Below are 57322 nucleotides of genomic sequence, written 5' to 3'. Positions count from 1 at the left end.
TTGCGCGGTTTTGGCTTCTGCGTTCGCTTTGCCATTTTGGGCCTGGCCGCCGGTAGCGAAACCTCGACCTTCTCCAGGTGTGGCGGTTTCTCCCTGACCACCTGCTCGACAGGCTCGGGTTCGACCGTCGGTTCGGGCGGCGGGTCCTTGGGCGGGTCCTTGGGCGTCTCCTCCTGCTTCTGCTCGAGCTGGGCGACGTTTTCCTCGACGGATCTCAACGCCGGCGTGGGCTCGTTCATTTCCGTCATCGCCGCCTGCGGCGTCTCGGCCAATTCGATCATGACGGCCGTGGGCGGCGCGTCGGCGGCGGCAACCACGAGGTCGGATCGCAGCAGCCAGGCTGCGATCCCTGCATGGAACGCAATCGTAAAGACTGCACCGGAGACCCAGAGCACCGCCTCCGCAAGCCTGACCTCGCGCGTGACGAATCCGCCGAAACGATTCACGGTGCACCTGTCGCCGGCGACGACGTCGGATCTTTTCCGGGAACGGCGCTATCGACCGTCGCCGGTGCGGGTGCGAGCTCAAGGCCGACCAGCGCGACCTTCAGATAGCCGGCCCCCCGCAGCAAGTTCATCACCTCCATGAGATGCTGGTAGTCGACCGTCCTGTCGGCTCGCACGAAGATGCGCGTGTCCTTGTTGCCTTGCGTGGCGCCGTCCAGTGCGGCCTGAAGGCTCTCGCGCGCCACCGGGTCGTTGCCGAGAGCGACTGTCAGATCTTCCTTCAGGGACAGATAGAGCGGCCTGTCGGGACGGGGTACAGGCTGGGCGGTCGACGCCGGCAAGTCGACATGGATATCGACTGTCGCGAGCGGAGCCGCCACCATGAAGATGATGAGGAGCACCAGCATCACGTCGATGAACGGCGTGACATTGATGTCGTGGCTCTCTTCGAGTCCGTCATCGACGCGTTCGCGTATTCCACCGGCCATGACGTCTACTCGGCTGCCAGCGGAAGCGCCGCCCGCGCGTCCGGAACCTTGCGGAAATCGAGATCGCGGCTGACGAGGCGTTCGACCCCGGCCGCCACGTCGGCGAGCAATTGGCGATAGCCGGTGATGGTGCGGGCGAACACATTGTAGAGGACCACCGCCGGAATCGCCGCGACGAGACCCATCGCAGTGGCGAGCAGGGCCTCGGCGATGCCGGGCGCGACCACGGCGAGATTGGTGGTCTGTGCCTGCGAGATACCGATGAAGGCGTTCATGATGCCCCACACCGTCCCGAACAGGCCGACAAAGGGAGCGGTCGAACCGATCGTCGCCAAGAGCCCGGTACCCCGGGTCAGGCGCCGGCCGGCCTGGGCCTCGATACGGACAAGCCTCGAAATGACACGCTCCTTGAGACCGACATTGCCGGCAAAGTCCAGCGCCGCCGCCGAGCGCGCCATTTCCTCGCTGGCCGATCGCACCATGAAGGCGGCAGGCCCACCGCGCTCGATCAGTGCGTCTTCGGCTGCGGCGAGGCTGTCCGAAACCGTGATGACGTCGAACGCGCGTTGGGCCCGCGCCTGCGCGCAGGCAATCTCGACAGCCTTCACGAACAGCACCATCCAGGTCACGAGCGACGCAAAGGCAAGGCCGACCATCACGCCCTTGACCACCCAATCGGCCGCAGCAAACATTCCCAGCGGTGACAGGTCATGCGGCATGCCGGCGCGCGGGTCCGGGCTCCGCGACGAACCCTCGGAACGAACGGCCGGGACGGTCCCGGCCAAGACCGGCTTGACCGCCTCTGCAGCCTCTGCCGAAACCGGCTGGCTGGCCGGAGCAGTGAGGCTCGCGGCAGGCGGCGTGTCCGGCTGCTCTGCCACCGCGCAGGATAATCCCGACGCCAAGGTGACGATCAGCACGATCGTCGTCATCGTCCAACGCCGCTTCTCCGAGCGTGTCATGTCGCGTCCTTCCCATCGTCTTTTCCAGCTCACATTCACGGAGGCGTTCGACGTCCGCGCATCCTCCGCGTCACCGACCGATCGGCAAATGATGCGCACCGCTGGCTGGCTAGCTTCTGAAACGATCAGTTTTCGCTGGCTTGCGGTTTGCCCATCCTCACGCGAAGGAAAGCCCTTGACGAAGACGCCGACGACGAACGCTACGATCGCTTGCATGACCCAAAGGCGCTTTCCTTCGGGCAGGCAAGTGAAGACCGTGCAAGTGTTCAAGAAGACAAAGAACGATGCAGCAAAAACCAATTCAGCGCTCATCATGGCCTCTTATCAGTGGCTATTCGCTCGCCGTCATTTCCCCGCCGCTGGATGCAGCAGACGGGACACCAGCTCCTGCACGCGGGAAAAAGCAGCTCGCGCTCCGGCGACGGCACGTTCCTCCTCGGGGCCGGAGAGGTTCACGGCATCGAGCGCCGCCGTGAACGCCTTCCAATGCGCGGCGCGCCCCTCTGGTGCTGCCGCCAGATGGCGGGCGCCGAAGACCTCCGACAAGCCGAGTCTTCCGGCGGCCTTGAGCAAAAACGCCGCGCCGAGATTCGAGCCCTCCGCGACGTAGAGCCAGCCGAGCGCCGTCGGCAGGTCGATCCCGGCGTCCGCATGGCTGAATTCGGCTTCGCCGCGGACGACGATCGGCGCGACGCCCAGATCGCCCAGATCCTGTCCGATCAATCCAAACCGCCGCCGGCTTGCGAGGTCGGGCAGCAATTGACCGAGCCTCGGACTGGAATAAAGCGGATCGATCGTCCGATGGAATTCATGCTGCACGTTGACGAAGCGGCCATACCTCTCACGGCTGGCGAAGGGGTTTTGCGCCATGATCGATTCATCGAGACTGTTGTGCTGCCCCTCCGTCTCGGCTTTGAGGCGTCTGGACCGGCTGGTTTCGAGAGACGTTTCGACGTCGACGGTGCTCATGCGCTGGTTCTCCCTGAAGGCGCGATTGATCTGATCCGAAAGTGGTACCTGCTCGTTCGTCATGTCGAAGCCGATCCGGATTGCTGTCCTCACCATCGGAACGATCAGAAGCGGTAGTTCACGCCGAATTTGATTGCATGCAGGTCGAGGTCGTTCTCCGCCTTGCGTCCGTTGGTGGTTTGGGAGGAGCCCGGCACTGTCCGGTTGGTGTAGACACGGCATGTGCCGTTCGGCAGAAACACAACGCAGACCCTCACGGTCGATGGACCTATGGCTCCGGCGGTGGCACCCGGGAAGAGGAATTCCTGATTGCCGAAATGGTCATAGGAATACTCGCCCTTCAGCGTCCAATGATTGGTGAGCGCGTACTCGAAGCCGGCGCCCAAGGTCCAACCGCGGCGTACCGCCGAGGCTTGTTCCATGAACCTCACCTGTGTGCCGGCCACCGCGCCGGTCTGTGCCAGATATTGCGTGCGCGTTTCGGTCTCGTTCAGGAACGCGATGCCGCCTGCCGCATAGAGCAAGGTGCGATCGAAGGCGTAACCGAGCCGCGCACGCAGCGAAGCCGTCCAATCAAATCTGTAGTCGGTCTTGGCCTGGAGGAAGCTACCCGCCGCCAGCTGCGGCGACTCGGTTGCGATGGCCTCCTGCGTGGCCCTCAGCTTGGTCCAGGAGAACTCGCCCTCGGCGCCGATCACCAGGCGGTTGGCGAACTGATAGTTGAATCCGCCCTGGAATCCCCTCGTGAGATCGGAGACGTCGACGTTGGCCGACTCCGTCGCGGCGACGGCGTCAGGCGTTCCGTTGCCGGTCTTGGTCACGCCCCGGCTCTTGCCCAGGCCGTAGCCGAGATGCCCGCCAACATACAAGCCGGTCCAGTCGCTTCCCGGCGCGCCGAGCGAGGCATTGCCCAATTTGACTTGTGGGAGCTTGCGGACCAGCGGACTGGTGTCGTCCAGCGTCGTCGTGTAGCTGACACGGGCCGTACGGCCTGGAGACGGGACGCCGATCGAGGTGAGCGCGCCGAAATAGTATTGATCGGTGATGTTCTCGACACTGAAGTTCACAATGGAATTGGCGTCGATCTTGTAACTGCCGAAGAGGTCGTACACGCGGTAGGACGGCCAGCTGAACGTCGCCGAGCCGGATGGCGGCCAGACGCTGCCCGAGCGCGCCGAGGAGAATTGCGTCCGCGCACCCAATGTCAGTCTCTGGTCGAACAGCCGGATGCCCGCCGTGACGCTTCCGGAATATTCCGGCGGGATATAGTTCGCGGCGTAGTCATTCTTGAGTGCACCCGTCGCGCTGGCAACCGCCGTAGAGAGCGGCGGCGCGCAGGTGGAGGCGGTCTCGCAATATTCAATCTTCGTGTATTTCGTGAAATTGCCTTCGAGGAAGACCGATCCTGCGTCGTATCCGCCGGAGATCTCGAAGCCGCGGAAGTTTGCGCCGTGGATGTTGTACCATTGGTATTTGTGATCACCCGTGACGCCTTCGTCCCCCGTCTGGAAGCGGACGATGTAATCGTCGTAGTGATTGTCGAAATAGGACAGCTTGACGCGAAGCTTGTCACCGGCGCGGACGACGTCATTGCGCAGGATGTTCACGCCGCCTTCGTAGTTCTTGGAGATCTCGGGCTGCAGGTTCGGGTTGTTCCAGAGCAGCCCCTGATAGTGCCAATGGGATTCGCGAAGACTCGGCGGACGGAAGCCTTCCTTATACTGACCATAGAACTGAATGCCTTCAACCGGCGAAATGGTGATGCCGGCATTGGGGCTCGCGCGTCCGCCGGAGCGATCCGGAAACTTGGTGAGATACCCCTCCCCCTCGGAGTTGTAGTGGTCGTAGCGCAGTCCACCGGAAAGCGTCAGCCAGCTGATCGGCTTCAGGCTTGCGTTGCTGAACGTTCCGGTCATCAGCCGCACGCCCGAGGGGCCGTTGGTCTCCCAGCCTTCCGATCCGGTAATCGAACTCGCGAACTGCTCCGCCGTCGCGTGCTCGCGCGTGAACTCCACGCCATTGTCCCAGGTGAGCTGGCCGAGAGACGTGGCGAACACCGACGTGTTGCCGGTATCGCCGCCAAGGGTCGTCATCCCCGAGGGCCCCGGCAGCAGGCCATGACGCTCCGATGCCGAGTCGCTCAGCCAGAGATTGGCCCGGAAGTTGACATGGGGATTGTCCGACGGCTGAAACTTGTACTTGGCCGTGTAGGTATCGACATGCGTTTCCGAGAGCGGAAACTGGCCATATTGCAGGATCCCCGAGTTCAGCGCGAACTGATAGCTGAGCTCGTCGATCTCGCCATAGCGCGAATTATACGAGAGGTAGCCGAGCTCGAGAGATTGGCCGTCGTCCCATTTCAGCTTTCCCTTGGCCAGGAACGAGTCGGTATTCTCCGACGTGTTGAACACTTCCTGGCCGGGGCCGACGAGCGCATTGGCGTTCGCCGCCGGCTTGAACGTGATGCCGGCAGGCACGTCCGTCCCGGCGAAATAGTTGCCCTGGACGTGCTTCGAATAGGCAACCACGAATTCGTAATTCTCCTTGATCGCTGCAACGGCCGCACTGCCCGACTGGGAGCCGCCGTTGAAGAACGATGGACGGCCCTCGCTGACTGGGTTGATCGTGGTGCTGGACAGGAAGCTCGGCGCGCGTTCCGTCACCGCATTGGTGCCGACCGTGCCCTTGAGACGAACACCGTAGGACTGGCCGTCCTTGACGATGTCGCCCGGATCGAGGGTGCGCAGATTGATCGTGCCGGCGATACCGCCGACCCCGACGCCGGTGCTCGGCCCTTTGGAGATGTCGATGCCGCCGATCAGGTCGGGATCGACATAGGTCTCGTCGCGATTTCCGATATAGCCGCGGTAGGAGCTCGTGGTCTGTCGCGCGCCGTCGACCATGGTCGCGACGCGTCCCATGCCCTGAAGACCGCGGATGTTGGGATTGATCGAGGTGCCGACATGGCTGCCCGCCGAGATCACGCCGGGCGCCGTTGACGAACACGTCGCCGGCGGACGTGGGCGGCACGCGGTCGATCTGCTCGCGCGAGACATGCGAGACGGAGCCAGGCGTCTCATAGGGCGTATCGGGCGTGAAGCCGTCGGGCCGATTGGCCGTGACGTCGATCGTATCGAGGAGAAGCGAACCGTCGGAGGGAGGCGGCGCGCCGGCCTCCTTGTTTGCCGGATCGAAGATCGTGACGGCGTTGCCGCTGGTGAAGCGATAGGACAGGCCTGATCCCGTCAGAAGCTGCGCTATCGCCTGCTGCGGCGTGAACGCGCCATTGAGACCGCCGGTTTGGCGGCCGCGCGCGATGACGCCGCTATAGACCAATTGAAGCTGCGAGGCGTCGGCGAAGCGATTGAGCGCGGTGGCGAGAGGTCCAGCCGGAATCGCATAGATTCGGACGGCGGCGCTGCTCGGATTCTGCGCAGTCTGCGCAATGGCTGCCGACGACATCATGTTCGTCGCAAACATCGCCGTCGTCGCCAGGAATGCAACCTCGATCCGTTTCCTCGTACTCGTCCCCAACACCACGCCCCCGTCACTTCACCGTCGCAACTCGCACCGGCCGCGGGCCGGTGCAGTCGCCTTCCGAGAGTGAGACGCAGGAGCTTTGGAAAAGAGGAGGTCGACGAAGCGAAGTTTTTCTTGATCAGTGATGCAGCAGGATCAGAAGGCTGCTCAGCCGCGTCGAGTGCAGACCGAGAGTTTGCTCGATAACCTCCAGTGCTTGCAGAGGATTCCCGGTATCGAAGACACCGCTGACCGGATGGCTGCCGATGGAGCCGTCGATGATTTGAATCCGTCCAGAATGATAGCGATTGAGCTCCGCGATCACCTCACCGAGAGGACGATCGACGAAGATCAGTTTGCCGCGTCGCCAGGCGGTCGCCGCATCGGCATCGACGGCCCGCACGGGGCCGAGCCCGCGGCGCGAATAATCGAGCGCCTCGCCCGGAGACAGCTCGACCGCCGTCCGGCCAGCCGCCGGATAGGACACGCCCACATGGCTTTCCAGCACGGTGACCGTCGCGGCCTCGTCGTCCTTGCGGACGGCGAACACCGTGCCGCGCGCGACGGCCTCGCCGGACGCGGCAGCGACGACGAACGGCCGCGCGGCGTCCCTGGCGACGGTAAACACGGCCTCGCCGCGCAAGAGGCGAATGCGCCGCCGCTCGCGCGAATAGTCGACGGCGATGGCGCTGGCAGTGTTCAAGGCGACGCTGCTGCCATCATCCAGCGTCACGGTCCGGGCCTCGCCGGTCGCCGTCATGGCATCTGCCTCGAGGCGCATGGGAAGGTCGAGCGCATAGCCGGCGGTGACGGCCGCCACGACCGCCGCCGCCGCGACCGCCCAGCGGCGGGGCCGGGATGTGCGAGACGGGTGCCGCCGAAGCGAGACCGCGCGGACATCACGCTGTCGCGGCAATTCCGTGCTTAGTCCGGGCCGCGGGATGCGGCCGAGATCGTCCCAGGCGCCGGCGACCTCCTCGTAAGCCGCACGATTAGCCGGCTGCATCAGCCATGCCCGGAAGCGCGCCTGCTCGCCGGCATCCAGCACCCCGGTGTCTTGGCGCACATACCATTCCGCCGCCTCGTCCAGGGCCGTCGGCTTCTCCCCGTCATTCATGGATGATTCGTCGTTCCAGCATGAAAACAGCGCCGCAAGAGTGGCGATCGCCCGCCATCTCACTCTTTAAGACGGAGCAATTCTAAAACAGAGGAGGTCAGCTGGGAGAAAAAATCAATCGCCTTCGCTCAGACGCCTGGCACAGTGAACAAGCGCGTGCCGGAGGTGCTTTTCAACCATATTCCGGCTGATTCCCATGCGCTTGGCGATCTCATCCGGCTCGAGGTCGTCGAAGCGTCGAAGGATGAAGCAATCGCGACACCGGGGCGGCAACTCGAAAACTGCCTTGGTCAGAAGCGCCAGCCGCTGCCTCGCCATGAGCTGCCGCTCGGTGTCGGCCGTCTCGTCAACCACATCGAGATGATCGGAAGGCTGAGCGGCCGCGCCAAGGCGGGTCTGCTCGCGGCGCTGCTGATCGATGACGAGGTTGCCGACGAGCCGGTAGAGATACGCACGCGGATTGGCGATCTTGTCATTGCCCGAGCTGGCAAATCGCAACCAGGCTTCCTGCACGACATCTTCGGCAGCAACGGGATTGCGGAGCTTGCGGGAGGCGTAGGACCGCAATTCTCCGTAATACGCTTCGATCAGCGCCGCGATAGGGGCAACCACTAGATCGGACATCTGAATCCGAAACACACAGCATCCACACACCGGCGCGGACAGCCATGTCATACGTTCAGGAGATTAGTGGCGCAACATCGATATCTTAGAGCACCTCCAATTTCGTGAGCCGCTGCACCATGTGCGCGTTTCATCAGGCTGCGCGCTCCGGAAATCCGCCGCCATTACTGCATCTATCAGCGGCCCGTGCTCTCGCCGGCGGAGGCGCTCGACAAGCTGCTGCGCCGACGCGCAGCACGCGACGGTGGATGAATTAGTGCACACGATCTGCGAGTGCGGGACTGCCAATCATCCCAAGAACGAGATCTCGGATGCTCATATGGAGAGAAGCTTCGACGGAGCCGCATGCCCGCGCGTGGTGAACTTGGTGGCAGAACAATCGCAGGACGTGCTTGTCTTGATTGCGTATTTCGGCTCTAATCGCGATTGAAGCGCCTATTGCGCGCCATCCTGCACGCTCCAGGGCCGTAGCGTGCTCCCCAGGCAAAGGCTGCCACACCCTATGCTTGAAGGGCGGCGACGCTTTGAGTTTCAAGGCGTCGCTCCTTCACCCAATGGAGCAGTTCATGCCGCTTGATGCGTATCGGATCAACACCGAGCCCTACTACGAGCCTCAGGCCACCGAAATCGACATCTTCACGGCCGCCTACCGTGAGCGCCTGCCGGTGATGCTGAAGGGACCGACCGGCTGTGGCAAGACCCGGTTCGTCGAACACATGGCGTGGCGGCTCGGCAAGCCGCTGATCACGGTCGCGGCCCATGAGGACATGACCGCTGCCGACCTCGCCGGTCGCTACCTCCTCGAGCCATCAGGCACAGTCTGGCATGACGGCCCTCTGACGCAAGCCGTCCGTCACGGCGGCATCTGCTATCTCGACGAAATCGTCGAAGCGCGGCAGGACACCACCGTGGTGATCCATCCGCTGACCGACGCGCGGCGCATCCTGCCGCTGGAGAAGCACAACGAGATCGTACCGGCGCATCCGGACTTCCAGCTCACGATCTCCTACAATCCCGGCTACCAGAGCGCGGTGAAGGACCTCAAGGAGTCCACCAAGCAGCGCTTCATCGCCATCGATTTCGGCTATCCCCCACCGTCCACCGAGAGCGCGATCATCATCCGCGAAAGCGGTGCGGACAGTGATTTGGCGACCCTTCTGGTCAGGATCGCCGAGCGCTCCCGCAATTTGCAGGGACACGGCCTCGACGAAGGCGCATCGACCCGGATGCTGATCCATACGGGACGCATGGTCCGCGCCGGCCTGCCGCTGACGGCTGCCGTTCAGGCCGGCATCGTGCTGCCGATCACGGATAATCCCGAGATCCGCGCGGCGCTGACCGACGCCATCGCGGCATGCGTTCCGTGAGCGCAAAGCCATCTGCCACGCTGCAAGTGTTGTTCGAGCCGGAGGGCGACGCGAGGCGGCTACACATGATCATGCGGCAGCGCGACGCATTGCGGCCGCTATTTCTGGCGACGTGGGACGCACTCTCCAGGCAATTCAATGCTGCCGAACTCGAGAACTGGGCCGGCGCAGTGCTCGAACTCGTCAACGTCAATGCTGGCCCTGCCTGCTTGATCGCCTATTGGGAGGCGAGTCGCACCGCCGCATCGGCGCGCGAGATTGCACCGCTCCTAGGCGCGGCGCAAATTGGCGCCGAAATCTGCCGCCATGCCGGTGCCGCTGCCGCAACCGCATCGTTGAACGCTCTGGCGACCGCGCGCCGTAGCTTTGAAGCTGCGGCGCTATCGCGATGGTGGCGCGCGATGGAGGTGCTGGCGCGGCAGGCGCCGGAGTCCGTGCAACCGGCCGCCAGCCGCATGGGGCAAATCCTCTTGCCCGGCACGATAGAGGCTTTCGAGGATTTCATCGCCGCTGGACTGCGCTCAGCTGCCGGAGATCGCAACCGGCGTCTTGCCTTCTTCTCCCTGCAGGATGACTTGGCGCGCCGCATGATCGCGCGCGATCCTGGCGGCGTCGGCTTCCCCAATGTCGAAGCCGAGGTGAAGGCCTTCACCACCGCATTGTGGGGCGAGCTACCGTTGCTGCGCGGCATGGCTGGCGACAGCATGGACAAGCCGCAACGCCGCAGCACGATTTCCGGTCCGATCATCCGGCTGCCGGAAACCTATCGCGGTGTGCGGGGCGATGCCGCCCGCGGGCTGTTTCGCGCCGCCACCGCACATGCGCAGGCGCATCTGGTCCTCGGACGGGCCCGGTTTCCGATCGGCACGCTGAAGCCGCTACAGGTCGCCCTGGTCAACCTGATCGAGGATGCGCGTGTCGAGACACTGGCAATGCGCGCCCTGCCTGGATTGCGCCGGCTGTGGGCGCCCTACCATGTCGCCGAGCCCCGCGGCATCGCGACCGCCCCGGTGCTGCTGGCGCGGCTGGCGCGTGCGCTGTTCGATCCGGCCCATGTCGACGATGACGGCTTCGTCGCCAAGGGCCGCGCCCTGTTCGCAGCCGCGCTGCCGCGCATCGAGGATTCCGCGATCAGCCGCGAGATCGGCACGTTGCTCGGCAACGACCTCGGCCAGATGCGGGTGCAGTTCAATGCCAGGACCTATGTGGTCGAACCGGTGTACCGCGACGATGGACTGGGACTGTGGGATTTCGGCGCAGACGCGCAGCCCCCGGACGACGTGCTGGACCTGTTCATCGATGCCATGCGCGTGGACTCACAGGAGAGTGCTGACGGCAGCAACCAGCGGGCCGAACCTGGCAACGCCGAGGCCGGGATCGCCCGCGGTCGCCCCGTCGCGCCCGATGACCGCGGCACGGTCATCGCGCGCTATCCGGAATGGGACCGAGTCCATGGCATCGAACGGCCCGACTGGACCGTCGTACGCGAGGTCGCAGCCAAAACCGCCGATCCGCATACGATCGACGAGGCGCTCGACCGCTCGGGCGCCGTGCGCAACCGCGTCGCGCGCCTGGTGCGGGGCCTCCGTATCGGCCGCACGGTGCGCCTGAAGCGGCAGCATGACGGGCACGATCTCGATGTCGATGCGATGCTGGACGCCGGCATCGCCTTGCGCAGCGGCCGGGAGCCTGACCCTCGCGTGTTCCGCTCATCGAAATCGGTGCATCGCGATCTCTCCGCGCTGCTCCTCATCGACACATCGCACTCGACATCCGACCGGCTACTATCTGGCTCAACCGTTCTCGATGTCGAACGCCTCGCCGTCGCGATCCTCTCCGAAGCGATGGATCGGCTCGGCGATCCCTTCGGCCTGCTCTCCTTCGCCTCCGACGGCCGCGAGGACGTCAGAATGACCGTGATCAAAGGCTTCGATGAGGCTTACGACCGGCATTGCCGGGCCCGGCTGGCAGGGCTCAGCTCCGGCCTGTCGACCCGGCTCGGCACGGCACTGCGCCACGCCGGCAACGTGATGGCGACCGCCTCGACCAGCCGAAGGCTTCTGATCGTGCTCACCGACGGGGAGCCGTCCGACATCGATGTGGCCGATCCGCTCGATCTCGTCGAGGATGCCAGACGCGCAGCGGTCGATCTCCATCGTCGCGGCATCGACGCCTATGGCGTCGTGCTCGGCACAGCCGGCATCGCTTCCGCCCCGCGCATCTTCGGACGCGGCAACACCATGCTGGTGCCGCGGGTCGAGAATCTGCCGGCACGGCTGTCGGAGCTCTATTTCCGTCTGGCGCGGCGCTAGGAATCGCTCCAGTCCGTTAGTGGGGACAGGCATCACTTCCTTCGACGCGCCAGGGGGGCATCGAGTGCAGCATGGGCTGCGACATGGAACGACGCGTCGAGTGCGCGTGCCAGGACACCACCATCCGGGGCAAGAATACGCGATACAAGGCCTGCACCGTTCGGCGCCAACGAACATCCGGCCAGCGCGCCACAGCGGCCGGCGGCCTGCTCCATGTCGGCCAACGCCGGCAATCGGTCCGGCGGCGCAATCAGCACGAAGTTTGCCACGGCGGCCATCGGGCCCAGCGCCCCGTTGCGCGTCTCGTCGCCGTCGATCGCGCCGATGTCCTTCATCAGCAACCTGGCGCCCGGGCGTGATACGCTCAACCGGCTCTCGAAGCGCGCGAACTGCCTCGCCTTCGCTTTGGGATCGTGGACCGCAAAACCATCGGCGAGACACAGCACGGCATCGTCGGCAACCACGGCTTCCGTTTCCAAGGTGAGATCGGCACCTGGAAACAGCACGTAGGGATCGCTGGTCAAGGCGCAGAACGCGCCCTCTTCCACCCTCACGGCTTGTCGCTGGATTGCGCCGCTCGCGCGGCCGTCATGCACGACGGTCGCGGCCTGGGTCGTCATGTGAAACGCGGCTTGGTCACCAACGCGCACGTCAAGCTTGATGCGGTCGCCGGCATACAAACCGCCCGAGGCGGATTGCAGATAGAGCGTGAGCAGATCGGGCCTGACTGTATCGAGATAGAACCCGCGGGTGATATGCAGGGGATAGCCGATCTGCTGACGGCGCAAGACGCTGCGACCGCCGGCGCGATCGACGACCAACGCGCCATCGAGCGAACGCCCGGTCTCAGACCCGGAACAGGACTGCAGCAGAGATCGCATCGACGACCGCCTCCACGCCGACGCCGCTCTTCAAATTGGTCGGTATCACCGGCTTCGTGCCCCGCACCTGCCGTGCATCCGCCAGCATGCGATCGAGATCGACGCCGACATGGGGCGCGAGATCGACCTTGTTGACGACAAGCAGGTCACAACGCAGCAGGCCGGGCCCTCTCTTGCGCGGAATGTCGTCGCCGCCGGCGACGTCGATCACGAAGATCCACCAGTCGACCAGATCGAGCGAGAAGGTCGAGGCGAGATTGTCGCCGCCGGATTCGAACAGGATCAGCTCCAATCCCGGGAAGCGGGCTTCGAGGTCGTCCCCCGCCGCAATGTTCAGCGTGGGATCTTCCCGGATCACGGTGTGCGGGCAGGCGCCGGCCTCGACCGCCGAAACGCGGGCAGGATCGATCAGTCCGGAGCGCCGCAACCGCTCGGCGTCTTCCTTGGTGACGAGATCGTTGGTGACGACGGCAAAGTCGATGTTGCGCCGCTGAAGCACCGGGATCAGCGCCTCGATCAGCGCCGTCTTGCCCGAACCGACCGGGCCGCCAATTCCAACCCGCGCCGCGCTGGCGCCGCCGCGGGCCTCGTTGTCAGATACACGCAAGGCATGAAACATGGCTCACCTCAACATGTAGCGGCGGGCCAGCGGCAGTTCGCGGGCCGGCTCGCAAGTTGCCAGCACACCGTCGACAAACACATCGAAGGTCTCCGGATCGACGGTGACGTGCGGACATGCGTCGTTCCACAGCATGTCCCGCTTGCTCAGCTTGCGTGTGCCTCGCACCGGCAGCAGCTTCTTGGCCAATCCCAGCTCGGCGCCCAGGTCGCGCGCCAGCGCCAGCGGATGGACGAAGCAGGCCGACAGCGCCGACGCGGCCCTGCCGAACGCGCCCCATTGCGGCCGCATCAGTATCGGCTCGCATGTCATCAGCGATGCCGCGCTATCGCCCATTGCGCCCCAGGCGATGAAGCCGCCCTTGATGACGAGCTCCGGCTTGATGCCGAAGAAGGCCGGCCGCCACACCACGATGTCGGCGATCTTGCCCGGCTCCAGCGATCCGACCTGGTCGGCGATGCCGAACGTCCTGGCGGCATTGATGGTGTATTTGGCGATGTAGCGCTTGATACGCGCATTGTCGCCAAAGCCCGGCTTGTCCTCCGGCAACGCACCGCGCTGGTCCTTCATCTTGGAGGCAAGCTGCCAGGTCCGGCAGATCACTTCGTGGATACGGCCCATGCCCTGGCTATCGGAGCCCAGCATCGAGATCGCGCCGATGTCGTGCAGCACGTCCTCGGCCGCGATGGTCTGGGCACGAATACGGCTTTCCGCAAAGGCGACGTCCTCGGGAATCGCGGGATTGAGGTGGTGGCACACCATCGTCATATCGAGATGTTCGTCGAAGGTGTTGACGGTGTAGGGATTGGTCGGATTGGTCGAGGACGGCAGGCAATGCATCTCGCCGGCGACGCGGATGATGTCGGGCGCATGACCGCCGCCGGCGCCCTCGGTGTGGTACATGTGAATGGTGCGGCCACCGATCGCCTCCAGCGTATTTTCGACGAAGCCGGATTCATTCAGCGTATCGGTGTGGATCTGAACCTGAAAATCGTAGTCATCGGCAACCTCGAGGCAGGTGTCGATCGCCGCCGGCATCGAACCCCAATCCTCGTGCAGCTTCAGCCCCATCACCCCGGTCTCGAGCTGCTCGATCATCGGCGCCGCGCGATGGGCATTGCCGCGGCCGAGAAAGCCGAAATTCATCGGCCACGCCTCAGCGGCTTGCAGCATCTTGCCGGTGTTGAACGGTCCGCCGGAATCGATGCCGACCGTGATCGGCCCAAGCGAGCCGCCGATCATGGTGGTGATCCCGCTCGCGATCGCATGCTCGACGAGGCCCGCGCTGTCGAAATGCACATGCACGTCGATGGCGCCGGGTGTCGCGATCAGCCCCTCGCAATCCCGAACCGTGGTGCCGGTGGAGACGATCAGGTTCGGATCGACGCCGTCCATGATGGCGGGATTTCCGGCTTTGCCGAAGCCCACGATACGGCCATGGCGGATGCCGAGGTCGCCCTTGACGATCCCCAACACGGGATCGATCACCAGCACGTTGCACAGCAGGAAATCGAGCGCGCCCTCGGCGCTGGTGATCCCCGCCATGCCGATGCCGTCGCGCAGTGTCTTGCCGCCGCCATGCAGGCATTCGTCGCCATAGACCGCATGGTCGTGTTCGACCACGGCATAGAGCGAGGTATCACCGAGCCGGACGGCGTCGCCCGTGGTCGGGCCGTAAAGGGCGGCATAGTCACGCCGGTCGATCATCGCCACGCAGCAGTCTCCTTTCAGGTTTCAGGCGCCTTTGAAGCCGCGCGCACGGGCTCGCGTCAGCGCCGCCGCCTGAACGGCGGGATCGGACGCCACACCGTCGGTGAGATTGTTAAGTCCGGTCAAATGCTGGTCGCCGCCGAACTCGACCAGATTGACCTCCTTCGAGGCCCCCGGCTCGAACCGCACCGCCGTGCCGGCCGGAATGTCGAGCCGCATGTTGATGGCGCTGGCGCGATCGAACTCGAGCGCCTTGTTGACCTCGAAGAAATGAAAATGCGATCCGATCTGGATCGGGCGATCACCGGTGTTGACTGCCGTCAAGGTCAGCGTGCGTCGCCCCGCATTGAGCGCGATCTGGCCGTCCTGCGCCAGCACGGCCCCCGGACGTTCGGTGTCGGCCTCCGTGCCCGGGGCGGGCCGGATCGGCTCGTGCACCGTGACGAGCTTGGTACCGTCGGGGAAGACACATTCCACCTGGATGATGTCCATCATCGCGGCGATGCCGGGCAGCACGTCCGCGGACGACAGGACGGTCGAGCCATAGCCGATCAAGTCGGCGACGGAGCGGCCGTCACGCGCGCCCTCCAGGATCTCGTCGGTGATGAACGCGACGGCTTCCGGATAGTTCAGCTTCAGTCCGCGGGCGCGGCGGCGGCGCGCCAGCTCGGCGGCATTGAAGATGGTCAGGCGCTCCAGTTCGGTTGGCGTCAGCAGCATTCGAAATCACCCTCAATTGGCGAACAGCCGCAGATCGGCCTGGGCGTGCCGTGCCGCGGCAATATCGAGGAAAGGCACGAAACTGGACAGTTCGACCTCATCCGGTACCTCCTGCGCCGCGAGTTGCTCGATCAGCGGCAGGCATCGCTGCAGCACGCCCTGCCCTTGCAGCGCGCCCATGGCACCCAGCCTGATCGCGGCAGTGATCACGCCGGACGCAGCCGTATAGCCGGAGCAGAGTTGCGCCAGCGCCTCGTCCAGCCCGAGTTCCGACCACACCGCGCCCTGCATGACGGCGATATGCCCCAGACAATTCCCCGCCTGCACGTCATCGCGCAGCGCGATTGCCAGTGGCTGACCCAGCCGTGCGTGCGAAGCAAGAAACGCCCCCCCATTGCGGCGCGAGCCCGTACGCAACGTCTCAATCAGCGTGGAGGCCTCGACCTCGCGATCGACTGCTGCAATGGCTTCCAGATCGCCCCCGGCACGATACGACCACAGCAATGCGACCCTGTCGTAGCTGGCCCAGCGCTGCTTCAACATCGCAGCGACCAATGCCTCGAAGTCGCCCAAAGTCATGTCGCGGCGAAGTGCGAGAGCTCCCTCGATCCCATAGGAAAACGCAAAGGCCCCGCTCGGAAACGCGCCGTCCGCCTGCCAGATCGCCTGTAAAACCCGGAGCATGGCTCAATGATCGTGATGATGGTGATGGCCACCGCGGGCGCCACCGGGCTGGGGCGGCTCGACGGCTTCGACCGCGTCCGCAGTATCTTCATCGAGTATCGTGACGCCGACCCGGCGGGCGCTGATCAGGTTTTCCAGGCGCGCAGTATAGTCTTCCGGCCGGCCTTCCAACGCAACCAGCAGCACCTCGCCGCCAAACCGCACCCGCCAGTGTAGATTGCCGACGTGGTAGCCGAGCTCCACCGCGTCGGCGATCGAGCGCGGCTCCAATCGCAACCAGCGTTCGGTTGCGGCGCGGACCACGATCGCACGGTCGGGCTCCAGCAGCAGCACGGCGCCGTCGAAGAGCTTTTCATGACGAGGCAAGGCGATCGCCAACTCTTCACCGCCGCGCGTGGTGATCAAGAGACGTCGCCGCGCCAGATCGGTCGCCGGCACATTGGCGACATCGACCGCCCCCTCATGTTCAAGACGGTGAAGCGCCTCGGACAAAGCGGGCTCGACCCGGCTCCCCAGCACGCGTTCGATGCGCAGCATCGCAGCTACCTCGCGAATTTCATGATCATGCAAGATGGGCGGCGGATATCAGTCCGCCGCCCCCGGCGGTATGCGTCCTAGCGGTGCGCTACCTGCTTGTTCGGGATGCCCTCGATCGGACATTCCTCGGTTCCCACCGTGCTGCGCGTGAAGGACTCGACCATCTCCCGCGTGCCTTCCGGATCGGCGATCCACTTGGCGTAGAAATCATATGGGCAGGCCGCAACGCCGCGATCACCCTCACCCGAATTGATCATGCCCGTGTAACCGCGATGCACCAGCTTGAAGAGATGGTTCTGCGACTGGCCGTTCTTGCGGGCATCGCGGATCAGCGACTTCGACAGCTGGGCATAGTTGACGCCGTACTCTTCCTCGCCGCATTCGCCGAGCGTCCGGCCGTCGAAGCCGATGATCGCGGAATGGCCGAAATACGAATAGACGCCGTCGAAGCCCGTGGCGTTGGCGACCGCAACATAGACATTGTTTGCCCAGGCCATCGCCTTGGCCATGATGACCTGCTGGTCCTTGGCCGGATACATATAGCCCTGGCACCGCACGATCAGCTCGGAGCCCTTCATCGCGCAATCGCGCCAGATCTCGGGATAGTTGCCGTCGTCGCAAATGATCAACGAGATCTTCAGCCCCTTGGGGCCCTCGGAAACATAGGTGCAGTTGCCGGGATACCAGCCCTCGATCGGAACCCAGGGCATGATCTTGCGATACTTCTGGACGATCTCACCCTTGTCGTTCATCAGGATCAGGGTGTTGTACGGCGCCTTGTTCGGATGCTCCTCGTGGCGCTCGCCGGTGAGCGAGAATACGCCCCACACCTTGGCCTTGCGGCAGGCCTCGGCGAAAATCTCGGTTTCATCGCCTGGGATCATCGAGGCGGTTTCGTACATCTCCTTGGAATCGTACATGATGCCGTGGGTGGAGTATTCCGGGAAGATCACAAGATCCATGCCGGGTAGACCGGTCTTCATGCCGACGACCATGTCGGCGATCTTGCGGGCGTTGGCGAGCACCTCCGCCTTGGTGTGAAGGCGCGGCATCTTGTAGTTCACGACGGCGACGCCGACCGTGTCATTGCTTGACGTGATATCACCGTGCAGCATCTTTGCTCTCCTCTAAGAAGTTCTTGCAGCTTCAGCTCACACCGCCATATGACGATGAACCATCTCGTCGGTCAGTTCGGAAATCGCCCCGGACACGACCACGCGTCCCTTCTCCATCATGGCGAAGCGATGCGCAGCGCGACGCGCAAACGAGACGTTCTGCTCGACCAGGATCACGGTGAGGCCAACCTCCCGATTGAGGCGGATGATGATCTTCTCGATCTCCTCGACGATCGACGGCTGGATGCCTTCGTTCGGTTCATCGAGCAGGATCACCTTGGGATCGGCGGCAAGCGCACGAGCGATCGCGAGCTGCTGCTGCTGCCCGCCCGAAAGCACGCCGCCATTACGGGTCAGATTGTTCATCAGATAGGGAAACAGCTCGGCGACCAGTTCCGGGATCTCGCGCTTGCCGTCATGCCGGGCAAACGAGCCCATCAGGATGTTCTCGCGGATCGTGAAATCCGGAATGATCTCGCGCCCCTGCGGTACATAGGCGATGCCGGCCCGCGCCCGCTGGAACGTCGGCTCCTTGCCGATCTCGCGCTCGTTCAGCCTGATCTGCCCGTCTATCCGGTCGGTCAAGCCCATCAGCGTCTTCAGCAGCGTAGTCTTGCCGGTGCCGTTACGTCCGAGCACCGCCGTGACCTCGCCGCCAGGCACCTCGAGGCAGACGTCGTGCAGGATGTGGCTGCGATCGTAGAAACTATCGACATGCGAGAACGCCAGCATCAGGAAATCCCCTTCGAGCCGAGGTAGGCTTCCTTCACTTTCGGATTCGTCTCGATATCCGTAACGCTGCCCTCGGCGAGAACCTGGCCCAGATGCAGCACGGTGATGCGTTCCGCGATCTCGCGCACAAAGGCCATGTCGTGCTCGACCACGATGATGGTGTGGCGGCCCCGGAGGTTGTTGACGATCAGGGAGGTCTTGTGCGTCTCCGCCTGGGTCATGCCGGCGGTCGGCTCGTCCAGCAGGATGATTTTCGGATCTTGCGTGATCAAAAGGCCGAGCTCCAGCCATTGGGTCTGGCCGTGGCTCAGATAGGCCGCTACGCGGTTGGCTTCGTCGGCCAGCCCGATCAGTTCGAGCACCTCCTCGACCTTCGCCTTGGCCGGAAAGCCGAAGCCGAGATTGGCGAATACGCCGGGATTCTTGCAGCTCGCCACTTCGAGATTGCGGCGGACCGTGAGCTCCTTGAACACGCTCGGAATCTGGAACTTGCGGCCGATGCCGGCGCGAGCGATCCGATGCTCTTCCCAATTGGTGATGTTGGTATCATGCAGGAAGACGCGGCCTTCGGTCGACTTGGTCTTGCCCGAGATCAGATCCATCAGCGTGGTCTTGCCGGCGCCGTTTGCACCGAGCAGAACCCGCAACTCCCCCTCCTCGATGATCAACGACACGCCGTTGACGGCCTTGAAGCCCTCGAAGTCGACGCCAAGCCCGTCGATGGTCAATGCTGCCTGCGCCATGGGCTACTCCGCGAGCTGTGAGGTGGCATCGTGGACACGCAGCGCGGGCGACGCATGCGGCGTCTTGCGCGCGACCACACGATCGATCAGGTCGTGAGCAAGCCCTGCAATGCCGCGCGGCAGATAGAGCACGACCAGCACGAAGATCAGTCCGATGATGGCTTTCCAGGCCTCTGCAAACCCCTCGGCTTCGCTGACGGTTGCCGAAATCATGTTGATCGCAATTGCGCCGATGCAGGCGCCGAGAATCGAGGCACGGCCGCCGACCGCCGCCCACACCACCATGGTGATCGAAAAGCTCAGATCCATGAAGGTCGGTGATGCGAATTCCGAAACGATGACATAGAGCATGCCGGCGAAGCCCGCGATGGCCGCCGAGACCGCGAAGAAAAAGGTCTGGTAGGCCGGCACGTCAAAGCCGAGATAGCGGGCGCGGTTCTCGTCGTTGCGAACCGCCTGCAGGATCACGCCGGCGCGGGTGTCGATCAGCAGCCGCGCTGCAAGCAGCACGACGCTCAGCGAACCCGCGATCAGGTAATAGGTCGGCACGATATAGGGATCAAATTCGAAATCGCCGATCTTGAACCAGCCCAGATCGGTCAGGCCGTTGAAGCCGTTCGTGACCGGCTGGGCATCGATCATCACCAGCCGGACCAGCAGCACCAGCGCCAGCATGATGATGGAAACGAACACGCCGGAGATTCGCTTGCGGAAGACGATGAGGCCGACCACCACCGCCATCAGGACCGGCAGGATCAGGCCCATGGCAAAGCCGAACCATTGGCTCTGAAATGGCAGCCACAGGAACGAGGCCTTGGTGATGCAGCAGAGCTCGGTCTTGGCCCCCGGCTCGGCGTTCCACAGCATGAAATCCGGCACCGGCTTGTCGGAGCCTTGCTGCAGACTGGTGGCGCTGGCCAGCTTCAACGACATCGCCAGCATGTAGGCTCCGGCGCCGAAGAACAGTCCCTGGCCGAGATTGAGGATGCCCGCATAGCCCCAGGACAACGCGACTGCGATGCCGAGCATGCCGAACACCAGATATTTGGCGATGCGATTCAGCCAGAACGGGTCCATCACCAGCGGCACCAGCATGATCAGGATCACGAAGCCGGCGTAGATCGCCCAGTCGATGCGGCGCTGCGAAGACATTTCAGCGTCCCCTGAGGGCGAACAGGCCCTTCGGCTTGAGAATGATGATCGCGATCACCACACCGAACACCACCGCGCGCGCCAGGATGTCGTTGGTCCCGGCGGCAACCACACCGTTGATTTCGCCGAGGATCCCGGCCGACAGCACCGATCCGAGCAGGCTGCCGACGCCGCCCATCACCACGACCATGAAGCCGTCGACCACCATCGGCGTGCCCATGTCCGGAAACACCGTCTTGAAGCCGGACATCATCACGCCGGCGACGCCGGCAAGGCCGGAGCCGAACGCGAAGGTCAGCGCGTTGACGCGGTCGACATCGATGCCGCAGGCCGCGGCCATCTTCGGATTGCGGATGATGGCGCGGACCTGGGTGCCTGCGACGGTTCGGTAGAGCAGGAACCACGTGGCGAACGTAAGAACCGCCGTGATGAGGATGATGAAGGTCCGGTAGCGATTGATATCGGCGCCGGCGATGTGAAGGGTACCCTGCAATATCCCGGGTACATCGACATTCTGCAGGCCGGGGCCAAGTCCCTGGATGTGAATGCCGAAGAACGAGAGCCCGAACTCCAGCCGCACGGCCTGCTGAATCAGGATCGCGACGCCCCAGGTCGCCAGCAGGGTATCGAGCAGCCGTCCGTACAGTTTGCGTACTACGATGCGCTCGATCAAAAGCCCGAGCAGCGCCGTCACGATAAAAGCGAGCGGGATTGCGACGAAGATGTTCGTCCCGAGCCAAAGGCCCGACAGCACCGTCACATAGGCGCCGACCATGACCATCTCGCCATGCGCCATGTTGATGACGCCCATGGCGCCATAGGTGATCGCAAGGCCGAGGGCAACCAGGAGAAGGATCGAACCCAGGCTGAGACCGATGAACAGAACTTCGAGCATGGCAACACCTCATCGTCCATCGCACGGCAGACCGCGCGATGGACCAGGTTTCCTTGACGTCAGGTTTTCAGCTTGCTTGCGTCGAGCCCCTTCGACGTGCAGAAGAGGTTCGTCGGCGTCTCGCCATAGGCGACATAGGGCAACGGCATCACCGGCTCCTTGTAGGCATCGATGATCTTGCCCTGACCGTCCGGTTGCCATTGCGCGATGCGCGGGGTCAGGTAGGTGTGCAGGTTCTCGGCTTCGATCTTGACGTGGCCGTTGGGCGCGTCGAACTCCTGGCCCTTGACCGCCTCGCGGATCGCAATCGGCGTGACCTCGGCGGCCTTCTCGACCGCCTGCTTCCACAGGAAGACCTGGAAATAGGACGATTCCAGCGCGTGGTGCGTCACCGCCTTCGGATCCTTCACGAAGGCCCGATAACGCGCGACGAAGGCCTTGTTGCGGTCGATATCGATTGCCTGGAAGTAGGGAAACGAGGTGTACGAGCCGACGGCATAATCGGCCCCCATCGCCGCGATCTCGATCTCGGAGGTCACGGTCGCGCAGATCGGAAGCTTGTCGTGGGTGAGACCCTGGTTCTTGTACTCGCGGTAGAAAGCGATCACGGAGTCGCCGACCACGTTGGACAGCACGACGTCGCAGCCCGAGTTCTTGATCTTGTTGACCATCGAACCCCATTCGGAATGGCCAAGCTCGAGATATTCGTCGGCGATCCATTCGCCGCCGTTCTTCTCGATCAGAATCTTGGAGACCTTGGCCATCTCGCGCGGATAGATGTAATTCGATCCGACGATGAAGAACTTCTTCTTGCCGAGCGTCTTGATGATCCACGGAATGAAGTTCGAGAGCTGCTGGTTCGGAACAGCGCCGGTATAGACGACGTTCTTAGAGCACTCGAAGCCTTCGTAGTAGGTCGGGTAGAAATAGAGGTTGTTGCGCTTCTCGAACACCGGCAGCACGGCCTTGCGGCTGGCCGAAGTATAGGAGCCGAAAACGGTCGGCACCCGATCCTGGATGACGAGTTTCGACGCCTTCTCGTTGTAGGTCTTCGGATCCGACGCGCCATCTTCGGCGATCGCCGCGATCTTCATGCCCTTGACGCCGCCGGCAGCGTTGATCTCGCTGATCGCCATCATGGTGGCGTCGTGCAGCGATTTCTCCACGATCGACAACCCGCCGGTCAGCGAGAACAGCACGCCGACCTTGATCTCGCCCGCGGCTTGAGCGCCCGTCGAAAACACCCAGGGGGATGTGATCAACGCGCCGCCCGCCAAAGCGCCGCTCTTCAGAAATTTACGTCTATCAACTGCCATTGCACACTCCCCGTTAGCTCCAGACACAGATCTCCGATCGCACCGAAGTACGCTGCTTCCGTCAGACAATCGCCAAGACTCAAGCGGGCGTCGTCAACACGAAGGTGGCGACAACACCACGCGCCCCAAGAAACAAAAAAAAGCCCGACGGACCCTCGCGGGTCCTTCGGGCTGCTCAGCCAGAGCCGAACCAGCATCATCGATGGTTCGGCAAAGTCGCGAAAGATTTTCTCTTCACGACGGTCGAAAGCTAATCACCTTTGGCGCGATATTGCAACAGCTCGTTTGCGTGAATGATCGCGGAGGCCATGTCGTCCATCGACAAGCGCTTCGACATGGCTTGTCGCCGGATGCTTTCATAAGCATCAGCCTCGCTCAATCCCTGGCCATCCATCAGGATCGCCTTGGCTTTCTGGATGCGTTGAATGCCTGCGAGCTTGCGTTCGAGCTTGCGTACACGCTTGTCAGCTTCGCGACGCTCCAACCACAGGCTGCGCGCAATGGTAATGTTGGTCAACAAGCCGAACGGCCGGATCGGACGCTCGATGACGGCGACGGCGCCGAACTCGAGCACAAGTTGCAGCGTCGACGGATCCTCGTAGGACACGACGGCGATCAGGGTCGGCCGGCGATTGACATCGGATTTCAACAGGCGCTGCATCTCGGTCCGCATGTCGTGCTCGATCGCGAGCAGCACGATGTCGGCCCCTTCCTGCCAGCATTCCGGCACGGGCCATTGCATCTCCACCATGCAGCCGATGCGACGCAGATGCTCGACCAGCTTGGTCCGCTCCGAATCCGGAGGATGCACGACATGAACCCGCAGACCACGCAGATCGCGAAGAATTTGAATGGCCACGCCCGGTTCTCCGTCCCACTAGGTAACCACGGGAATCATGGACGAATGAGTTGCTGGTCATCGACGGACCAATCGTCGAGGCTCTGCACGACACAATAGGGATCCGGTTTCACGCGCACACCTGGATTCCACACGATCTGGAATCGGCCGTTTCGATCAAGCCGCGCGATCCGCGGCCAAAGATAGGTGTGGTTGTTTTCGGGATCGACACGCACCCTTCCCTGCGGCGCATCGAACTCGAAATCCCTGAGATTGCCAAGCACCTGTTCTGGATCGTCGGAGCCGCACTTTCCGACGGCACGCATCGCCAGATGCACCTGGAAATAGGACGCTTCGGCGCCGGCCGTCACGGGCGCATCGTCTCCGTATTTTTGCTTGAAGCTCGAGACGAAACGCCGCGCAGCCGCCGAGGACAGGGTCTCGAAGAACGGTGCCGCGGTGATGTGTCCCTCGGCAGCCTCCGCGCCCATTTCGGCAACCTCCGCCTCGTTGGTGGCGAGACTTGCTATCGGCATGCGTGCGGGGTCGAAACCTGCCGCGCGATAGGCACGGTAGAACGCCGCAGTGCCGGCTCCAACCACGGTGGAGAAGATCACCTCCGGCGAGGTCTTCTTGATCCGCGCGATGACCTTGTCGAAATCCCCCTGGCTGGCTTGCAGCGGCACATAGATCTCGTCGAGCACCTTGCCTTTGCTCTGCACGACGAAGTCCGCCATCAACCGGTTCGATTCATAGGGATAGACGTAATTGGAGCCGACGAGCAGAAAGCGGTTGCCGTAAGTGGAAAGCAGGAAACGCGCAAGCTGAATCGAGTTCTGGTTGGGCGCCGCGCCGGTGTAGATGCAATTGCGCGAATACTCGAACCCCTCGTACTGCGTCGGATAGAACAGCAGGCCGCGGTGGCCTTCGACGACCGGAAGCACAGCCTTGCGCGTGCTGGACATGTAGCAGCCGAACAAGATCCTGATGCGATCGAACTGGAACAGCCGCTCGGCAAAAGCGCGGAATTTCTTCGGATCTGAAGCCGGATCGTAGATCACGGGTTCGACCGGTCGGCCGAGGACACCGCCATTGGCATTGATCTCCTCGATCGCGAGCAAGGTCGCATTCAGCTGCGTGCGCTCGATGGCCGACGTCACGCCCGTCTGCGAGAACAGCACGCCAACCCGCCAACTGTCCGAATGGTCTTTGGCTGACACCATCAAATCACGATCGTTGGCTGCATCCGTCAACGCCGCCCCTCTTCTCGCGGTGCCGTATCGCGCCTTTGCGGCATCTCCAGTCTATGAAAAATAATGGGGATGACGTCAACGGCCGCATCAAACGCCCGGAACGGCCTTGGGCACGACGCACTTCTTTCGGATATCAACAGTCCAGGGTGTTGTCTCGTTCCCATTGGGTCAGATGGCGTGCGTAGTCGTTCCACTCCTCATGCTTCAGCTTGAGATAGGCGGGTACGAACTCCCCGAGATGATCCCGCAGCACGCTCGAATGTTCGAGCGCTCGCAAGGCATCGAGCAGATTCATCGGGAGCCGCTTGGCCGAGGTCACGGTGTGCCCCTCGGTATACATGTTGATGTCGAGCCGCTTTCCGGGATCTCGCTTGTTGCTGAGGCCGTCGAGTCCGGCAGATAGAACCGCGGCCTGCAGCAGGTAGGGATTGGCAGCACCGTCGGCGAGCCGCAGCTCGAAGCGGCCCGCCTCGGGAATTCGGATCAAGTGGGTTCGGTTATTTCCGGTGTAGGTAACCGAGTTCGGCGCCCAGGTCGCGCCCGAGAGCGTTCGCGGCGCGTTGATGCGTTTGTAGGAATTGACCGACGGATTGAGGATAGCGGCGAGAGCGTCAGCCGAATTGATCACGCCGCCGAGGAAATGATAGCCGAGCTCGGAAACGCCGAGTTCGCCGCCTTCGTCCTCGAACAGGTTTCGTTCACCTTTCCACAGCGACACGTGCACATGACAACCGCTGCCGGTCAGCGAGATGAACGGTTTCGGCATGAAGGTCGCGCGGAGGCCATGCTTCTCGGCGATGGAGCGCGCCATGTATTTGAAGAAGGCATGCCGGTCGGCCGTGACCAGCGCCTCGTCGAATTGCCAGTTCATCTCAAACTGACCGTTGGCATCCTCGTGATCGTTCTGATAGGGCTGCCAGCCAAGCTCCAGCATGGCGTCGCAGAGCTCACTGATGACATCGTAGCGCCGCATCAGCGCCTGCTGATCATAGCAAGGCTTTGTCTGCCGGTCGGCGGTGTCGCAGACTTCGCGGCCATCCTCGGTCAGCAGGAAGAACTCGCACTCAACGCCGGTCTTCATCGTCAGGCCGGCCGCCGCAGCCTCCGCAATCTTGCGCTTGAGGACGTTGCGCGGCGCGTGCGCAACCGGTTTGCCGTTCATCCAGGGATCGGCGGCCAACCAGCCGACCTCGCGCCGCCAAGGCAACTGGATGAGCGTATCCGGATCCGGTACGGCAAACAGATCCGGATCAGCAGGCGTCATATCGAGCCAAGTGGCGAAGCCGGCAAATCCCGCGCCGTTCTTGGCCATGCCGTCGATCGCCGCAGCCGGCACCAACTTGGCCCGCTGTACGCCGAACAGATCGGCATAGGAGATTAAGAAGTATTTGATCCCCTTCTCGCGCGCTATATCCGAAAGCTTCGTCGACATCGTTGTCTCCAGGCTACTCGTCGTTGAGCAGGTTCACGCCAGATCCGTCTTCGGATCGTCATGACCCGGGTATCCACGAAGTTCCGGCCAAGGGAACGCGCGCCATCGCCGCGGCTTCGAGCGTCAGCGCCACGAGGTCCTCGGGCTCGAGATTGTGCACGTGGCTCTTGCCACAAGCACGGGCGATGGTCTGGGTCTCGAGTGTCAGCACCGAGAGATAGTTCGCGAGGCGCCGGCCGGCCTTGACCGGGTCGAGCCGTGCGGCAAGCTCCGGGTCCTGCGTCGTGATCCCGGCGGGATCGCGTCCGTCCTGCCAGTCATCATAGGCCCCTGCAGTGCTGCCCAATTTCCGATACTCGTCTTCGAGACCGGGATCGTTGTCGCCGATCGCGATCAGCGCGGCCGTCCCGATCGAGACCGCGTCCGCTCCCAACGCGAGCGCCTTGGCCACATCCGCGCCGCTGCGGATGCCGCCCGATACGATCAGTTGGACCTTGCGATGCATGCCGAGATCTTGCAAAGCCTGTGCCGCGGGCCGGATCGCAGCGAGGATCGGCAGGCCGACATGCTCGATGAACACATCCTGCGTCGCAGCGGTGCCGCCTTGCATGCCGTCGAGAACAACGACGTCGGCACCGGACTTCACCGCGAGCGCCGTATCGTAATAAGGCCTGCTGGCACCGACTTTGACGTAGATCGGCTTTTCCCAGTCGGTGATCTCGCGCAACTCCTCGATCTTGATTTCGAGATCATCCGGTCCGGTCCAATCCGGATGCCGGCAGGCCGAGCGCTGATCGATGCCTTCCGGCAACGTCCGCATCCTGGCGATGCGTGGCGAGATCTTCTGGCCCAGCAGCATGCCGCCACCACCGGGCTTGGCGCCCTGCCCGATCACGATCTCAATCGCATCCGCGCGCCGGAGATCGTCCGGGTTCATGCCATAACGCGAAGGCAGATATTGATAGACCAGGATCGACGAGTGCCCGCGTTCCTCGTCAGTCATGCCGCCGTCACCGGTCGTGGTCGAGGTCCCGACTGCGGATGCCCCGCGCCCCAAAGCTTCTTTCGCCGGCGCCGACAGCGCACCAAAGCTCATGCCGGCGATCGTGATCGGAATCTTCAACTCGATCGGCTTGCTGGCAAAGCGGCCGCCCAGCACGACATTGGTGCCGCAGCGCTCGCGATAACCCTCCAGCGGATATCTGGAGATCGACGCGCCGAGAAACAGCAGATCATCGAAATGCGGCAGCTTGCGCTTGGCACCGCCGCCGCGGATGTCGTAAATGCCGGTCGCCGCCGCGCGCTGGATCTCGGCGATCGCCTGCGGATCGAAGGTCGCGGAGAACCGCGGTGGGGTGGCGGCCTTCGGACTCTGTGCGTTCATCGGGAAGCCGTCCTGCCTCAGTAAGCGTCGACGTTGTCGATGTGGAAATGATAGAGCTTGCGGGCCGATCCATAGAGCCGGAAACCGTCTGGGCCGCCGTCCGAACCGGCCGACAGCCCCGCCCTCTCCAGCACCCCGAGAAGAATGACCTTGTCCTCGTCCGACAACGGCTTCTCGATGCAGTCTGCACCGAGGCTTGCCACCGATCCGCGCACGAAAAGCCGCGCCTCGTAGATGGAATCGCCGAGCGCCTCGCCGGCATCGCCGAACACGATGAGAGTGCCGGCCTGCGCCATGAACGCACTCATCGGACCGATCGAGCCCTTCACGACGATATCGATGCCCTTCATCGAAATGCCGCAGCGCGCCGACGCATTGCCCTCGATGACCAACAGCCCGCCGACGCCGGTCGCCCCCGCCGCCTGGCTGGCGTCGCCCTTCACCCGGACTTCGCCGGACATCATGTTCTCGGCAACCCCGACGCCGGCATTTCCGTCGATGACGATGGTGGCGCGCTTGTTCATGCCGGCGCAGTAATAACCGACATGCCCCTTCACCTCGACGGTCACGGGGGCATCGAGACCGCAGGCGATGGCATGCTTGCCTTGCGGATGCTCGATCACCCATCGCGTCTCGTTGGTCTCCGGCGTGAGCCGATGCAGCTCGCCATTGAGTTCACGGACGCTGCTTTCCTCAAGATCGACCGAGCGCATCAGCGCAGCTCCCACGCATAGACCCTGGCCGGCTCCGGCTCGAAGACCCGAGCTCGTTCGGCATTGGGAAGCACGGCGAGCGCGCGATATTCCGATCCGAACGCGACGTAGTCGTCGGTCTCCGCCATGACGGCTGGCTTGCAACTGATGGGATCGCGGAGCACCGCGAATCCGCTCTCGGTTCCGACCACGAAGGTGAAGAACCCGTCGAGATCAGCGAGACTGTCCGTCAACGCCTGCTCGAGCGACGCGCCCTGCTGCATGCGCCAGGTCAGGAAACCCGCAGCAACCTCGCTGTCGTTGTCCGTTTCGAACGTCAGTCCTTCGCGGCTGAGAAAGCGCCGTACGCCGTAATGATTGGAGAGCGAGCCGTTATGAACCAGACACTGGTCCTTTCCGGTCGAAAACGGGTGCGCACCACGCGTCGTCACGGCGGATTCGGTCGCCATCCGGGTGTGGCCGATGCCGTGCGTGCCGCTCATTCCCGACAGCTCGAACCGCTTGGCGACTTGCTCCGGAAGCCCGACCTCCTTGAACAGCTCCATCCTGGCGCCCACGCCTACCAGCGTCACGCGACTGTCGCGCGCGATCAACAACCGCACCTCTTGTTCACGCGCCAACGGCACCGAGACCACGGCGTGGGTGTCGTGAAGGACGGCGTCCAGATCGCCCGCACCCGCCTTGCCGAGAGCCGCTACCGCCTCGCGAATCTCGGCGGCCGATGCTGCACGCAGCGTAAGCTTGACGTGATCTGCTTGCTGGCTGCCGTAGACCGCGAACCCCGCGCTGTCGGGGCCGCGATCGCTCATCACGCCGAGCATGGCCGCAAGGTGAAACCCGAGCTCGGGATAAAGCGCCGGGTTCTTGAGGAATAGACCGACAATACCGCACATGCCTGCTCTCCATCGGGCCAGCCATGCATATCGTCCCGCGTGGACGACTGTCAACTATCGAGAACAATGTTTTCTTGTCAGGAAATATGGAATAGTGTGGTCCAGGCTCCGCCTCCATCGTCCCCAATGCGATCATCTCCATGCACTACTCGATCTTCAGTCTCGTGCATCAAGCCCTGTTCGGACATCGCGGCTGGACGGCGGCTTGGCGCGACGCGAGCCCGAAACCGTCCTACAACGTCGTCGTCGTCGGCGGCGGCGGGCACGGCCTTGCGACGGCTTATTATCTCGCGAAGCATTTCGGCATCGCCAACATTGCCGTGCTGGAAAAAGGCTGGATAGGCTCCGGCAATGCCGGCCGCAACACCACGATCATCCGCTCGAACTACCTGCTGCCCGGCAACAATCCCTTCTACGAATTCTCGATGCAGCTCTGGGAAGGTCTGGAGAAAGATCTGAACTACAACGCGATGGTGAGCCAGCGCGGCGTGCTGAACCTGTTCCACTCCGATGCGCAACGCGACGCCGCAGCCCGCCGCGGCAACGCGATGCGGCTGCATGGTGTCGACGCCGAACTGCTCGACCGGACTGCCGTCCGGCGCATGCTGCCGTTCCTCGATTTCGATAATGCCCGATTTCCAATCGAGGGCGGCCTGTTGCAGCGACGTGGCGGAACGGCCCGTCACGACGCCGTCGTATGGGGCTATGCGCGCGCGGCCAGCGACCGCGGCGTCGACATCGTCCAGAATTGCGAAGTGACCGGCATGATCCGTGAGGGCGATCGCGTCGTCGGCGTGGAAACGACGCGCGGCACAATCCGCGCACCAAGGGTGGCGCTGGCGGTTGCCGGGAATACCTCGCGGCTGACGGCGATGGCCGGCCTTCGCATGCCGATCGAAAGCCACGTCTTGCAGGCGTTCGTCAGCGAGGCCGTCAAGCCGCTGATTCCGGGCGTCGTCACCTTCGGCGCAGGCCACTTCTATATCAGCCAGTCCGACAAGGGAGGCCTCGTGTTCGGCGGCGACATCGACGGCTACAATTCCTATGCGCAACGCGGCAATCTGCCGACTGTAGAGGATGTCTGCGAAAGCGGAATGGCATTGATGCCGATGATTGGACGGCTACGGATGTTGCGCTCATGGGGTGGCATCATGGACATGTCCATGGACGGCTCGCCCATCATCGACCACACGCCGCTTGACGGCCTCTATCTGAATGCCGGCTGGTGCTATGGCGGGTTCAAGGCCACGCCGGCATCCGGCTGGTGCTTCGCCCATCTGATTGCCCGCGACGAACCGCATCCAGTGGCACGCGCCTTCCGTCTTGACCGTTTCGCGAGCGGGCACTTGCTCGATGAAAAGGGCCAGGGCGCCCAACCCAATCTGCACTGAAGGTCGATCGGCATGCGCATTCCCTGCCCGTTCTGCGGCAATCGCGACGTCAGCGAATTCGCCTATCTTGGCGATGCCGGCGCCCCGCGGCCGGCTGCAGAAGCACCCGACGCCGACCGCCAATTCTTCGAAGCGGTCTATCTGCGGGACAATCCGTCCGGACTGCATCGCGAACTCTGGTATCACGCGTCCGGCTGTCGAAGCTGGCTGGAAGTCGAGCGCAATACCAGGACCCATGACATCACCAAAGCGACCTTTGCCCGCGACCGGGTCCGTTCATGAGCGACATCAGCGCCCCGCGACCCAACAGAATCGACGGCGGTCTGATCGACCGCAGCAGAGCATTGCGCTTCCACTTCGATGGCAAGTGCTATCACGGCTTTGAGGGCGATACGCTGGCATCCGCACTTCTCGCGTCCGGCGTCAGGATCGTCGGCCGCTCGTTCAAATATCATCGGCCGCGCGGCATTATGACCGCCGGCTCCGAGGAGCCGAATGCGCTGGTCGAATTGCGGAGCGGCGCACGTCGTGAGCCGAATACACGTGCCACCACCGTCGAGCTGTATGATGGGCTCGAGGCGCGGAGCCAGAACCGCTGGCCATCGCTGCGTCACGATATCGGTGCGGTCAACTCGCTGTTGTCGTCCCTGTTTGTCGCCGGCTTCTACTACAAGACCTTCATGTGGCCCGCTTCGTTCTGGGAGCGAGTCTATGAGCCTCTGATCCGACGTGCCGCTGGCCTCGGCAGGGCCAGCCTGCAGCCCGATCCCGACCAGTACGAGAAGGCGTACGCCTTCTGCGACGTGCTGGTCATCGGCGGTGGCCCCGGCGGTCTCGCCGCCGCGCTGGCAGCGGGACGCGCGGGCGCCCGGGTCATCATCGCGGATGATGACTTCATCCCCGGCGGCCGGCTGAACAACGACGTCCACACCATCGACGGCCTCTCAGGCGTTGAATGGGCCAAATACACCGCCAAAGAGCTGGACGCACTTCCGAACGTCACAATGATGACGCGGACCACAATCTTCGGCGCCTATGACGGGAGCACTTTCGGCGCGCTCGAACGCGTTTCCGATCACCTTCCCGTTCCCCCCGCACACCAGCCGCGGCAGCGCCTATGGAAGATCGTGGCGCAGCGATCCATTCTTGCGGCAGGCGCCATCGAACGGCCGATCGTGTTCGGCGGCAACGACCGTCCCGGAATCATGCTGGCCTCCGCGGTGCGCACCTATCTCAATCGCTACGGCGTGGCACCGGGCAAGGCGGCGACCCTGTTCACGAGTTGCGACGACGGCTGGCGCACCGCGCTCGACCTCGCGCGTGCCGGAGTCAAGGTCGAAGCCATTATCGATGCACGATCCGAGATCTCCCCATCGCTGGTCGCCTCCGGCCAGACGATCGGCGCCAGACTGTTGAAGGGCGCGCACGTCATCGACACACGCGGCGCACATGGTCTCAGCCAAATTCGCGTGCGGACCAATAAGGGCGACGACATCGCGATCGAGTCCGACCTGCTTGCGGTCAGCGGCGGCTGGAATCCGAACCTCGCGCTCTCGACCCATCTCGGCGGTCGTCCGCGCTGGTCCGAGGAACGCTCGGCCTTCCTGCCCGGCGATCTGCCGCGGAATCTCGTCGTCATCGGCGCCGCGAGCGGCGCATTCACGCTGGCGGACGCGCTGAAGCAAGGGGCGGCTGCCGGGACGGCCAGTGCGGATGCTGCCGGATTCAATGCCGGGGCCCCGCCCGACTTCGTCGTCGACGACGAGAGCATCTCCGGCCAGCCGCTGTGGCAAGTCTCAGCATCCCGATCGAAGGCTTTCGTCGACTACCAGAACGACGTGACGCAGGCCGACATTGCGCTTGCCGCCCGCGAGGGCTTTACGTCGGTCGAGCATCTGAAGCGCTACACCACGCTCGGCATGGCCACCGACCAGGGCAAGCTGGCAGCCGTGATCGGTCACGCCATGATGGCGGCGCTCACGGATCGTCCGATGCCTGAGGTCGGCACCACCATCGCGCGACCGCCCGCCACGCCTGTCGCGATCGGCGCCTTCGCCGGCCGTCATCGCGGCCAGGATTTCCGCCCGGTCCGGCTGGCGCCGAGCCACCGCTGGGCCGAACAGCTCGGCGCGACCTTCGTCGACGCAGGCCCGTGGCGGCGCGCGCAATGGTTCGCGCGAGCAGGCGAAACGGACTGGCTTTCAACCGTGATTCGCGAGGTCAAGACCGTGCGCAGCGCCGTCGGCGTCTGCGACGTCTCGACCTTGGGTAAAATTGACGTCCAGGGCGCGGATGCCGGTATCTTCCTCGATCGCATCTACATCAACACCTTCTCCACCCTGCCCGTCGGCAAGGTGCGCTACGGACTGATGCTGCGCGAGGACGGCATCGCGATGGATGACGGAACCTGCGCCCGCTTTGCGCCCGATCACTACGTGATGTCGACGACGACGGCGAACGCGGCGAAGGTGATGCAGCATCTCGATCACGCCCGACAGGTACTCTGGCCCGAGCTCGACGTCCAGGCCGTCTCCGTCACCGAGCAATGGGCCCAATTCGCCATTGCCGGACCGCGTGCGCGCGATCTTCTGGATCGTCTGCTCGGCGGCGCGATCGACCTATCCGATGCCGCATTTCCGTATCTCGCCTGCGCGGATTTCTGCTGGAGAGGGCGGCCGGCGCGGCTGTTCCGCGTCTCCTTTTCGGGCGAGCTTGGCTACGAGCTCGCGGTCCCGGCGCGCTTTGCTGACGAAACGATCCGCGCCATCATGGAGGCCGGCACCGGGTACGGCCTCACTCCATATGGCACCGAAGCGCTTGGCGTGATGCGTATCGAGAAGGGACACATCGCCGGCAACGAGCTGAACGGCACCACCACCGCGCACGATCTGGGGCTCGGCCGCATGATTGGCAAGAAGGACTTTATCGGCAAGGTGCTTGCGCGTCGGCCCGGACTCGTCGATCCGGACCGTCCGGCCGTGATCGGGTTGAAGCCGATTGACCGGCGGCAGCGCCTGCGCAACGGCGCTCACCTGCTCTCGCCCGGTGCAGCCGTCAAGCTCGAGAACGATCAGGGATATGTCACCTCGTCGGCATTCTCGCCGACGCTCGGCCATTGGATTGCGCTGGCTCTGCTGGCACGCGGCCGGGAGCGCCTGGGACAGATCCTGCGAGTCGTCGACCCGCTGCGAGGTGCCGATTTCGAGGCCGAGATATGTTCTCCCGTCTTCTATGATCCGGAAGGAGCGCGGCTGCGTGGCTGATCGTCTCCATCATGGCTTTGCGGCGTCCTCCAACCCGGGCGTCATCGTATCGATACGCAATGATCTCGGCTGCGCGACCATCATGGTTCGGCGCGGCGCGGACGAGCAATTGAAACAGCGCGTCAAGACCGCCTATGGAATCGATCTCGTTCCCGGTCCGCGCCGCAGCGCATCCGGCAATGTCGCCCTTCTCGGCGTCGGGCCTGCGACCTGGCTGGCGACGCAGGACGATGGCGGCAATGGATTTTCCGTCTCGTTGAAGCAGGCTGTCGGCGATGCCGCATCGGTGACCGATCAGACCGACGGCTATGTCATCCACCGCGTCAGCGGGCCGCGGGTCCGCCAGGCTCTCGCCAAGGGTTTTCCGATCGATCTGCACGACCGCGCATTCGCGCCGGGCGCCGTCGCCGTGACAGCCGTTTCGCACCTCGGCACCATCATCTGGCGGCTGGATGATCTGGAGGAAGGTACACCGGTTTTCGAGATTGCAGTCTTCCGCAGCCTTGTCGACAGTTTCCGTCGCTGGCTGGATGACAGCCTGGCAGAGTTCGGGTTCGCACGGAACTGATCGCCTGTCGGCGATGCATCGAAGCTGCGTGCCGTCCAATCCTGCTGTACTGGTCGACCGGCCCTGGGCTCTGCTCCGGGACTCATCTAAAGGACCTATCCGATGGCGAGGGCCAAAAGCTCGAAAACAGTCTCACGCGAGGCGCCTGAATATCGTACCGGCTCCAACGCACCTCAGGATCCCCGCAACCTCGAACGCGCCCTGGGCGCCCAGATCCGAAAGTTGCGCCGGGACGGCGATCTCTCGGTGCTCGACCTATCAGCCGCATCGTCCATCTCGGCCGGCATGCTGTCGAAGATCGAGAACGGGCAGATTTCTCCGTCATTGGCGACGCTTCAGTCGATCGCCAAGGCGCTCAACGTCCCGCTCAGCCTGTTGTTTGCGGCCTCAGAAGAGCGACGCGATTGTTCATTCGTACGCGCCAAGCAGGGCGTCGTAATCGAGCGGCGCGGAACCAAAGTGGGGCATGTCTATCAATTGCTCGGACATGTCATCGGCGGCGACGTCGTCGTCGAGCCGTACATGATCACGTTGAAAGAGGACGCCGAGCCCTTCACGGCATTCCAGCACGCCGGCATGGAATTCATCTACATGCTCACTGGCGAGGTCGACTATCGGCACGGCGATAGCAGTTACCGTCTGCGGCCCGGCGATTCCATCCTGTTTGATTCCGGCGCGTTGCACGGTCCCGAGAGGCTCGTCAAGCTGCCCATGACGTATCTGTCTATCATCGTGTATCCGCGCGGGTGATCTTCGCCAACATGCTTCCCCAGCAAGCGGCGGCATCAGCAAACTCTCCTGCAGCTGCCGGTTGGCTTGTTCGTCGATGGAGTTGATCCGGCAACCGCCATCGCCAGCAATTGACATCGCACTAGACGATGAAGTCCGTCACATGCAGGTCCGCCGTTCGGACGCCCTGCAGCGTTATCGTATCGCTGACCGTCAGGTGAACCACGGCATTGCCCGAGGCGTCGTCGCTGATCAGGCTCTTCAGTGCAGCCCAATCCGCAAAGCCGTAGTCTTGCACGTCGATCAGATCGTGCTCGACCGCCGCGCTGCCGACGATCGTATTGCCTTGATTGAAGTCATGGATCAGGTCCTGGCCCGAGCCCTTTTCGAACGCGAAGATGTCGCTGTTCGGTCCGCCCCACATCTCGTCATTGCCGCCTTTGCCGTTCAGGATGTCCCTGCCGCCTGTGATCGAACCTGGGGCCGCTGGATCGTAGGTCCGCGCGTCGCCCATCAACATGTCGACGTACGATCCGCCCGCGAGGACATCGTTGCCCCCCTGCGCGTTACCGGACATGGAATCGACATCGCCAATCAGCAGGAAGGAATAGAAGTGAAGATTGCCATGGAGATCGACAATCGTGAGGGTATCGTTCCCACCACGTGCATCACCTGAGAGCCCACCCGCATCGCCGTATAAGTTCCCACCTCCAGTCTGGGCTTCGTCTCCGATCGTGAAGATGAGGTTGTCATTGCCGCCGTGCGCGTGATCGGTCAGGCCGAACGCATCGCCGTACAGAACTGCCGAGCCGGTCTGTCCGGTCTGGAGAGCGACCAGCGTGTCGTTGCCGCCATGGGTGTCCCCGGACATGGTTCCGCCATCGCCGACCAGTGTGTTCAATGACCGGCCGCCGAACACGCCGGTGACGGTGTCGTTGCCGCCCTGCACGTGGTCAGACATGGCACCCTCGGCGTCGCCATAAAGTGTGAAGCCGTTGCGTACCGAGCCCGTGCTGTCGCCGGTCACCGTGTCGTTGCCGCCTTTGGAATGGCCGGACATGGATTGAGCATCACCGTCGACGATGACGGTGTTGTTCTCGCCCGCGATGCTGACCGTGAGTGTATCGTTGCCGCCCCGGGAATGATCCAGCAGGGCTGCGGCATCGCCCACGAGATTGATGTACGTCAGGCCGTCGACGTTCACCGTGATGGTATCGTTGCCGCCATGCGCGTTGGCCGGGAACTCAGGATCTCCGAACAGGGTTTCAAAGCTGAGCTGCGGAATGGTCAGCGTGATCGTGTCGTTGGGCAGACGGCGCATGGCAACTCCAATTTCAAAGGCGGAAGAGAACGTGAAGATGCGGGGGTCTCCCTCGCGAAACACGAGCATTTCGCTCGGACGGCCAAAGCTACCTCGGGTTGATGACCGAGATTCGCCGAGAACTGGACATGATTGCGACCGCCGCGCGGCATCTATCATTCCTCATATCGCCAGGAACAGAGGGCATGTTGAGACCGGACGTTTGCAGTGGAGCGCTAGACCGACGCTTGTGGCCCTTCAGCGATCTCAGAAGACGTCTGCTTTGCTGCCGCTGTTAGAGGCCGAGCGGACATGAGTGGCCAGCCGCTTAGTGAGTACACAAACCAGCAAGTGCTTCACGAGAAACCACTCAGAGCGATTCTCAGACCCGCTCGAAATCTGTGCTGCGTAGCTAAAAAGGTTTTGTTTGATCTCGTAGTGTGCACGTCGCGCCACGAAGTTTTGCAGTACGCCGCCCAAGTACCACTCTCGGAAAGACTCTCGGTGTCACCCGAGGAGGCAAGCGCGCTTACTGGGATCGGGTTGACAGCCATTCGTGAGGGCAATCGGCTCCGGTCGTCTCAGCCAAGAAGCACGGGAGGCGCACGATGATCTTGCCGGACGATCTGAGAATCTGGCTGAAAGCCCTTCCTGATACGCGAAAGCCGAATGTAGAAAGCCCCGCTTAGGCGGGGCTTTCTTTGCACTGACGGCTGGAGGATGTGGTAAAAATCCGGCAACCTAGAATCATGACGTTTGAATAAGTGAAACAATCCACGCAGCTTATCTGATCCCGTCACGGATCATGTATCCGGCGCCGCGGATCGTGTGCAGCAGCGGGCGCTCGAAACCCTTGTCGATCTTGGAGCGGAGCCGCGAAATGTGCACGTCGATCACGTTGGTCTGCGGATCGAAATGATAATCCCAGACGTTCTCGAGCAGCATGGTGCGCGTCACCACCTGGCCGGCGTGTTTCATCAGATATTCGAGCAGGCGGAACTCGCGCGGCTGGAGCGTCAGCTCGTCCTTGCCGCGGGCGACGCGATGCGACAGCCGGTCGAGCTCGAGGTCGCCGACGCGGTAGAGCGTGTCCTCGGCCGGGCCGCCGCGGCGGCGCGACAGCACTTCGACACGGGCCAGGAGTTCGGCGAAAGAATAGGGCTTCGGCAGATAATCGTCGCCGCCGGCACGCAGGCCCTTGATGCGGTCGTCGACCTGCCCGAGCGCGGAGAGAATCAGCACCGGCGTCGTGTTGCCCTTGTCGCGCAGTGCGCCGATCAGCGACAGGCCGTCGCGCTTGGGCAGCATGCGATCGACCACAAGCACGTCGTAATCGCCGCTTTCGGCCATGGCGAGGCCTTCCTCGCCGTCAGCGGCGTGGTCGGCAATGTGTCCGACTTCGCGAAACGCCTTGGCGAGGTAGTCGGCGGATTCGCGGTCGTCTTCGATGATGAGGAGGCGCATCGTGCGTTCGGCGGCGGTCAAGGAGGTCAACCTTCTCTAAACATGGCGCGAGCGGCAACGGCATGCAAGCCGGGCGGGAGAGTCTCGAAGCAGGAAAAAGGCGGGCGGTGAAGCTGGGGGGACCTCACCGCCCTAGGCCTTCCGACGGAGGGGGGCGTAATTCCACCGGAAGGTAGACAGGGGAAGCCAGCGTTGCGCTGCTTCCCCGAAGGGCACGGGCGGCGGGGGCGACTGATGCCGGCGATACCCTTCATCTCGTAGGCCTCCTGAAAGCCTCAGCCCTTGGCGAGGGGCACCGCGACGAAGCGCGACTGGCCGCCGCTCTTCACGCGCATCAGGACGCTGTTCTTGTTGTCGGTCCGCGCTGCGTTGATGGCATCACGGACTTCGCCCGCGGTGGCCACGCTCTTGCCGCCGACTTCGAGGATCACGTCGCCTTCCTTGAAGCCGCGTTCGGCCGCGGCGCTCTTCGGATCGACCTCGGTGACCACGACGCCTTCCTTGCCGGCGCCGGCCACCGAATTGGCGGGGGCCACGGTCATGCCGAGCTTGGGCACGTCGGTGCCACGATTGGCACCCTTGCCGCTGTCCTTGTCGGAGTCGGCCTTGGCCTCGACCGTGTTCGGCAGCTGGCCGAGGGTGAGGTTCACGACCTTGTCCTGACCCTTGTGGAGCACGTTGAGCTTCACGGTCGCGCCGGGCGCCATGCCGCCGATGGTGCGGGCGAGCTCACGGGCGTCCTTGACGGATTCACCGTTGACCGCCGTGATCACGTCGCCGGACTCGATGCCCGCCTTGGCGGCCGGACCGTTGGCCTGCGGTTCCGCCACCAGCGCGCCTTCGGCCTTCTTCATGCCGAGGCTGTCGGCGATGTCGGAGGTCACGGGCTGGATCTGTACGCCGATCCAGCCGCGGCTGACCGAGCCCTTGTCCTTCAGCTGCGCGACCACGCTCTTGACGGTGTTGGCCGGAATCGAGAACGCGATGCCGACGCTGCCGCCGGACGGCGAATAGATCGCGGTGTTGACGCCCATCACCTCGCCGTTGGTATCGAAGGCCGGACCGCCGGAATTGCCCTTGTTCACGGGCGCGTCGATCTGGATGAAATCGTCATACGGACCGTTGCCGATATCGCGGCCGCTGGCCGAAACGATGCCCGCGGTCACGGTGCCACCGAGGCCGAAGGGATTGCCGACCGCAAGTACCCAGTCGCCGATCCGCGGCTTGCTGTCCGCGAGCTTGGCGAACGGGAAGTTCGACCCGCCCTCGACCTTGATCAAGGCGAGGTCGGTGCGCTGGTCGGTGCCGATCACCTTGGCGGTGTAGGTCTTGCCGTCATCGGTGGTGACCTCGACCTTGTCGGCGCCGTCGACCACGTGGTTGTTGGTCACGGCATAGCCGTCGGCCGAGATGAAGAAGCCGGAACCCTGGCCCTGCACGACGCGGCCACGACCACCCTTCATGCCCGGGAAACCGTCCGGACCGCCGAAGCGGCGGAAGAAGCGCTCCATCGGCGAACCCGGCTGGAACGGCGAGGTGGAATCATCTCCGTCATCGTTGCTCGCGATCTTCTCCTTGATGTTGACCTTCACCGAGATCACCGACGGCTTCACCCGCTCGACGATATCGGCAAAGCCGACCGGACGCTCGACCTGGCGAACCTCGTTGTTGACCTGCGCATGCGCCGGGCTCGAGAACAGGTCCGCCGGCGAGGTCGAAGGGCTGAAGCCGTAGACAGCCGCGCCGAGGCCGGCGACGACCGAGGCCATCAGCGCGAGCTTGCGCGCAGAGAACACCGACCGGCGCGGCTGCCGGTACGACGGAAGGTTCGAAAGGTCGGGACGTTCGGTCATGCAGAAATCTCCAGGGCCTTGAATTCCTTTGGTGCGGGATGCCGGCACCTTACGAACCTGAACATGGGGGCTCGCGCCTTACCGTGCGCTGGCGGCGGGGTTAAACTTTCGTAATGAAGGGGGGCGTGGATGCGGCAGTTCGGCGCACGCCGAAAATCGTGGTCTTACAGGAACTTAACCGAATTTCTGGAACTGCGCCTGAGCGCGATATTTGGCGCTCTCAACTCGCCCTGACGCTGACGATGAACTCGTCGACTTCGCGCTTCAGGGTCTCGGCCTGCTGCGACAGGTCAACCGCCGAATCACGCGCATCGGCGGCCATCCGGCCGGTCTCCGCGGAGGTCGAGGTGATCTGGACGATATGGTTGGAGACGTCGAGGGTGCCGCGCGCAGCATCCTGGGCACTGCGCGTGATCTCCTGCGTCGCGTTGCGCTGCTGGGCGGTGTCGACCTCGATCCCGGACATGATGGACGAAATCTCCGACAGCGTCTTGGAGATGCCGTCGATCGCGCCGCGGGTCTCTGCGGTGATGCCCTGGATGCTGGCGACATGGGAGGTGATCTCCTCCGTCGCCTTGCTGGTCTGATGGGCGAGATTCTTCACCTCGGATGCGACTACGGCAAACCCCTTGCCGGCCTCCCCTGCCCGCGCCGCCTCGATGGTGGCATTGAGCGCCAGGAGATTGGTCTGCGATGCGATCGCTTGCACGAGCTGGACGACCTCGCCGATCTTGTCGGCGGCATCCGACAGCGTGTGGATGGTATCGCGGCTCTTCTCCGCCTGCGACGCCGCGCCCTCGGCGCGCTGGGTCGCGTCCGTGACGCGGCGGCTGATCGTGCCGATCGAGTTCGTCATCTCCTCGGCAGAGCCCGCGACCGTCTGCACGCTGGTGCTGGCCTGATTCGCGGCGCTCGCGACCGCATTGGCTTTGGTGCTGGTGTCGTTGGCCGTCCGCGACAGCGTCTCGGCATTGGTCTTCAGATGGACGGCCGATGACGCCACACTGTCGACAACGCTGGCGACGAGATCGTTGAAACGCCTGATCCGATCGTCCAGGAATTTCGATCGCTCGGCCTGATGCCGTGCTTCGTGTAGCTGCTGCTCGGAGAGGCGGCGCCGCTCGAGGCCGTTGGTCTTGAACACCTCCAGCGCCCCGGCGAGCAGGCCGATCTCGTTGGCGAGTCCGAGCCCGGGAACGGCGGTCTCGAATTTCTGGTCGGCCACCTCGCGCATGGCATGCACGATCGCCGCCAAGGGGGTGAGGATGCCGTTGCGCACGGCGAACCAGGTGGTGAGGCAGATCGCGGCGGCGAGGACAGCGATCACGCCGCAGGCGACCAGGAACCAGGAGAACGCGGTCTGCGCCTGCTGGTAGATCTGCATGGCATGGTCGCGCACGGGGCCGCTCAGCGAGGCGAAGTCCGAGGACAGGCTGGTGATCTCGTTGTTGAGATAGAGCACCGCGATGAAGCCGGTGCCGCCGCCGATGCCCAGCAGGAACAATAACGCAGCGACGACGGCACCGACCAGGAAGCGGATCGTCAGATTGCTGTTCGCGAACATCGGGAGGACTCGGAGGCTGGAATCGATCTCGCGACAAGCTTCCAGACAAAGGTCAAAATAGCATGAAGCGCGCGGCAGCGGCCGCAGCCTCCGTTCCATTTTGTGGTCGGACGTCAGGAAGATTTGGCATCGTCCGACATCAACGCGGCGAGCCGCGCCTCCTCCTCGGGCGTGAGCGGCGGCGCCGGTACGTCTGCACCGCTTCGCGCGCGGCGCCGGATCTGCAGCCACAGCGCCAGGGCTCCGCCGATCAGCAGCACCGGCCCGAGCAGCCACAGCAGGAGATTCTGCCGTTCGAAGCGCGGTTTCAGCAGCACGAACTCGCCGTAGCGCGCCACCAGGAAGTCGAGCACCTGGGAATTGCTGTCGCCGGCGGCGATGCGCTCGCGCACCAGGAGCCGCAGGTCGCGTGCCAGCGGGGCGTCGGAATCGTCGATCGACTGGTTCTGACAGACCATGCAACGCAACTCGCGCGACAGCTCCCGCGCGCGCGATTCCTTGGCGGGGTCCGACATGATCTCGTCGGGCTGGACGGCGTGGGCCGCAGGCAACGCCAGCAGCATCAACGCGACGAACGCGGCCATCATGCGGCGCATAGGATCATTCCGCGGGCTGGAGGCGCTGCTTGGCTCGCGCCGGCTTCGGCGCGCCGACGCGCAGACGACGGTCGGAGAGCGAGAGTACGCCGCCGAACGCCATCAGCACCGGCCCCCACCAGATCAGCAGCACCATCGGCTTGTAATAGATGCGCACGGCGATAGCGCCTTCGGCGGTGGCGTCGCCGAGCGAGACGTAGAGCTGGCTCGCACCGCGCGTCAGCAGCGCGGCCTCGGTCGTCGACGAGCCGCGCGTGGTGAAGCTGCGCTTCGACGGCGTCATGACCGTGAGCGCCTCGCCATCGCGGCTGATCTTGAACTCGGCGATCATCTCGCGGTAGTTCGGGCCCTGGCGTTGAAACAGCCCGTCGAGCTTCAGGTCGTAGCCGGCGACATGAGCGACGTCGTTCGGCTTCATCGTCGCAATGTATTCGCTGTTCCAGGTGGTCTCGCAGACGATCCCGATCAGCGCGACGCCGAGGCCGGCATGCGCAAACGCCGTGCCCCAGGCCGATCGCGGCAGGCCGCGCGCCCGGTGCAGCACCGTCGCGAGCGGCAGCCGGACCAGGCCCGTCCGCTCGACGATGTCGGTCACGGCGCCGGCAATGACGAAGACGCCGAGCCCGATCGCGAGCGGCGCCAGCGTGCTGCCGCTAGTTGCCCAGCCCCAGACGATGGCGACCACGACGAGCCCGGCGACGCCCGCCGCGAGCAGGCGCTGCATGACGCCGAGCAGATCGCCGCGCTTCCACGCCAGCATCGGCCCGAACGGCACCGCGAGCAGCAACAGGGCAAACAGCGGGGCGAAGGTGAGGTTGTAGAAGGGGGCGCCGACCGACATCTTGAAATCGGCGAGCATCTCCATCGCCAGCGGATAGAGCGTGCCGAACAGCACGACCGCGCAGGCCACCGTGAGCAAGAGATTGTTCAGCACCAGCGCGCCCTCGCGCGAAATCGGCGCGAACAGGCCGCCCTGCTTCAACGAGGTGGCGCGGCCCGCGAACAGCGCAAGGCTGCCGCCGATGAACAGGCAGAGGATCAGCAGAATGAACACGCCGCGGGTGGGATCGGTGGCGAAGGCATGCACGGAGGTGATGACGCCCGAGCGCACCAGGAAGGTGCCGAGCAGCGACAGCGAGAAGGTCAGGATCGACAACAGGATGGTCCAGACCTTCAGCGCATTGCGCTTCTCCATCACCAGCGCGGAATGCAGCAGCGCGGTGCCGGCGAGCCACGGCATCAGCGAGGCGTTCTCGACCGGATCCCAGAACCACCAGCCGCCCCAGCCGAGCTCGTAATAGGCCCAGTACGAGCCCATGGCGATGCCGAGCGTCAGGAATATCCAGGCGACCAGCGTCCAGGGCCGCACCCAGCGCGCCCAGGCGGCGTCGATCCGTCCCTCCATCAGCGCCGCAATGGCGAATGAGAACGAGATCGAGAAGCCGACATAGCCGAGATAGAGCATCGGCGGATGCACGGCGAGACCGATGTCCTGCAGCACCGGATTGAGATCGCGTCCCTCGATCGGCGGATTGGCGATGCGCAGGAACGGATTCGATGTCACCAGGATGAAGAGATAGAAGGCGCTGGCGATCCAGGCCTGCACGGCCAGCACATGCGCGCGCAGCGACAGCGGCAGGTTGTTGCCGAAGCTCGCAACCAATCCGCCGAACAACGCGAGGATCGACACCCACAGCAGCATCGAGCCTTCATGGTTCCCCCACACGCCCGTGATCTTGTAGAGCAGCGGCTTTGTCGAATGCGAGTTCTCGTACACGTTGGCGACGGAGAAATCCGAATTCACGTGCAGCATCACGAGCGCTGCGAACGACACACCGACGAACAGGAGCTGCGCCAGCGCCGTGGAGCGCGCCACATTCATCAGGGCGGCATCGCGCAGGCGCGCGCCGATCAGGGGCACGATGGACTGAATCAACGCGAGCCCAAGCGCCAGCACCAGCGCGTAATGTCCGGATTCTGCGATCACCGCATCGCTCCTTGCGGATTGCCCTGTGCGGTCGTGGCCGCAGGCTTGGTGCCCTCGGACGCCTTGCCGCCGTAATCGTCCTTCCAGTGCCCCTGCTTCTTCAGGGCATCGGCGACCTCCTTGGGCATGTAGGTCTCGTCATGCTTGGCGAGGACGGTATCGGCCTTGAACACGCCATTCGAGTCGAGCGAACCTTCGGCGACCACGCCCTGCCCTTCGCGGAACAGGTCGGGCAGGATGCCCTTGTAGGCGACCGGCAGCTTGGCACTGCCGTCGGCGACCTCGAAGGTCACCGCGAGATTATCGCCGCGCTGGAGCGAGCCGGGCTGCACCAGGCCGCCGAGGCGAAACCGCTTGCCGGGCTCGATATGCTTCTCGGCGACCATCGTGGGGGTCGAGAAGAACACGATGGAATCGCGCAGCGCGTTGAGCACCAGCGCGGCCGCGAGCGCGAGCACGGCGAGCGATCCGCCGATGATGGTCATACGTCGCTGCTTGCGCGTCATGGCGTATCCGTTCTCCGCTTGCCTCGCCCCGACATCATCAACCGTCGAGCCCGAGAGTTTTGAGGCCATCGTTGAGCTGGCGCAGCCGCTCGGCATTGCCGGCAACCGCCTGCCGGGCATCGGCCGAAGCGCCCATTGCCTTGTCCCGCTCGCCCATCACGAGATAGGCGCGTACCAGGCGCAGCCAACCCTCGACATCGTCACCGTTCTGCTTCAGCCGCGTGGCCAGACGATCGACCATGCCGCGCACCATCGCGTTGCGATCACCCTCGGCCATGTCCTTGGAGGCAGCAATCGTCTCATCGGACAGCGCCGGCATCGTGCCGCCACCGACCCGCGCCAGCGAGGACTGCACCAGGGCACGCCACGGCGCATCCGCAGGCGCCTTCGCAAGCAGCGCGCGCCAGATATTGGCCGCATCATCCTTGCGGCCGTCCTGCTCGGCGGCAAGACCCAGGAAGTAGTTCGCCTTGGGATCGTCGGCGTTCAAGGCATGTGCTCGCTCGAATTCGGCCTTGGCCTCGGCGGTCACCACGCCGCCGGCGGCAGCCGAGATCGCTTCGCCGAGATCGGACCGGCGCTCCGCGCTCTCGCCATTGTAGGTGAGCGAGTTGCGATAGGCGCGCACCGCATCGTCGAAGCGGCCGAGCCGCTCCAGAACCGGCGCGAGCACGCTCCAGCCACGCCCGTCGGTCGGATTCTTCTCCAGATGTTGCTCGACCTGAACGACGAGGTTCTCGAGCGATTGCGCCATGCCCGACCCGCGCTCCCGCTGCGCCAGGGGAAAGTCCTGAAGCTTGGGTGAGCCGAGCGGCATGTAGACGGCGACCGCAACGAGCGGCAGGCCGGCGAGCGCCAGCACGGCCGCCGCACGGCGCCATTTGAGGTTCGACCTCGGCGCCATTGCGGGCTCGCTGGCTGCCGCCGCAAGCAGCCTGCGGCTGATCTCGACGCGCGCAGCCTCGGCCTCCGGCGCCGGAATCAGTCCTGCGGCGAGGTCACGCTCGACCTCGGCCAACTGGTCCTTGTAGACCGCGACCTCGCTGCCCTGATCTTGCGCAGCGCTACTGCGGCCAAGCGGCCAGAGCACGGCGAAAATCGCCGCGACCGTCATCAGCGCGAACACGAACCATAGAGTCATCTGGCAAGCTTCCGGCAGCGCACGAACCGCGCCTATAGGTGCCTTTACACCACGGCCGGACAATGCGGCAATTGACAATTGTCAAAGCGCTGCACTGCGTACAGTCCCGAAGAGTTGAAAATCCAACGGCTTAGCCGATCTCGAAGTCCGCGCTTCGCGCCGCGTCCTCGCCGTGCCCGTTGAAGGCCCTCAGAAAGTATGTTCCCGGCTTGATTGCATCCGGCAATCTGATGCGCAACGCTCCGACCGGAACCCGAGATGCAACCCTCGTGGTCGTCTCCGGCAGTTGCCGATCGCTTGCCTTCTCGACCAGCACCACCTTGGCGCCAACCATCAGCCTTTGATACTTGGCAACGATGACGCGGTTCTCAATCTCGATCGAGCTGATAACGGGTTTCATGCGCCTACAGATAGAAATTCCCCGAACTTGCTCGGGGACCGTACGGTGCGCCAGCGGCATGGTCAACCAGAAATTGCGACAGTGAAATTTGCGCTTGATCAGCCCGCACGCGACGATTTGCGTTCGCCAGTGAGTGCGTTCTCCGCGGCCCGGCTCATCAGCGAGGCGTAATCGTCGCCGAACAGCACCTGGCAAAAGCGGATCGCGGCCTGCACCTGCTGCTGTCGATAGGTGCGGACCTTGTGATCGGCGGCACGCAGCGACTGCACCAGCTGCTCGGTCGAGCGTTCCACGTATTGCTGGAGGTCGGAATAGGTGCGCAGCGTCACCTCGTTGATCGCGAGCTCGCTCGCATAGTTGCGGCAGGTCGCGACGAAGTCGATCAGCGCCACCGCTTCCTCCACCTCTGTGCTGTCGACCCTCGCGCCCGGCGGAATGTCCTTCTCGGGGCGCTGGCGCAGGATGCGGCGAACGCGGCCTGGAACGCTGTCGATCTCGGACTGCAGCGCATTGGAAATGTCGGCGCGGATCGACGTCAACTGCTTGCCCCAAGCGGAATCGTTGCGCAGGTCGAGCTCGGTGCGCAGGCCGCGCACGCCGTCGTGCAGCGTCTTGAGATTGTCGGCGACGTTGTCGAAATGGCCGCGCTTGATGTCCATGCGAAGGATCGCGGCCACGCAGGACAAATCATGCAGCGCGATCGTGACGGCAACGCCATAAGGGGTTGCCGCGACCCGTATCTCGTCGTCGGACGCGGCAATCTTGATGGCGAGGCGGATGATCTGCCAGGGGGCGGTCATCCGCTGCACGACCATCGAGAGCGCGAAGGGCAGCATCGGCGGCGTCTGAAGCGCGGGAATGTTGAGCGCCGACGTCACCGAGGCGATCTGGGGATCGCCGAAGGCGCGCAGGAAGCGCGGCAGCCGCTCGTTCACGGTGGCGATGGCCTCGCGGACCTGGAGTATCGCACCAACGGAATAGAGATCCTCGATCACGTTCGGCGGGCCGACGCGGGCCAAAGCGCGCGACTTGTCGCCTCCGCCAGGTCCCGTCAGCTCGAAGATCGCATCCGCGGCCACCGCCTGGAGCCTCAAGGCCAGGGCTTCGACCTGCCCTGCATTGTCGGCCGGCAGGCGCGACAGCAGCGCCTCGAATTCGTTCACCTTGTCCGGTGCGCCGTCACGGCCGAGCCACTGCCAGATCGGCTGGAGCGAGGAGCGGCGAATCTGGCCAACCCGGATCGGCGTGCCCGCCTCGACCAGGAACGGTTCCAGCACCTGGAACAGCAACCGCGACAGATCGTCCGTGCGTGGCGGCGCGGCTTCATCGGCTTCGGACTTGCGGACGATGTTGCGCAGCTGCTCGAGCACCAGGGTCGCGACAGCCGTATCCTGGCCGCGCTCCAGCGCGCGCTCGAACTCTCGCATCAGCAGGGCCTGCGCCTGCGGCGGGAGCTGCGCGAGATATTCCCTCAGCCGCTCGATCGATGTCTGGCTCATGCGCCCGGGTAATGCACGGTAAAATGGCGGACATGGGATGCGTCCGGGCGCGATCATAGGACGCCCCACTTAAGAAGCCGTTTAGGAAGTGGGTCCGAATGCCCGCGGTTTTCACCAGAGGGGGATCAACGAAGACGAAAAACAACGTCGAAACAAGGAACTAGAGTCCCGGAAGGACCAATTCGGCACGCAGGCCGCCGGTCGGCGCAGCGCCGAGCGAAAGGCTGCCGCCATAGAGCGCGGCGAGATCGACCACGATGGAGAGGCCCAGTCCCGATCCGGGCTTGGACTCGTCGAGCCGCTGGCCGCGCCTGGAGACCTGCGCGCGTTCCGCTTCCGACAGGCCCCGGCCGTCGTCATCGACAATGATCCGCAGGCGCGGACCCGCACCCGCCTGGTGCGGCGCCTCGACCAGCACCTCGATCAAAACGCGCGAGGCCGCCCATTTGCAGGCATTGTCGACGAGATTGCCGACCATCTCTTCCAGATCCTGCCGCTCGCCGCGAAATTTTGCCGACGGATCGGTCCTGGCCTCGACGACGATGCCACGATCGCGATGGATCTTCTCCATGGTCCGCCGCAGCGCCTCGATGGCAGGCGCCACCTCCGTCACGGTCGCAACCACCGAGACCCGCGCCGCGATGCGCGCACGCTCGAGATGATGGGCGACCTGGTCGCGCATCAGGTCCGCCTGCTCCATCACCTTGGCCGCGAATGGATCGGCCAGGTGGGCGCCGGCCTCGTTGACGATGACCGAGAGCGGCGTCTTGATCGCGTGGGCGAGATTGCCGACATGGGTGCGCGCGCGCTCGACGATCTCGCGATTGGCATCGATCAGCGCGTTGGTCTCGCGCGCCAGCGGCGCGATCTCGACCGGGAATTCACCCTCGAGCCGTTCCGCCCGGCCGGAGCGGATGTCGGCGATCGACTCCGAGATGCGCTTGAGCGGTGCGAGACCGAAGCGGACCTGGAACACGGTCGTCAGCAGCAGCACGATGCCGAGCGCGGTGAAAGTGCCGCCGAGATAGTAGTCGAAGCTTCGCGTCTCGTCGAATATCTCGGTGTCGTCCCCGGCGACGCTGACGAGATATTTGCCGTCGGCGCCGAGATCGACCGGCCGTTCCACCATGCGCAGATTCTGCCCTTCCGGCCCGTCGACATAGGCGAGCCTGATGCCGGCGGCAGTGAGCTCGGCGCCCTCGTCTTCCAGCTTCGGCAGCTTCTTGTCCCAGAGCGAGCGCGAGGAGCGCACCTCCGGCTTTTCGGTGTCGGTGCGCGTGATCTGCCAATACCAGCCTGACAACGGCAGCTCGAACAGGGGCTCGCCCAGCGACTGGAACTGGCGGTCCGGAGGCTCGTCGGGGGTCGCGACCTCGGCGATGAGGGTGCGCAGATAAAGATTGAGCCGGCGGTCGAAGGCGCGCTCGGTGGCGTTCTTGTAGACCGACGACAGCACCACGCCCGTGATGGCCAGGATCACCACGAGCCAGGCGGTCGCCGACAGGAACAGTCGGTTCGCAAGTGAGCTAGCGGCCATCGGAACGGTCCGGGCAGAGGCTGGAAGTCAGGTCGTCGGAGGTCATGGTCCGACCAAGGCCCGTGTCAGGGCGGCCGTCAAGCCCGGACCGCTCGGCCTCAAGCCCCCGGCGCTGGCGGCGGGGTCAGGAGATAGCCTAGGCCGCGGACGGTCTGGATGATGTCGACGTCGAGCTTCTTGCGGATGCGGCCGACGAAGACCTCGATGGTGTTGGAGTCGCGGTCGAAATCCTGGTCGTAGAGATGCTCGACCAGCTCGGTGCGCGAGACCACCCGCCCGGAATGGTGCATCAGATAGGCCAGAAGCCGATATTCGTGCGAGGTCATCTTGACGGGATTGCCTGACACGCTGACCCGGCCGGTCCGGGTGTCGAGCGTGACGGGACCACAGCTGAGTTCGCTCTGGGCGTGGCCGGTCGAACGACGCAGCAGGGCGCGGATGCGCGCCAGCACCTCCTCGAGGTGGAACGGCTTGGCGACATAGTCGTCAGCGCCGGCATCGAAGCCCTGCACCTTGTCGCTCCAGCGGTCGCGTGCGGTGAGGATCAGGACCGGCATGGTGCGGCCGTTGCGGCGCCAGGCCTCCAGCACCGAGATGCCGTCCTTCTTCGGCAGGCCGATGTCGAGCACCACGGCGTCATAGGGCTCATTGTCGCCCAGATAATGCCCCTCCTCCCCGTCGAAGGCCCGATCGACGACGTAGCCGGCGTCGGTCAGCGCCTTGGTGAGCTGGCGATTGAGATCGGGGTCGTCCTCAACAACGAGCAGGCGCACGCTTCTCTCCAAAGGCTGCAAGAACAGGCTGCATGAACACTGCCAGAGATGAGCAATTCCGGCGTGAACTGAGTATGAACGCAGGGAACCGGCCTACGTTACTTTTTGGTCATATAGAGCCTGTCGCAAGCCAATGCGACTGCGCCCGCCATGCCGCGGGACGAGCCGGGGCATGGCGGGCGCAATGTGCCGCGTCGCGCGGCGAGCCGGCGTCCGGATCCGGCGGTCAGGTCCGGAAGAAGACGAACCAGACGACGGCGAGGATCAGGATCGCAAGCCCGGTCGAGATGGCGAGCAGCGCCGCCACCGAAGGCCCGGGCTCGCCCTGGCGCGCCTCGGTCGGAGTTTCCACGATGCGGTTCTGCTCTCGCGTGGTTGCCATGGTGACCTCAATCTGTGGCTGTCGCTTGCGATGACCGCGACTTCCTCGCGGTTATGAAGTGCCCGGGGCAACGCGTGATCTCGGGCGATGTTCCGGACCGTGGGCCCGTCCGGCAATACGGCGCAGGCGGCGATTAACGCCGTTGCAAGATTCCGCGCCGGCGGTTGCTATGATTCGCACCTTGGCGATGTTATCCTTGGCGCTTGTCCTCTGTTGCGTCTGGAGTAGCCCATGGCCCCCCGCGCCAATTGGAAGGGTTTTCTGCGTCTGTCGCTCGTGACCTGCCCGGTCGCGCTCTATCCGGCCACCTCGGATACCGAGAAGGTCTCGTTCAACCAGATCAACCGCAAGACCGGCCACCGGATCAAATACCTCAAGGTCGACGCCGAGACCGGCGACGAGGTGACCTCCGAGGACATCGTCAAGGGCTACAAGGTCGACACCGACACCTATATCGAGGTCACCAAGGACGAGCTGGACGAGATCGCGCTCGACTCCACCCACACGATCGAGATCGACGAGTTCGTGCCCAAGGCCGACATCGACAACCGCTATCTGATCCGCCCCTACTACCTCGTACCGGACGGCAAGGTCGGCCACGATGCCTACGCGGTGATCCGCGAGACCATCCGCAGCATGGACAAGGTCGCGATCGGCCGCGTGGTGCTGACCAACCGCGAGCATATCATTGCGCTGGAGCCGCTCGACAGCGGGCTGATGGGCACGCTGCTGCGCTACCCCTACGAGGTCCGCAGCGAAAAGGAATATTTCGACGACATCCAGGACGTGAAGCTCACCAAGGACATGCTCGATCTCGCAAAACACATCGTCGAGAAGAAGTCCGGCGCGTTCGAGCCCGAGCTGTTCGAGGACCATTACGAGACCGCCCTGATCGATCTCATCAACAAGAAGCGCAGCGGCATGCCGATCACCGCGAAGGCCGCACCGAAGACCGGCGGCAATGTCATCAATCTGATGGACGCGCTGAAGAAGAGCATCGCGAACGAGAAGGACGCTGCTCCCGCGGCGAAGGTCGCCAAGGAGACCGCCAAGGGCAAGAGGCCGAAGAAGCGCGTCAAGGGCCAGCGCGAGATGCTGCTGCCGATATCAGGCAAGGGTGGCAAGGAAGCTGCGGCGAAGGCTGCGACCACGCCGAAGAAGGCGGCCGACAAGCCGGTGCGGACATCGGCGCGGGCGAAGAAGGCCGGCTAGCAGCATCACGCCCCGCGAATCGCGCCGTGATGTCTCTCCCCGCCGATCGGCCGGCCTGACATGCCCTGGTCGACGGCGTTCGACGATCCCGTTCGCGTGGGCAACAAGCGCAAGCTGCTGACGCTTCAGGATGCGGCGGACTACATCATGCAGCTGCCCGATGACGCCCAGCACGAGGCGCATTGGCAGACCGCCATCGAGACCTTGATCAATGCCGCCGAGACGGGCGGCGGCTGGGTGATGTTCGCCCGCATCGCCATGCTGCGGGCGCTGAATGCGGACGGCCGGAGCGGATGAGGCGCGATGGAGATGTCCCTGCCGGTCCGTTGACGAACAGGCTCAACAATCGGTTAAGCGGCTGCACGATCACGCCTTGACGGGCACCGGGCCGGTGCAACCCCTGGGCTGCCGATTTGAAACCATTTGGACGGATCGACGGAACCTTAATTTAATGAATGCCGTCGTATGAGCGGGGTCGCGATCGCGCGGGCCCAATTCTTCCGGCGCGCACAAAGACATATTCGATCGATTTACGAGTCCGATTAGGACGCGACCATGCATTGGATCGGATGAACAGGAGCTGGCAATGCGTCTGCTGAGGTCTTTCCTTGCCGATGAGAATGGCGCAACCGCCATCGAGTATTGCCTGATCGCCGCCGGCATCGCTCTGGCAATCGTGACCGTCGTGAACAACACGGGCGGCGCGCTGCTCAACAACAAGTTCAACTCGATCAGCTCGGCGATGAAGTAACGGCTGGCCCTGGCCTGCGTAACGGCGCGCCACGCCCCTCGCCCCATGTCTCCCCCGACCCGCGGGCCATGATCTGGGTCAACAGCGCCGGAACGGCGACGCTTAAGCATGGAGGCCCAACTCCCTGCTGCCGGCCTGTCCATGCATCCAGACCTTCCGCACTCCCAACTGAAGATCCGCCGCGTCCGCCTCGATACCGGCCGCGAAAACGTCGTCGTCGTCTCCCGGCACTCGAAGGCGCTGCGCGCGGAGATCTTCCGCGGCTTCAGCCGCGTCGAGCTTCGTCGGGGCGACAAGGTTCTGCTGGCGACGCTGCTGATCACGGATGACGATACGCTGGCGGCTTCGGACGAGATCGGCCTCTCCGAACCTGCGTTCCGGCGCTTTGCGGAAGCCGTCGGCACGCCGGTCACGGTCAGGCCTGCCTCGCCTCCGGAGAGCCTGGAAGCGGTGCGCGCGAAGATCCGCGGACGGACCTTGAGCCAGGCCGAGATCGGCGCGATCATCAGGGACCTCGCGCATTACCGCTACTCCGACATGGAGATCGCCGCCTTCCTGATCGGTTCGGCGAGCTTCATCACCAGCGACGAGCTTCTCGCCCTCACAGGGGCAATGGCGCAGGCCGGCACGCAATTGGTCTGGCCGAACCCGGTCGTCGTCGACAAGCACTGCATCGGGGGCATCCCCGGCAATCGCACATCGATGGTCGTGGTGCCGATCGTCGCCGCCCATGGCCTGCCGATCCCGAAGACCTCCTCGCGCGCCATTACCTCGCCCGCCGGCACCGCCGACACGATGGAGGTGCTGGCGCGGGTGAATATCGGCGTCGAGGAGATGAAGGCGATCGTCTCTTCCTGCAACGGCTGCCTGATCTGGGGCGGGCACGTGAACCTGTCGCCGGCCGACGACGTCCTGATCTCGGTCGAGCGCCCCCTGAGCCTCGATACCCGCGAGCAGATGGTCGCCTCCATCATGTCCAAGAAGATCGCGGCAGGCTCGACCCATCTGCTGATCGACATTCCGGTCGGGCCGACCGCGAAGGTCAGCGGCGGAGTCGAGGCCATGCGGCTGCGCAAGCTGTTCGAATTCGTCGGCGACCGTTTCGGCCGCTCGGTCGAGGTGATCACGACCGACGGAAGCCAGCCGATCGGCAACGGCATCGGCCCCGTGCTCGAAGCCAACGACGTCATGGCGGTGCTCGGCAACGAGCCGGGCGCGCCGCGCGATCTGCGCGAGAAATCGCTCCGGCTCGCCGCCCATCTCCTGGAATACGACCCGAAGCTGCGCGGCGGCGCGGGCTATGCCCGGGCGCGCGAACTACTCGACAGCGGCGCGGCGCTGAAGCAGATGCAGAAGATCATCGACGCACAGGGTCCGTCGACATGCAGCAACGAGCTGGGACCGCTCAGCTTCGACGTCAAGGCGATGCATGACGGCATCGTGTCCGCCATCGACTGCCTGCGCCTGAACCGCCTCGCCCGCACCGCCGGCGCGCCGCTCGACAAGGGCGCCGGCATCCGCCTGTTCAAGAAGATCGGCGATCGCGTCGAGCAGGGCGAGCCACTCTATCGCGTCTACACTTTCGACCATCCCGAGCATGATCTGGTCGCCGATGCCGCCGCCGAAGAGACCGGTTACCTCGTCAATGGTCACGAAGCCCTGCAGGGCACGACGGCGCCGTGAGCACGATCGCGCTCCAGACATTGCCGTGCGGCGCCGATGCGGCGAAGCGGCTCGCGGCGCGGCTTGGGCTTACCTGCGGCGAGATCGCCGTGCACCGCTTTCCGGACGGAGAACTGCGCGTTGCAGTCGCGCCGGCGAGCGACACCACGATCCTCTATGCCCCGCTCGATCAACCCAACGACAAGCTGATCACCCTGCTCTTCGCTGCGGAGGCCCTGCGACGTGGCGGCGCGAAGCGGCTTGTCCTGGTCGCGCCCTATCTCTGTTACATGCGGCAGGACGCGGCATTTCATGCGGGCGAGGCCATCAGCCAGCGCGCCATGGGCAATCTGCTTGCAACGACCGTGGACCGCGTCGTCACCGTCGATGCGCATTTGCACCGCACTCCCGACATCAGGTCGGTGTTTCCTGGTATCGAAGCCGAGAACCTGTCCGCCATGCCTGCGATCGCGAAGGCGCTGGCGGCTGGCGGCATCGATCCTGCGACCGTCGTGATCGGGCCCGACATGGAGTCCGAGCCCTGGGTGAACGATGTCGCGAGCCGATTACGATTGCAGCACACTGTGGCGCGCAAGACGCGGCACGGCGATCGTTCCGTCGCCGTCAGCTTTGCCGATCCTGCCCTGATCGCGGGACGACCGGCGCTCATGGTGGATGACATCGTCTCCTCCGGGACGACGTTGACGGCCGCAGCGAAGGCGCTGAGAGCAATGGGGGCGACGGTCGTCGATGCGGTCGTGACGCACGCGCTGTTTCCACCCGCAATGATCGCCGCATTCACAGAGGCCGGCATACGGTCGATCCGTTCGACCGACAGCGTGCCGCATCCGACCAATGCGATCTCGCTCGACGAGATTCTCGCGGCCGCCTTGCGGTCCGAACTGGCCGCGACACATCTTCCGGAGACGACGACATGAGCATCACCGTTCGATTTTGCGGCGCCGCCCGCACCGTGACCGGGTCGAGCTATCTGTTCCAGACCGCGACGGGCCGCTTCCTGGTCGATTACGGGCTGTTCCAGGGCCAGAAGACGTTGAAGGAGCTCAACTACGGCGCCTTTCCGTTTCGCCCCGCCGATATCGATGCCGTGCTGCTCACGCATGCTCACATCGACCACAGCGGATTGCTGCCGAAACTCGTGCGCGCGGGATTCGAGGGGCCGATCCTGGCGACGCGCGGCACGATCGATCTCTGCTCCTACATGCTGCCCGACGCCGGCAGCATCCAGGAATCGGAAGTCACCCAGCTCAACCGGCGCAACGCCTCGCGCGGGCGCAAGGAGGTGCAGCCGATCTACACGCAGGCCGATGCGATCGCATCGCTGCAATCGTTTCGCCCCGTCGACTATGAACGCTGGACCGACGTGATCCCGGGCGTCCGCGCGCGCTACTGGAACGCGGGACATTTGCTCGGCTCCGCCTCGATCGAGCTCGAAATCGCCGAGCAAGGTTCGCCGCGTCCGCTGCGCGTGCTGCTCTCCGGCGACGTCGGGCCGGAGGCCAAGCTGCTCCAGCCTGATCCCGAAGCGCCGACCGATTTCGATTACGTCATCTCGGAATCGACCTATGGCGACCGGTTGCGCGAGGCCACGACACCCGCACTCCGCCGCAAGCACCTCGCCGCCGAGGTGCGCGACGCCGCGGCGGCCGGCGGCGCGCTGCTGATTCCCGCCTTTGCGGTCGAGCGCACCCAGGAGCTGATCGTCGATCTCGTCGACCTGATGGAGCATGGCGGGATTCCGACCGCACCGATCTTCCTCGACTCGCCGCTCGCGATCCGCGCGACCGAAGTGTTCCGCCGGCATTCCGAGAGCCTCGACCCATCCGTCGACGCCACCCGCCTGCTCAACTCGCCGCATCTCAAATTCACCGAAACCGTGGACGAGAGCAAGGCGATCATGCGCCTGTCCGGATTCCACATCATCATCGCCGCGAGCGGCATGTGCGACGCCGGCCGCATCCGCCATCACCTGAAGCGCTGGCTCTGGAACCAGCGCGCGACCGTGCTTCTCGCCGGCTTCCAGGCCAATGGCACGCTCGGCCGCTTCCTCCAGAACGGGACCAAGGCCGTGCGGATCCAGGGCGAGGAGATCAAGGTCGCGGCCCGCATCCGCATGATCGACGAATATTCGGGCCATGCCGACGGGGCCGGCATGGCCAGCTGGATCGCGGCGCGACGCCCGATCGCCCGCGGGCTGTTCCTGGTCCACGGCGAGGAAGGCGCGATTGCAGGGCTCGCCGAGCGCGTGGCCGAACGCATCATTCCCGCGGCCAGGGTCTACCAGCCGATCCTGGACGATATCTATGAGCTCGCCGCCCCCGAACCGCGCGTGCTCGACGTGGATCATCGCCGGCGGCTCGCGCCGGAGGCCGTGACCCGTCTCGACTGGCACAACGAGATGTCCGAGCTCGTGCTCGACATCAACGATCGTGTCGCAGCCGCCGCCGACGACCGCGCCCGCGGCGTCATCATCCGAAGGCTGCGCCGCGCGCTGGAGGGGATGGCGTAGTGGGCGATCGTCCGTCGCCTTCGGCATCAGCGTCACTCCAACTTCAGTCGTTGCGGGGAGCGGCGATAGCTCGCCAAGCGCATCGATCAATTCCGTCATCCTGAGGCGCGAGCGATGGGGCGCGGAGCGTCCCATCGGGAGCCTCGAAGGATGCGCGGCCGAGATGCAGCCGCGCGCGGCGCCAGCGGGGCCGTCGCCCTTCGAGGCTCGCCGAAGAGGCGAGCGCCTCTGGGTGACGGAGATGGAATTGCGGGCGCTGCTCGAAATCGTCATTGCGAGGAGCCCCTGCGACGAAGATTCCATGGGGTAGTGGATAGCGAGCAGGTCTGAGGCCAGACTGAGGTTGCATCCATTCAACCTGGAGACAATCGATGTTGCTCGATCATCCTTCCGACGGACCGGCCGCTATCCGAACGCAGATTGGCGCAATTTTTGTGTCATTGGAACTGAGCCGTTCGACATGGCTGGTGACCTCGCTGTCGCCGGGCAAGGGCGAGAAGATGTCCAAACATAGCGTCAAGGCGGGCGATCTTGCGGTACTGCTGAAGCTGCTCGCGGAGCTGAGGGGCAAGGCGCAGGCGCGAACGGGCGAGAGCTATCCGATCATCACGATCCAGGAGGCGGGACTGGATGGGTTCTGGCTTCACCGAGCGCTGCAACAGGAAGGTATCGAGAGCCACGTGGTCGATCCAGCCTCGATTGCGACGCCGCGTCGGCGCCGGCGAGCCAAGACGGACAGACTGGACGGCGAGACGCTGTTGCGGACGCTTCTGGCCTACAAGCGCGGCGAGGT

The 57322-nt window shown here is 64.1% G+C and carries 51 protein-coding genes and 2 pseudogenes (1 of these 53 cut by a window edge); 14 read left to right on the top strand and 39 right to left on the bottom strand.

Going from position 1 to position 57322, the window contains the following annotated elements; translation table 11 throughout:
• The 8 genes and pseudogenes from EDE08_RS17020 to EDE08_RS16985 all read right to left on the bottom strand — a co-directional run.
• Nucleotides 1-446: the 5' portion of an energy transducer TonB family protein gene (locus tag EDE08_RS17020; protein ID WP_131870196.1), read on the bottom strand. The gene continues 385 nt to the left of window position 1, outside the view; only the first 446 of its 831 coding nucleotides appear in the window; its start codon is at nt 444-446; the stop codon falls past the left edge of the window.
• Nucleotides 443-934 (bottom strand): TonB system transport protein ExbD, encoded by a 492-nt coding sequence (gene exbD, locus EDE08_RS17015; protein ID WP_131870197.1) that lies wholly within the window; start codon nt 932-934, stop codon nt 443-445. Before exbD ends, EDE08_RS17020 begins: the two co-directional genes overlap by 4 nt.
• A 5-nt stretch (nt 935-939) precedes the next feature.
• Nucleotides 940-1896, bottom strand: coding sequence for a tonB-system energizer ExbB (exbB, locus tag EDE08_RS17010; RefSeq protein ID WP_245524806.1), 957 nt, complete (start codon nt 1894-1896; stop codon nt 940-942).
• A gap of 345 nt (nt 1897-2241) precedes the next feature.
• Complete coding sequence (locus EDE08_RS17005; protein ID WP_131870261.1) at nt 2242-2865, bottom strand: biliverdin-producing heme oxygenase; 624 nt, start codon at nt 2863-2865, stop codon at nt 2242-2244.
• 104 nt (nt 2866-2969) lie between these two features.
• The gene (locus tag EDE08_RS17000) at nt 2970-5849 is read right to left on the bottom strand and encodes a TonB-dependent receptor domain-containing protein (protein ID WP_165935986.1); all 2880 of its coding nucleotides are present in this window, start codon (nt 5847-5849) and stop codon (nt 2970-2972) included.
• 220 nt (nt 5850-6069) lie between these two features.
• Nucleotides 6070-6327, bottom strand: a pseudogene (locus tag EDE08_RS39660) (STN domain-containing protein); the annotation flags it as partial.
• 196 nt (nt 6328-6523) lie between these two features.
• Nucleotides 6524-7501: a FecR family protein gene (locus tag EDE08_RS16990; protein ID WP_131870199.1), complete on the bottom strand. Its 978-nt coding sequence runs from the start codon at nt 7499-7501 to the stop codon at nt 6524-6526.
• A gap of 114 nt (nt 7502-7615) precedes the next feature.
• Nucleotides 7616-8125, bottom strand: coding sequence for a sigma-70 family RNA polymerase sigma factor (locus EDE08_RS16985; protein WP_165935983.1), 510 nt, complete (start codon nt 8123-8125; stop codon nt 7616-7618).
• A gap of 566 nt (nt 8126-8691) precedes the next feature.
• Here EDE08_RS16985 and EDE08_RS16975 point away from each other — a divergent pair.
• The gene (locus EDE08_RS16975) at nt 8692-9492 is read left to right on the top strand and encodes a CbbQ/NirQ/NorQ/GpvN family protein (protein WP_131870201.1); all 801 of its coding nucleotides are present in this window, start codon (nt 8692-8694) and stop codon (nt 9490-9492) included.
• 65 nt (nt 9493-9557) lie between these two features.
• Nucleotides 9558-11804, top strand: coding sequence for a nitric oxide reductase activation protein NorD (locus tag EDE08_RS16970; RefSeq protein WP_245524805.1), 2247 nt, complete (start codon nt 9558-9560; stop codon nt 11802-11804).
• 32 nt (nt 11805-11836) lie between these two features.
• Here EDE08_RS16970 and EDE08_RS16965 read toward each other — a convergent pair whose 3' ends face one another.
• The 18 genes from EDE08_RS16965 to EDE08_RS16880 form a co-directional block, all read right to left on the bottom strand.
• The gene (locus EDE08_RS16965; protein WP_131870203.1) at nt 11837-12685 is read right to left on the bottom strand and encodes an urease accessory protein UreD; all 849 of its coding nucleotides are present in this window, start codon (nt 12683-12685) and stop codon (nt 11837-11839) included.
• Nucleotides 12651-13304, bottom strand: a complete 654-nt coding sequence (gene ureG, locus EDE08_RS16960; protein ID WP_131870204.1) for an urease accessory protein UreG — start codon at nt 13302-13304, stop codon at nt 12651-12653. Before ureG ends, EDE08_RS16965 begins: the two co-directional genes overlap by 35 nt.
• A 3-nt stretch (nt 13305-13307) precedes the next feature.
• Nucleotides 13308-15017, bottom strand: coding sequence for an urease subunit alpha (gene ureC / locus EDE08_RS16955; RefSeq protein ID WP_207913026.1), 1710 nt, complete (start codon nt 15015-15017; stop codon nt 13308-13310).
• Between the two features lie 21 nt (nt 15018-15038).
• Nucleotides 15039-15734: an urease subunit gamma gene (locus tag EDE08_RS16950; protein ID WP_131870205.1), complete on the bottom strand. Its 696-nt coding sequence runs from the start codon at nt 15732-15734 to the stop codon at nt 15039-15041.
• A gap of 12 nt (nt 15735-15746) precedes the next feature.
• Nucleotides 15747-16418 (bottom strand): urease accessory protein UreF, encoded by a 672-nt coding sequence (locus EDE08_RS16945; protein WP_131870206.1) that lies wholly within the window; start codon nt 16416-16418, stop codon nt 15747-15749.
• 3 nt (nt 16419-16421) lie between these two features.
• Complete coding sequence (gene ureE, locus EDE08_RS16940; protein ID WP_131870207.1) at nt 16422-16955, bottom strand: urease accessory protein UreE; 534 nt, start codon at nt 16953-16955, stop codon at nt 16422-16424.
• A 77-nt stretch (nt 16956-17032) separates the two neighbouring features.
• Nucleotides 17033-18070 (bottom strand): aliphatic amidase, encoded by a 1038-nt coding sequence (locus EDE08_RS16935; RefSeq protein WP_131870208.1) that lies wholly within the window; start codon nt 18068-18070, stop codon nt 17033-17035.
• Nucleotides 18071-18106: 36 nt separating this feature from the next.
• The gene (urtE, locus tag EDE08_RS16930; protein ID WP_131870209.1) at nt 18107-18802 is read right to left on the bottom strand and encodes an urea ABC transporter ATP-binding subunit UrtE; all 696 of its coding nucleotides are present in this window, start codon (nt 18800-18802) and stop codon (nt 18107-18109) included.
• Complete coding sequence (gene urtD / locus EDE08_RS16925) at nt 18802-19545, bottom strand: urea ABC transporter ATP-binding protein UrtD (protein ID WP_131870210.1); 744 nt, start codon at nt 19543-19545, stop codon at nt 18802-18804. Before urtD ends, urtE begins: the two co-directional genes overlap by 1 nt.
• A gap of 3 nt (nt 19546-19548) precedes the next feature.
• The gene (gene urtC, locus EDE08_RS16920) at nt 19549-20697 is read right to left on the bottom strand and encodes an urea ABC transporter permease subunit UrtC (RefSeq protein WP_131870211.1); all 1149 of its coding nucleotides are present in this window, start codon (nt 20695-20697) and stop codon (nt 19549-19551) included.
• Nucleotide 20698: 1 nt separating this feature from the next.
• Nucleotides 20699-21592 (bottom strand): urea ABC transporter permease subunit UrtB, encoded by an 894-nt coding sequence (urtB, locus tag EDE08_RS16915; protein ID WP_131870212.1) that lies wholly within the window; start codon nt 21590-21592, stop codon nt 20699-20701.
• Nucleotides 21593-21651: 59 nt separating this feature from the next.
• Complete coding sequence (locus EDE08_RS16910) at nt 21652-22908, bottom strand: ABC transporter substrate-binding protein (protein WP_131870213.1); 1257 nt, start codon at nt 22906-22908, stop codon at nt 21652-21654.
• A gap of 250 nt (nt 22909-23158) precedes the next feature.
• On the bottom strand, nt 23159-23767 hold the full coding sequence (locus EDE08_RS16905) for an ANTAR domain-containing response regulator (RefSeq protein ID WP_131870214.1): 609 nt from the start codon (nt 23765-23767) through the stop codon (nt 23159-23161).
• Nucleotides 23768-23802: 35 nt separating this feature from the next.
• Nucleotides 23803-24969, bottom strand: coding sequence for a transporter substrate-binding domain-containing protein (locus EDE08_RS16900; protein ID WP_131870215.1), 1167 nt, complete (start codon nt 24967-24969; stop codon nt 23803-23805).
• A 163-nt stretch (nt 24970-25132) separates the two neighbouring features.
• Nucleotides 25133-26431: a type III glutamate--ammonia ligase gene (gene glnT / locus EDE08_RS16895; protein WP_131870216.1), complete on the bottom strand. Its 1299-nt coding sequence runs from the start codon at nt 26429-26431 to the stop codon at nt 25133-25135.
• Between the two features lie 58 nt (nt 26432-26489).
• Nucleotides 26490-27815 (bottom strand): FMN-binding glutamate synthase family protein, encoded by a 1326-nt coding sequence (locus EDE08_RS16890; RefSeq protein WP_131870217.1) that lies wholly within the window; start codon nt 27813-27815, stop codon nt 26490-26492.
• Between the two features lie 17 nt (nt 27816-27832).
• The gene (locus EDE08_RS16885; protein WP_131870218.1) at nt 27833-28528 is read right to left on the bottom strand and encodes a GltB/FmdC/FwdC-like GXGXG domain-containing protein; all 696 of its coding nucleotides are present in this window, start codon (nt 28526-28528) and stop codon (nt 27833-27835) included.
• The gene (locus EDE08_RS16880; protein ID WP_131870219.1) at nt 28528-29421 is read right to left on the bottom strand and encodes a class II glutamine amidotransferase; all 894 of its coding nucleotides are present in this window, start codon (nt 29419-29421) and stop codon (nt 28528-28530) included. The genes EDE08_RS16885 and EDE08_RS16880 overlap by 1 nt, the downstream gene beginning before the upstream one ends.
• Before the next feature lie 140 nt (nt 29422-29561).
• On the opposite strand from EDE08_RS16880, the gene EDE08_RS16875 reads away from it, so the two are divergent.
• The 5 genes from EDE08_RS16875 to EDE08_RS16855 all read left to right on the top strand — a co-directional run bounded on the left by EDE08_RS16875 (nt 29562) and on the right by EDE08_RS16855 (nt 35393).
• Nucleotides 29562-30812, top strand: a complete 1251-nt coding sequence (locus EDE08_RS16875) for a sarcosine oxidase subunit beta family protein (protein ID WP_131870220.1) — start codon at nt 29562-29564, stop codon at nt 30810-30812.
• Between the two features lie 12 nt (nt 30813-30824).
• Nucleotides 30825-31094 (top strand): sarcosine oxidase subunit delta, encoded by a 270-nt coding sequence (locus tag EDE08_RS16870; protein ID WP_131870221.1) that lies wholly within the window; start codon nt 30825-30827, stop codon nt 31092-31094.
• On the top strand, nt 31091-34075 hold the full coding sequence (locus tag EDE08_RS16865) for a sarcosine oxidase subunit alpha family protein (protein WP_131870222.1): 2985 nt from the start codon (nt 31091-31093) through the stop codon (nt 34073-34075). The genes EDE08_RS16870 and EDE08_RS16865 overlap by 4 nt, the downstream gene beginning before the upstream one ends.
• A complete protein-coding gene (locus EDE08_RS16860) occupies nt 34068-34643 on the top strand; it encodes a sarcosine oxidase subunit gamma (RefSeq protein WP_165935982.1) in 576 nt (191 codons plus the stop codon). The genes EDE08_RS16865 and EDE08_RS16860 overlap by 8 nt, the downstream gene beginning before the upstream one ends.
• 102 nt (nt 34644-34745) lie before the next feature.
• Nucleotides 34746-35393 carry a helix-turn-helix domain-containing protein gene (locus EDE08_RS16855; RefSeq protein ID WP_131870224.1) on the top strand — a complete coding sequence of 216 codons (648 nt, stop codon included), beginning with the start codon at nt 34746-34748 and terminating at the stop codon, nt 35391-35393.
• Nucleotides 35394-35514: 121 nt separating this feature from the next.
• Here EDE08_RS16855 and EDE08_RS16850 read toward each other — a convergent pair whose 3' ends face one another.
• The 13 genes from EDE08_RS16850 to EDE08_RS38470 all read right to left on the bottom strand — a co-directional run bounded on the left by EDE08_RS16850 (nt 35515) and on the right by EDE08_RS38470 (nt 50374).
• Nucleotides 35515-36693, bottom strand: coding sequence for a calcium-binding protein (locus tag EDE08_RS16850; protein WP_131870225.1), 1179 nt, complete (start codon nt 36691-36693; stop codon nt 35515-35517).
• Nucleotides 36694-37455: 762 nt separating this feature from the next.
• On the bottom strand, nt 37456-38136 hold the full coding sequence (locus tag EDE08_RS16845) for a response regulator transcription factor (RefSeq protein WP_035676010.1): 681 nt from the start codon (nt 38134-38136) through the stop codon (nt 37456-37458).
• Nucleotides 38137-38411: 275 nt separating this feature from the next.
• A complete protein-coding gene (locus tag EDE08_RS16840) occupies nt 38412-39989 on the bottom strand; it encodes a Do family serine endopeptidase (protein ID WP_131870226.1) in 1578 nt (525 codons plus the stop codon).
• 220 nt (nt 39990-40209) lie between these two features.
• The gene (locus EDE08_RS16835; protein WP_131870227.1) at nt 40210-41553 is read right to left on the bottom strand and encodes a methyl-accepting chemotaxis protein; all 1344 of its coding nucleotides are present in this window, start codon (nt 41551-41553) and stop codon (nt 40210-40212) included.
• Nucleotides 41554-41666: 113 nt separating this feature from the next.
• A complete protein-coding gene (locus EDE08_RS16830; protein ID WP_131870228.1) occupies nt 41667-42149 on the bottom strand; it encodes a cytochrome c-type biogenesis protein in 483 nt (160 codons plus the stop codon).
• Between the two features lie 4 nt (nt 42150-42153).
• Nucleotides 42154-44136: a heme lyase CcmF/NrfE family subunit gene (locus EDE08_RS16825; protein WP_131870229.1), complete on the bottom strand. Its 1983-nt coding sequence runs from the start codon at nt 44134-44136 to the stop codon at nt 42154-42156.
• Nucleotides 44133-44642: a cytochrome c maturation protein CcmE gene (ccmE, locus tag EDE08_RS16820; protein ID WP_131870230.1), complete on the bottom strand. Its 510-nt coding sequence runs from the start codon at nt 44640-44642 to the stop codon at nt 44133-44135. The genes EDE08_RS16825 and ccmE overlap by 4 nt, the downstream gene beginning before the upstream one ends.
• A 37-nt stretch (nt 44643-44679) precedes the next feature.
• Nucleotides 44680-45783, bottom strand: coding sequence for a c-type cytochrome biogenesis protein CcmI (gene ccmI, locus EDE08_RS16815; protein WP_131870231.1), 1104 nt, complete (start codon nt 45781-45783; stop codon nt 44680-44682).
• A 130-nt stretch (nt 45784-45913) separates the two neighbouring features.
• Complete coding sequence (locus EDE08_RS16810) at nt 45914-46183, bottom strand: hypothetical protein (RefSeq protein WP_028177861.1); 270 nt, start codon at nt 46181-46183, stop codon at nt 45914-45916.
• 98 nt (nt 46184-46281) lie between these two features.
• Nucleotides 46282-47682 carry a hypothetical protein gene (locus EDE08_RS16805; RefSeq protein WP_165935981.1) on the bottom strand — a complete coding sequence of 467 codons (1401 nt, stop codon included), beginning with the start codon at nt 47680-47682 and terminating at the stop codon, nt 46282-46284.
• Nucleotides 47683-47842: 160 nt separating this feature from the next.
• Nucleotides 47843-49219, bottom strand: a complete 1377-nt coding sequence (locus EDE08_RS16800) for an ATP-binding protein (protein WP_131870233.1) — start codon at nt 49217-49219, stop codon at nt 47843-47845.
• Nucleotides 49220-49317: 98 nt separating this feature from the next.
• Nucleotides 49318-49992 (bottom strand): response regulator transcription factor, encoded by a 675-nt coding sequence (locus tag EDE08_RS16795; protein ID WP_011085905.1) that lies wholly within the window; start codon nt 49990-49992, stop codon nt 49318-49320.
• A gap of 226 nt (nt 49993-50218) precedes the next feature.
• Nucleotides 50219-50374, bottom strand: coding sequence for a hypothetical protein (locus EDE08_RS38470; RefSeq protein ID WP_162832009.1), 156 nt, complete (start codon nt 50372-50374; stop codon nt 50219-50221).
• Nucleotides 50375-50605: 231 nt separating this feature from the next.
• On the opposite strand from EDE08_RS38470, the gene ku reads away from it, so the two are divergent.
• From ku to EDE08_RS39120, 7 genes and pseudogenes are all read left to right on the top strand, one after another.
• Nucleotides 50606-51586, top strand: a complete 981-nt coding sequence (gene ku / locus EDE08_RS16790; RefSeq protein WP_131870234.1) for a non-homologous end joining protein Ku — start codon at nt 50606-50608, stop codon at nt 51584-51586.
• Between the two features lie 60 nt (nt 51587-51646).
• Nucleotides 51647-51883, top strand: coding sequence for a hypothetical protein (locus EDE08_RS16785; protein ID WP_061877979.1), 237 nt, complete (start codon nt 51647-51649; stop codon nt 51881-51883).
• Nucleotides 51884-52172: 289 nt separating this feature from the next.
• Nucleotides 52173-52337 carry a Flp family type IVb pilin gene (locus EDE08_RS16780; protein WP_028177856.1) on the top strand — a complete coding sequence of 55 codons (165 nt, stop codon included), beginning with the start codon at nt 52173-52175 and terminating at the stop codon, nt 52335-52337.
• Between the two features lie 141 nt (nt 52338-52478).
• Nucleotides 52479-54020, top strand: a complete 1542-nt coding sequence (locus EDE08_RS16775; protein ID WP_131870264.1) for a thymidine phosphorylase family protein — start codon at nt 52479-52481, stop codon at nt 54018-54020.
• Nucleotides 54017-54937 (top strand): ribose-phosphate pyrophosphokinase, encoded by a 921-nt coding sequence (locus tag EDE08_RS16770; RefSeq protein ID WP_131870235.1) that lies wholly within the window; start codon nt 54017-54019, stop codon nt 54935-54937. The genes EDE08_RS16775 and EDE08_RS16770 overlap by 4 nt, the downstream gene beginning before the upstream one ends.
• Complete coding sequence (locus tag EDE08_RS16765) at nt 54934-56529, top strand: MBL fold metallo-hydrolase (protein ID WP_131870236.1); 1596 nt, start codon at nt 54934-54936, stop codon at nt 56527-56529. The genes EDE08_RS16770 and EDE08_RS16765 overlap by 4 nt, the downstream gene beginning before the upstream one ends.
• A 371-nt stretch (nt 56530-56900) precedes the next feature.
• Nucleotides 56901-57322 (top strand): annotated as a pseudogene (locus tag EDE08_RS39120) (IS110 family transposase); the annotation flags it as partial.

It is taken from the genome of Bradyrhizobium sp. R2.2-H (assembly GCF_004346455.1).
Lineage (GTDB): Bacteria > Pseudomonadota > Alphaproteobacteria > Rhizobiales > Xanthobacteraceae > Bradyrhizobium > Bradyrhizobium diversitatis.
This window is presented reverse-complemented; position numbering and strand designations above follow the sequence as displayed.

What these genes read in the sequence shown, in the direction of transcription:
- exbD (WP_131870197.1), bottom strand. Translation starts at nt 934, where the DNA reads ATGGCCGGTGGAATACGCGAACGCGTCGATGACGGACTCGAAGAGAGC.
- exbB (WP_245524806.1), bottom strand. Translation starts at nt 1,896, where the DNA reads ATGACACGCTCGGAGAAGCGGCGTTGGACGATGACGACGATCGTGCTG.
- EDE08_RS17005 (WP_131870261.1), bottom strand. Translation starts at nt 2,865, where the DNA reads ATGAGCACCGTCGACGTCGAAACGTCTCTCGAAACCAGCCGGTCCAGA.
- EDE08_RS16990 (WP_131870199.1), bottom strand. Translation starts at nt 7,501, where the DNA reads ATGAATGACGGGGAGAAGCCGACGGCCCTGGACGAGGCGGCGGAATGG.
- EDE08_RS16985 (WP_165935983.1), bottom strand. Translation starts at nt 8,125, where the DNA reads ATGTCCGATCTAGTGGTTGCCCCTATCGCGGCGCTGATCGAAGCGTAT.
- EDE08_RS16975 (WP_131870201.1), top strand. Translation starts at nt 8,692, where the DNA reads ATGCCGCTTGATGCGTATCGGATCAACACCGAGCCCTACTACGAGCCT.
- EDE08_RS16970 (WP_245524805.1), top strand. Translation starts at nt 9,558, where the DNA reads ATGATCATGCGGCAGCGCGACGCATTGCGGCCGCTATTTCTGGCGACG.
- EDE08_RS16965 (WP_131870203.1), bottom strand. Translation starts at nt 12,685, where the DNA reads ATGCGATCTCTGCTGCAGTCCTGTTCCGGGTCTGAGACCGGGCGTTCG.
- ureG (WP_131870204.1), bottom strand. Translation starts at nt 13,304, where the DNA reads ATGTTTCATGCCTTGCGTGTATCTGACAACGAGGCCCGCGGCGGCGCC.
- EDE08_RS16950 (WP_131870205.1), bottom strand. Translation starts at nt 15,734, where the DNA reads ATGCTGCTGACGCCAACCGAACTGGAGCGCCTGACCATCTTCAATGCC.
- EDE08_RS16945 (WP_131870206.1), bottom strand. Translation starts at nt 16,418, where the DNA reads ATGCTCCGGGTTTTACAGGCGATCTGGCAGGCGGACGGCGCGTTTCCG.
- ureE (WP_131870207.1), bottom strand. Translation starts at nt 16,955, where the DNA reads ATGCTGCGCATCGAACGCGTGCTGGGGAGCCGGGTCGAGCCCGCTTTG.
- EDE08_RS16935 (WP_131870208.1), bottom strand. Translation starts at nt 18,070, where the DNA reads ATGCTGCACGGTGATATCACGTCAAGCAATGACACGGTCGGCGTCGCC.
- urtE (WP_131870209.1), bottom strand. Translation starts at nt 18,802, where the DNA reads ATGCTGGCGTTCTCGCATGTCGATAGTTTCTACGATCGCAGCCACATC.
- urtD (WP_131870210.1), bottom strand. Translation starts at nt 19,545, where the DNA reads ATGGCGCAGGCAGCATTGACCATCGACGGGCTTGGCGTCGACTTCGAG.
- urtC (WP_131870211.1), bottom strand. Translation starts at nt 20,697, where the DNA reads ATGTCTTCGCAGCGCCGCATCGACTGGGCGATCTACGCCGGCTTCGTG.
- urtB (WP_131870212.1), bottom strand. Translation starts at nt 21,592, where the DNA reads ATGCTCGAAGTTCTGTTCATCGGTCTCAGCCTGGGTTCGATCCTTCTC.
- EDE08_RS16910 (WP_131870213.1), bottom strand. Translation starts at nt 22,908, where the DNA reads ATGGCAGTTGATAGACGTAAATTTCTGAAGAGCGGCGCTTTGGCGGGC.
- EDE08_RS16900 (WP_131870215.1), bottom strand. Translation starts at nt 24,969, where the DNA reads ATGGTGTCAGCCAAAGACCATTCGGACAGTTGGCGGGTTGGCGTGCTG.
- glnT (WP_131870216.1), bottom strand. Translation starts at nt 26,431, where the DNA reads ATGTCGACGAAGCTTTCGGATATAGCGCGCGAGAAGGGGATCAAATAC.
- EDE08_RS16890 (WP_131870217.1), bottom strand. Translation starts at nt 27,815, where the DNA reads ATGAACGCACAGAGTCCGAAGGCCGCCACCCCACCGCGGTTCTCCGCG.
- EDE08_RS16885 (WP_131870218.1), bottom strand. Translation starts at nt 28,528, where the DNA reads ATGCGCTCGGTCGATCTTGAGGAAAGCAGCGTCCGTGAACTCAATGGC.
- EDE08_RS16880 (WP_131870219.1), bottom strand. Translation starts at nt 29,421, where the DNA reads ATGTGCGGTATTGTCGGTCTATTCCTCAAGAACCCGGCGCTTTATCCC.
- EDE08_RS16875 (WP_131870220.1), top strand. Translation starts at nt 29,562, where the DNA reads ATGCACTACTCGATCTTCAGTCTCGTGCATCAAGCCCTGTTCGGACAT.
- EDE08_RS16870 (WP_131870221.1), top strand. Translation starts at nt 30,825, where the DNA reads ATGCGCATTCCCTGCCCGTTCTGCGGCAATCGCGACGTCAGCGAATTC.
- EDE08_RS16865 (WP_131870222.1), top strand. Translation starts at nt 31,091, where the DNA reads ATGAGCGACATCAGCGCCCCGCGACCCAACAGAATCGACGGCGGTCTG.
- EDE08_RS16855 (WP_131870224.1), top strand. Translation starts at nt 34,746, where the DNA reads ATGGCGAGGGCCAAAAGCTCGAAAACAGTCTCACGCGAGGCGCCTGAA.
- EDE08_RS16850 (WP_131870225.1), bottom strand. Translation starts at nt 36,693, where the DNA reads ATGCGCCGTCTGCCCAACGACACGATCACGCTGACCATTCCGCAGCTC.
- EDE08_RS16845 (WP_035676010.1), bottom strand. Translation starts at nt 38,136, where the DNA reads ATGCGCCTCCTCATCATCGAAGACGACCGCGAATCCGCCGACTACCTC.
- EDE08_RS16840 (WP_131870226.1), bottom strand. Translation starts at nt 39,989, where the DNA reads ATGACCGAACGTCCCGACCTTTCGAACCTTCCGTCGTACCGGCAGCCG.
- EDE08_RS16835 (WP_131870227.1), bottom strand. Translation starts at nt 41,553, where the DNA reads ATGTTCGCGAACAGCAATCTGACGATCCGCTTCCTGGTCGGTGCCGTC.
- EDE08_RS16830 (WP_131870228.1), bottom strand. Translation starts at nt 42,149, where the DNA reads ATGCGCCGCATGATGGCCGCGTTCGTCGCGTTGATGCTGCTGGCGTTG.
- ccmE (WP_131870230.1), bottom strand. Translation starts at nt 44,642, where the DNA reads ATGACGCGCAAGCAGCGACGTATGACCATCATCGGCGGATCGCTCGCC.
- ccmI (WP_131870231.1), bottom strand. Translation starts at nt 45,783, where the DNA reads ATGACTCTATGGTTCGTGTTCGCGCTGATGACGGTCGCGGCGATTTTC.
- EDE08_RS16810 (WP_028177861.1), bottom strand. Translation starts at nt 46,183, where the DNA reads ATGAAACCCGTTATCAGCTCGATCGAGATTGAGAACCGCGTCATCGTT.
- EDE08_RS16805 (WP_165935981.1), bottom strand. Translation starts at nt 47,682, where the DNA reads ATGAGCCAGACATCGATCGAGCGGCTGAGGGAATATCTCGCGCAGCTC.
- EDE08_RS16800 (WP_131870233.1), bottom strand. Translation starts at nt 49,219, where the DNA reads ATGGCCGCTAGCTCACTTGCGAACCGACTGTTCCTGTCGGCGACCGCC.
- EDE08_RS38470 (WP_162832009.1), bottom strand. Translation starts at nt 50,374, where the DNA reads ATGGCAACCACGCGAGAGCAGAACCGCATCGTGGAAACTCCGACCGAG.
- ku (WP_131870234.1), top strand. Translation starts at nt 50,606, where the DNA reads ATGGCCCCCCGCGCCAATTGGAAGGGTTTTCTGCGTCTGTCGCTCGTG.
- EDE08_RS16785 (WP_061877979.1), top strand. Translation starts at nt 51,647, where the DNA reads ATGCCCTGGTCGACGGCGTTCGACGATCCCGTTCGCGTGGGCAACAAG.
- EDE08_RS16780 (WP_028177856.1), top strand. Translation starts at nt 52,173, where the DNA reads ATGCGTCTGCTGAGGTCTTTCCTTGCCGATGAGAATGGCGCAACCGCC.
- EDE08_RS16775 (WP_131870264.1), top strand. Translation starts at nt 52,479, where the DNA reads ATGCATCCAGACCTTCCGCACTCCCAACTGAAGATCCGCCGCGTCCGC.
- EDE08_RS16765 (WP_131870236.1), top strand. Translation starts at nt 54,934, where the DNA reads ATGAGCATCACCGTTCGATTTTGCGGCGCCGCCCGCACCGTGACCGGG.